The sequence below is a fragment of the Methylotenera sp. N17 genome (assembly GCF_000799155.1).
Taxonomy (GTDB): domain Bacteria; phylum Pseudomonadota; class Gammaproteobacteria; order Burkholderiales; family Methylophilaceae; genus Methylophilus.
Genome location: NZ_JUGE01000001.1, coordinates 2074840 through 2132510 on the forward strand (window position 1 = coordinate 2074840; position 57671 = coordinate 2132510).

Here is a 57671-nt window from a genome sequence, read left to right on the forward strand (position 1 = left end):
TACGCAGATACTGACTTGGCGCAGACTTGCTCGCTTGCAATGCACTCATATGAATCAAGCGCTCAATGCCTAACTCGCCACATACTTGCGCCAGTCTTCTTGGTAATTGATGATGGACTTGCTCAAAACTTGCACGCCCGGATTCATGCAGAATGCCTACCAGATTGATTACTGCATAACTGCCTTCCAGCATGCTTTTCAGTTTTTGCTGCTCAAAGATATCACACTGCACCACCTGTACATTAGGTAGCAATATCAGATGCTTAGCCGATTCTCGACGACGGGAGATGACAGTCACCTGATAGCCTGCCGCGTCTAACTTTGCTACTAGGCTGCTACCCACAAACCCTGATCCGCCTAATACTGTGATTTTTTTCATATGATGACCTACTCGTTCGAATTTAAATTAGAGTCTAGCTCACTGCTGTTCTTTGCAGGAATCACGCCTAAACGTTTTTTCAATGGAATACTGACCAAACCTAAGCGTTGGGTATACATATGCGCATTCGCCATGACTTTTTTAACGTAATTGCGTGTCTCACTAAACGGGATGGTCTCTGCATATATCGCACCCTCAAGCGGAATATTCCCCATCCATTTTTTTGCACGGCTTGGCCCTGCATTATAAGCCACCGTAGCCATCGTTTCTTGGCCATTAAACTGATCTGCGGTATAGCGCATGTAATAGGTACCCAAAGAAATATTAGTATCTAAATCGTGCAGCATGCCGTGATTGTAATCGCTCCAGCCCACTTTATTGGCTACCCATTTGGCAGTAGCCGGCATTATTTGCATTAAGCCAGAGGCACCCACCCCAGATTTTGCATAGTGCATAAAGCGGCTTTCTTGGCGAATGATGCCATAAACCCAGGCCTCATCTACGTTCTGCTCACTGGCAGCATCTTTCATTAAGTCCCGATACGGCGTAGGGTAGCGCAAATTAAAATTATGCACCTCTTTGGTTTGGTCTGCCGTGATCACAGCTAGGTCATACCATTTATTTCTGGCTGCGTACTCAGCAGCCACAATCAACTGTTCGTCACTCAGGTTATCGGTCGCTACAGTCCATTCCAGCTTAGCTTCCCAACGAAATGCCAATCGCTGCAAGGCTTCTGCGCGTAATACCGGCGCTAATTTTGCAAAGGCATTCACCGCAATATCATCCGGCACATACTCTATTGGCTGCGCACGCATACTGGCTTCTAGCTCCTCCTGCGCAAGCCAGCCATAAAAATGACGCTCAGTCGACAACGCGGCAAATAAGCCATTGGCTTCTAGCATCTGATTCTGCACTTTGAGCGCGCGTGCTTTCCAATAGCGCCACGTAGCCTCATCTGACTGCTCGGTTGGCATCATGGCTACCACTTCCAGCAAGCCATCCCAATTGGTTTGGCGCAATGCGGCACGCGCATACCAATCGAGCTGATCTCGCGTGAGCGCAGTATTCTCTGCCAATCTAAACCATTGATACGCCTCTGGTTCATGGCGTTGTGCGGCCAGCAAAGCTAAGCGTCCATAAAAATAGCTTTTTTGCTCTGCATTGAACAAGCCTTCTATCTTTTTGAATGCACTCAATGCCTGCGCAGAGTCTGTACGCGCCAATTGATTAAGTGCGTATAAATAAAGTTCTTTTCCGTACGCAGTTTTTTGATTGGCTGTTTTCTTCGCTATCGTTTTGGATGGGCTGGCATTAACTGCGTCAATCTGTTTTTGCAGCGCGGCATCGCCTGCCGGGCTTCTTTTAGCGATGCCTTTTGCTAATGCCACGCGGTTTTCCGCCAACGCCATGCGAAAGCGCGCCACCAAGTCTTCTTCTGTAATGACATGAGCCGCCTGCATTTTATCAAACAGCACATTACAGTTAGTAGGCTGCTCTTTGGCTTGAAACCATAAGACCTTCGCCGATTCTAGCGTTTTGCCATCATTCACGGCAGCGTTGGCCTCTGCAGCATAACAAGTGATGGCAGGGTCTTGTAACTGGTACTGCGGATAGATGTCTAAAAAAGCCGCCCAATTTTGCTGCTTAGCCAGTTTTTTGAGCCATTCACCCCTAAACCTATCAGCAAACGGGTAGCCATCGTAGCGTGTTAAAAACTCGGAGACATTGGCCTGGCTCACATCATCCAGACTTAATAGCATCAGCCAATACTCAGCATAAGGCGCTAGTACATGCTGCATGTCCTTGAGTCTATTGACGCTATCGGCGAGTGCAAAGCTATTTTTTTTATCGTAAGCAGCGCGTGCCAGCAGCACTTCGTCATCGCCAGTATCGGCGTAGACAGACATCGCATGTGATGCGAACAGCAACGTACAAAGGAGGGAGCAATAAAGAAAGTGGCGGCGTAACATATCAGGGGCATCTCATCTTAAATACGCAACACGCGGCTCACAAAAAACAATAACATCACAAACAATAAGAACCAACCTGCCAATTGTGCAAGCCGTTTGAGTATGTGCAAGTATTTTTTATCTTGGCTATAGACATATAGCCCTAATAAAATAAATGCAGCAATAATCAGTACAATGACCGTTAGTCTAATCACAATCATGTGTACACCTCTTGTGAAATCGACTCAAAACCCATACAAGCGTTACCCGCTAAAATGCGGCATCAGTGCAGGTGTAAAATATTGACGCTGCTCGACAAAGCCAGCAGGCGCATCTTCAAGATGTTCAAACACTGCAAACTCCCACGCATCCGAATCTGCCAGCAAGGCGCGTAATAGCTGATTATTCATGGCGTGGCCTGATTTAAAGGCAGTAAACGCACCTAAAATTGGGTGCCCCAGCATGTACAAATCGCCAATCGCATCTAGCACTTTATGCTTGGCAAATTCGTCCTCATAACGCAATCCGTCGGCGTTCAATACACGATATTCATCCAGCACAATGGCATTATCCAAGCTACCACCACGCGCTAATCCATTGGCCCGCAAGTACTCTACCTCGTGCATAAAGCCAAAAGTACGCGCACGGCTAATTTCTTTGATATAGGAATTATCGGCGAAATCAATGCTGACAGTCTTGCCGGAGTGGTCAAACACAGGGTGTGCAAAATCAATGGTGAATTCCATTTTAAAGCCATGATAAGGCTCAAACTTCACCCATTTATCGGCTTCTTTCACTTCTACCGTTTTTTTAATTCTAATAAACTTCTTCGGCGCATTCTGTTCCACAATCCCGGCGGATTGCAGTAAATAAATGAATGGGCCAGAACTGCCATCCATGATTGGAATTTCTGAGGCTGTTACTTCAATACGAATATTATCTACCCCCAAACCTGCAAGGGCAGACATTAAGTGCTCAACGGTGGCTACACGCGCGTCACCATGCTCTAGGGCAGAGCACAGACGCGTGTCTTTCACTGCGTCAGGGGTTGCTTGAATCTCTGGCGCACCGGGCAAATCGGCGCGACAAAAGACAATCCCCGAGTCAATGGGCGCAGGCTTCAGCGTCATGATGACTTTCTCACCATTATGCAGGCCGACGCCTGTAGCACTCACTGTTTTTTTCAGTGTTCTTTGTTTTAGCACTTAATGTTCCTACAACAATATGTTTTCTATGATGATACCTACTATACACAAGTAGTTTAACACCATCTACATTGCAGTTTCACCCGCTATTGCTACGCAAAAATTGAGCGGATTAATCTGCTTGCTTACGTAAAAATGCTGGGATGTCATATTCTTCCACACCAGACATTTTCATGGCCTCTACTTGTGCACGACGGTTGTTGCTTGTAAATACAGCCGGCGCTTCTTCCTCAGTTTCCATGCCTACATAGATAGGTTGGTTAGTGGTGCCGTCGCGTACGGTGGTCATCACTTTTAACTCAGGTTTTTGCTGACGACGCGCAACCGCACCGTTCAAGCCAGTCGCTACCATGGTCACACGTAATTTGTCGCCCATGTTTTCATCCATCACATTGCCCACAATCACGGTGGCATCTTCTGCGGTGAATGCTTTAATGGTGTTCATGACATCGTAGTACTCTTTCATTTTAAAGTTAGTACTTGCGCTGATGTTCACCAATACGCCGCGTGCATTCGCCAAGTTAACATCTTCCAACAATGGACTTGCCACTGCTTGTTCTGCAGCAATACGCGCACGATCCGGACCACTCGCTTCCGCAGAACCCATCATTGCCATGCCCATTTCAGACATCACGGTACGTACATCGGCAAAGTCGACGTTGACCAAGCCCGGGCAATTAATGATCTCTGCAATACCTGAGACAGCATTATGGAGTACATCGTTCGCAGCACGGAACGCTTCTAAGAACGGTACATCCTCGCCCAATACTTCCATCAATTTCTCGTTTGGAATCACAATCAGTGAATCAACGTGTTGAGAAAGCTCTTCTAAACCGTCTGCCGCTACTTTGGTACGCTTGCCTTCAAACGCAAATGGCTTGGTCACTACAGCTACCGTCAAAATACCCATTTCCTTGGCGACTTCTGCAATAATCGGCGCTGCACCCGTACCCGTACCACCACCCATACCGGCAGTGATAAATAGCATGTCTGCGCCATCGATAATTTCAGCAATACGATCACGGTCTTCTAATGCAGCTTCACGACCGATTTCTGGTTTTGCCCCTGCACCCAAGCCTTTAGTGATGTCTTGACCAATTTGCAATACCGTTTTTGCATGGCTTTTCTTCAAAGCCTGCATATCTGTATTGGCGCAAATAAACTCTACACCACTTACGTTTTTGGTCATCATGTGTTCTACAGCGTTACCACCGCAACCACCCACACCAATCACCTTGATTACCGCTTCCTGTGAATCTCTTTCCATAATTTCAAACATCTTGAACCTCCTTTTGCCTTTTGTTTTTTAGGTCAATTGAATGGATATTCGCTTAACCCAGCCCTAAATCAAACTTCTCACTACCAAACCTACTACTTACTAAAAATTACCCTGAAACCAACTCTTCATTTTTTCAAAAATCCTGCCTATGGAGCTCGATTGCATTTGTCCCATCAATTGACGTTCTAATTGCTGTTTACCCATGAGTACCAAGCCCACGCCGGTGGCGTACCTTGGATTGCTAATCACTTCCGATAAGCCCGCCACATAACGTGGCATGCCTAAACGCACTGGTGTGTGGAAGATTTCTTCGCCTAACTCCATCATGCCTCGCATGGCTGCAGAACCGCCGGTAATGACAATGCCAGAAGCAATCATCTCTTCCATGCCGCTGCGTCTGAGTTCTTGCTGCACAAATTCATACAGTTCCACTACACGTGGCTCAATCACTTCTGCCAACGTTTGAATAGAAAGCTGACGTGGCTCACGCCCATCTACGCCAGGTACTTCTACCACCTCACGTGCATCAGCTAGCTGCCTAAGTGCGCAACCGTATTTCACTTTAATTTCCTCTGCCGATTGCGTAGGGGTACGGAAAGCCACTGCAATATCGTTGGTCATTTGGTCGCCCGCAATTGGGATGACTGCGGTATGGCGAATCGCACCGTTTTTAAACACAGCAATATCCGTAGTACCACCGCCGATATCGACCAAGCACACGCCTAGTTCTTTTTCGTCTTCCGTCAGCACCGCCACGCTAGATGCCAATGGTTGTAGAATCAAATCACTCACCTCTAATCCGCAACGCTTGATGCACTTGACGATATTTTGTGCGGCAGCCACTGCACCGGTCACAATGTGCACTTTCACTTCTAACTTCATGCCGCTCATGCCAAGCGGTTCACGCACATCTTCTTGGCCATCAATAATGAATTCTTGCGTGAGGATATGTAAGATTTGCTGATCCGCCGGCAAAGCAATCGCACGTGCAGTTTCCACCACGCGGTCTACATCCATCTGCGATACTTCTGCATCTTTAATTTTGACCATGCCGTGTGAATTCAAACTTTTGACATGGCTACCTGCAATCCCGGTAAACACCGTGTTAATTTTGCAATCAGCCATCAACTCGGCTTCTTCAATCGCACGTTGTATCGCCTGCATGGTGGAATCGATATTGACCACCACCCCTTTTTTCAAGCCTCTAGAAATATGCTGCCCCAGCCCGATGACTTTCAAGGAGCCTTCCGGCAATAGCTCAGCCACAATCGCGACAATTTTGGATGTCCCAATGTCGAGCCCAACAATTAAATTTTTATCTTCCCGTACTTTACTCATGTGTGTTCCCCGCCTTTATTCTTTCGCCGCTCATGCTGATGGTTTAGGTGCTACCTTTTGCGTCATATGTGCTGGCTTACGTACCGCAAATCCGTTGGGATACCGCAAATCCGCATAAGTCACTTTGACATTGAGCTGACTGAGCGTACTGAGGTACCCTTTGGTAAATTTTTCTAAACGACTCGCCATGTCTACACGCCCAATGGCAATCTGCATTCCATCTTGCGTTTTAATTTCCCAGGCACGCCTTGGTGACAACTTCACCTGCGCAATCGTTAAATTCGCTTTCTGTAAAATGGGGTAATAAGTGGCATAGCCTTTCGTCACCTCCAACACACCATCGCCAGGCCCGTAAAAAATGGGCAGTGTGGCATCAGATGCCGCATGAAAAATCTCCCCATGCGTATTCACCAGCGCCAAGTTACCCCAGCGCGCTAATGCTTGATGCTCTTCTACGCTCACTACAATCTGATCTGGCCAGCGTCTTCTGACACTAACGCTACGCGCCCACGGCAACTTTTCAAACGCATCACGCGTGCGCTCAAGGTTCAATGTAAAAAAGTTACCCTTCAAATGTTTGGCCACAATCAACTTAATCTGCTCTCTGTTCACGTGCGTTAACTTGCCTTCTACGCGCACCTCGCGCAGTGGAAAAATCGGTAGATGCACCACAATAAACAGCAGGCCGTACAACATCATCACGATCGATATCGCGAACAGGAAATTGGCAATCCAATTTAATAGTTGTGGTTTATTCCACACGCGGCGCATCCTTTAATGTCATGGCCAAAATACGTAACACCAATGCCTCAAAACTCAACCCTGCTACCTTTGCCGCCATCGGCACCAAACTATGGTCCGTCATACCCGGGCTGGTATTCACTTCCAAAAAGTAGTGATTGCCTGCCTCATCCATCAAGAAATCCACACGTCCCCAACCACTGCAGCCCAGCACATTAAAAGCTTGTATTGCCTCTTGCTGAATCTGCGCTTCTTTTGCTGCAGCCAAGCCAGATGGGCAGTGATATTCAGTGTCATCACGCAAATACTTGGCTTCGTAATCGTAGTATTCGTTTTTCGGCACAATGCGGATGATGGGCAACGCGACACCTCCTAAGATGCCTACGGTAAACTCGCCACCCCCTACAAACGCTTCTGCAATCACTAGCGGATCAGCTTTGGCAGCCACGGCATACGCCTCTGCCAACTCGCTGGCTTGCTTGACTTTACTGATACCGATGCTGGAACCTTCATTGGCTGGCTTCACAAACAAAGGCAAGCCCAAACGCGCCACTACTTGTGCAAAGTCGGTGTGAGCATCCAACAGTTCAAACGCTGGCGTTACTACACCACTGGCACCCCACAATAACTTGGTGCGCCATTTATCCATGCCCACTGCAGAGGCCATAACACCACTCCCGGTATAGGGAATGCCCATCAACTCCAATGCGCCCTGAATCGTGCCGTCTTCGCCAAATCGTCCGTGCAACGCAATAAAGGCACGGTCGTAATCCGCCAACTCACTTAGGCTGCGCTCAGCCGGGTCAAAGGCATGTGCATCTACACCTTGGCTCACTAATGCCGCCAGCACGGCCTTACCACTCTTCAGTGATACTTCGCGCTCGCCCGATTTGCCGCCCAACAACACTGCGACTTTTCCAAATTGTTTTACATCCACTTGTTTTACCTCTACTGCGCTATGCATACTCACCAATCACTCTCACCTCTTGATGCAACGCTATTCCGCGTTGCGCCAATACGGTTTCTTTTACATGTTTAATCAATAACTCAATATCCAAGGCCGTCGCATTGCCTAAGTTCACAATAAAATTGGCATGCTTTTCAGATACTTGCGCGCCGCCCATCGTGTAGCCTTTTAGCCCACACTCTTCAATCAGCTTAGCGGCGTATGTCCCTTCAGGGTTTCTGAACGTAGAGCCAGCACTGGGCATATTCAGTGGCTGGCTGGCCAAACGGGTCGCCAATAACTGCTTAATCTTTTGTGTCGATTCTTTTGCATCACCTTCTGCCAGCGCAAACCAAGCGCCCAAAAACCACTCGCCATCTGCTGGAAATTGCACGTGACGGTAGGTCGGCACATATTCACTTTTGCTACGAATATGCACATGGCCGCCCATATCAATCGTTTTCACCTGATGCACAATTTCCCAAGTTTCTGTGCCATAACAACCCGCGTTCATCGCCAATGCGCCGCCCACGGTACCGGGGATGCCCGCCATAAACTCAGCCCCTTGCTTGGCTTGGTTCGCGCAAAAACGCGCCAACTTGCCACAAGTGACCCCGGCATCGGCGTATATCCATTCGCCCTCTACAGCTAGCTCGCTCAGGGCTTGATGCATCACAACCACCGTGCCACGCACGCCACCATCACGCACCAGTAAATTACTACCCAAGCCAATAAAATGTACTGGTTCGTTTTTAGGCAAACTGGCCAAAAATACTTGCAGTTCCTCTACACTGTCTGCAATAAACAACTGGTCGGCATTGCCGCCCACGCGCCAACTGGTATAGCGTGCCAAGGGCTCATGCTTAAGCAGTAGCGAACCTGTTTTGGCTTGTGCCATCACTGTGCCAGCTCCTTAGTTTTAGCTGCTACCTGACCTATGCTGCCTGCACCCATCACAATCACCACATCATCGGCTTGGGCAATATTCAAAATCGCTTCTGGCAGCGCATCAGTAGTTTCCACAAATATCGGCTCGTTCTTGCCTATGACACGGATGGCGCGGATCAAACTACGCGTATCCGCGGCCACAATCGGTGCTTCACCGGCTGAGTACACCTCTGTCAGCAACGCCACATCAGTGGTAGATAGCACGCCTACAAAATCCTCAAAGCAATCACGCGTACGCGTGTAACGATGCGGTTGAAACGCCATCACTAAGCGGCGATTGGGGAAGGCACCACGTGCTGCGGCAATCACCGCTTGCATTTCTACTGGGTGGTGACCGTAGTCATCAACCAAGGTAAACGTACCGCCCGTTTTGGCCGCAATTTCGCCATAGCGCTCAAAGCGACGGCCAACGCCTTTGAATTCTTTGAGTGCTTTGATCATGGCTGCATCTGGCACATTCAACTCACTGGCTACGGCGATGGCCGCTAATGCATTCAACACATAGTGATGGCCGGGCAAATTCAATGTCACATCAAAAGTAGTCGTCACACCGTTAATACGCTCTACTGTAAAGTGCATCTTGCCGTTATCTGCAACGATGTTTTTGGCACGGATACGTGCATCATCCGTTGTGCCATAGGTCATCACCGGACGCGTCACGCGGGGCAATATCTCACGGATATTGGCATCATCGGTACAAAGCACCGCCATGCCCCAAAATGGGATCTGTTGCAAGAACTCAACGAATGCACTTTTTAACTTCTCAAAACTGTGTTCATAGGTGCCCATATGGTCGTGATCGATATTGGTCACCACAGCCAGAATTGGACTCAAGTGCAGGAACGACGCATCAGACTCATCCGCTTCCACCACAATATAGTCCCCAGTACCCAAGCGCGCATTGGTGCTGGCTGCTTCTAACTTGCCACCAATCACAAAAGTGGGGTCCATACCCGCCTCAGCCAAAATGCTGGCGATCAAACTAGTGGTCGTTGTTTTGCCATGCGTACCAGCTACTGCAATACCTTGCTTGAAGCGCATCAACTCCGCCAACATTAATGCACGTGGAATCACTGGAATATTTTTCTCGCGCGCAGCAATAATTTCTGGGTTCTGTTCATTCACCGCGCTGGAGACCACCACCACATCCGCATCTTGCAAGTGTTCTTTAGCATGCCCTTGATACACGGTTGCGCCGTATGAAACCAAACGTTTGGTCGTCGCATTGCTGGCCAAGTCAGAACCGCTGACGTTGAAATCCAAGTTAACCAACACCTCGGCAATACCGCTCATGCCGGAGCCACCGATGCCAATAAAATGAATGTTTTTTACTTTATGTTTCATATGTAATTCCTAGTATGTTTAAGCACCGGCGAAGGCGCACTCCATACAAATTTTTGCAACCGTCACGGTCGCATCTGGCTGTGCCAATTGCTTAGCGCGCATGGCCATGTCCAAACATTTTTCACGGGTTAATCCACGTAAAATTTCGGTCGCTTTTGTTACATCAAAGGCTGATTGCTGCACCAAAATGGCCGCGCCATTTTCTGCCAAATACTGCGCATTGGTGGTTTGGTGGTCATCCACTGCAAACGGGAATGGCACCAACACGCTGGCAATTCCCACGCAAGCAATTTCTGCTACGGTAAGTGCACCGGCACGGCAAATTACTAAATCCGCCCATTTGTAAGCAGCCGCCATGTCATGAATAAATGCTTTTGCATCGGCCTTTACACCGGCTTGCTGATAATTGCGCTTCAGCACTTCAATATGTTTTTCACCGGCCTGATGCACGACTTCCGGCCTCACATCCTCTGGAAATGTAGCGAGCGCCTTGGGTAGCACATCGTTCAACGCGGCTGCACCTAAGCTGCCACCCACAACCAATAGCTTTAACTTGCCCTGCTGCATGGCAAACCGTTTTTCAGGCGGTGCTAACTCTGTGAGATCCTGACGCACAGGATTACCCACTAACTGCGCCCGCTCACTCAATACATTGGGGAACGCCACCAACACACGGTTGGCAATTGCACTTAATACTTTATTGGTGAGTCCAGCGATGGAGTTCTGCTCATGTACGATCAACGGCTTACCCATCAGCTTCGCCATCAGTCCACCAGGAAACGCAGCAAAACCACCCATGCCGAGTACCACATTCGGCTGGTGCTGTTGAATTGCTCGCCTTGCCTGCATCAATGCCTTTGTCAATTTCACTGGTAATAACAGCCAGCCTTTTAGGCCTTTTCCGCGTACGCCCTGCATGGTCATCATGGCTTTGGCGTAACCCTTGCTTTCAATCAGGCGGTTTTCCATACCGCCTTCTGTGGCTAGCCACACCACTTGCCAGCCATGCGCTTTCAAATAGTCAGCCACTGCCATAGCCGGATAGACATGACCACCCGTACCACCCGCCATCACGAGAATGGTGTGTTTATCGAAACGGGTCACGGCGTTATCAAGCATCATGCTGGCAACCCCTTCTGTAACCTGCGGTTCTCAAAATCTATACGCAGCAAAATAGCCATGGCAATGCAATTAGCTAAGATGCCGCTGCCACCAAACGAGAGCAACGGAAGCGTCAACCCCTTAGTAGGCAGCACACCCATATTGACGCCAATATTGATAATGCCTTGCACTCCCATCCACACACCGATGCCTTGTGACAACAGCGCAGCAAAGTAACGCTCATTTGCCACGGCTTCTTTACCAATGCCAAAGGCGCGAATCACAATCCACACAAATAGACCCAGCACCGTCACCACACCCACAAATCCGAGTTCTTCTGCAATCACCGCCAATAAAAAGTCTGTATGCGCCTCTGGCAGATACAGTAATTTTTCTACACTTGCGCCCAAGCCCACGCCAAACCATTCGCCACGACCAAACGCAATCAGTGCATGTGACAACTGGTAGCCCTTGCCATACGGGTCAGCCCATGGGTCCATAAAGCCAATCACGCGCTGCATACGGTAAGGCGAGCTTTTAATCAGGACAACAATGGCCACTGGCAGCAGGGCAATCAAGCCTGCGAAGATTTTTCCGTTAATGCCACCCAACCATAAAATGGAGATAGAGATTGCGGCAATCACAGCAAATGCGCCAAAATCAGGCTCACGCAGTAACAGAAACCCTACAATCACCATCACCGCCACCATCGGCAAAAACCCTTTGGTAATGCTATCCATTTGCTCCGCTTTTCTCACGGCATAATCTGCTACATACATGGCGGAAAAGAGCTTCACAAACTCAGAAGGCTGCACATTAATCACAAATAACGGCAACCAACGCTGACTACCGTTCACATTGCGACCAATGCCGGGCACTAGTACCAGCACCAGCAAGCCCAAGCCACCCAAAAATAAATAGGGTGCCATTTTTTGCCAAAGTGCCACAGGCACTTGAAATGCAACAGCACCTGCACACAGGCCAATCAAAATAAACATGGACTGCCGGACCAAGTAGTAAGTGGTTTTATGGCCTGTGTCGATATCCGCCTCAGCAATCGCAATCGAAGCCGAGTACACCATCACCAAGCCTAAGCCCAGCAGAATCAGCGTGACCCATAACAACATTTGGTCGTAGTTAGGTGAGCTCATACGCTCACGTGTCAACATCACGGGCGCTAGCATGTGGCTACCTCTAACGCTTTGACCGCATCAATAAATACCTCAGCACGGTGCACATAATTTCTGAACATATCAAAACTTGCGCAAGCGGGAGACAGCAACACAGCATCGCCCGGTGAGGCTACTTTGTGTGCAATGGCAACGGCTTCTTTTAAATCAATCGCATCGTAAATCGGCAATTCAGAGGCCAGCAATACAGCCTCGATCAACGGCGCATCACGTCCGAACAGCACGATGGCACGCGCATTGGCTTGTACGGCTTCTAATAGTGGTGAGAAATCCTGCCCCTTACCATCGCCACCAGCTAATAACACTACTTTTTGTGGCTTACCGGCTTTCATCATGCCTTTAATCGCAGCACAAGTAGCGCCCACATTGGTGCCTTTGGAGTCATCGTAGAAATCAATCTCGTTGATGGTGGCCACCCATTCCACACGATGTGGCAAGCCTTTAAATTGACGTAGCACTTGCATCATTGCCGCTTTGTCCACACCAATACTGCTGCACAGTGCAATGGCGGCAAGTACATTGGCCACATTATGTTGACCATTGATTTTCAAATCCGCCACTGGCATCCATTTACGCTTGCCACTGGTGAGCCATAAACCATTGGCTTCCATCACGCCAAAATCAGAATAGTTTTGCGCTTCATTTAAACCAAACGATAACGCCTCAGTCGTTGTTAGCCCCAAACTGGCTGGGTCGTCACGATTGACTACAGCCAAAGTAGCATGCTCATAAATACGTGCTTTGGCCGCAGCGTAATCTTGTATGCTGTCGTAGCGGTCCATATGATCTTCAGAAATATTCAACACCGTCGCAACATCCACTTTAAGGCTGTAAGTCGTTTCTAGCTGAAAACTAGAGAGTTCTAATACATATACATCCGGTGCACGCCCACTAAGGGTATCCAACACTGGCAAACCAATATTGCCAGCAACAATGGTATTGAGTCCGGCTTGTTTACAAATCTCGCCCACCAAAGTCGTCACAGTGGTTTTGCCATTCGAGCCAGTAATCGCAATCACTTTTGCACTACTTGGCCGATGCAATGCAAACAACTCAATATCACCTATCACGCGTTTACCTTGTGCAATGGCAGCTTGTACAGCGGGCTCTTGCAATGACACACCCGGGCTAATCACAATAAAATCGCATGCCATCAACACTGCAGCATCAAAGGGCCCCGTGTGCACTTTGACACTTGGGTACGCTTTGATTAGCGCATCTACACCTGGCGGGTTCAGACGCGAGTCAGCCATAGTCACCACAGCGCCTTGCTTCAGCAGCCAGCGCAACGCAGAGAGGCCTGTCTCTCCCAGCCCGAGCACTAATACATGTTGATTTGAATAAAGCATGTTCATCTAAGCTTGTGTCTCTATCTCAATTTCAATGTAGATAAGCCAACCAATACCAGCATCATGGTGATAATCCAAAAGCGCACCACCACTTGCGTTTCTTTCCAACCTTTTTGCTCATAGTGGTGATGCAACGGCGCCATGAGAAAAATGCGCTTACCCGTACCCGTAAGCCGCTTGGTGTATTTAAAATAAAGTACCTGTATCGCGACGGAAAAAGTCTCCATCACAAATACGCCACCCATAATGAACAGCACAATTTCTTGGCGCACAATGACCGCCACCACGCCCAGCGCAGCACCCAGTGCCAGCGCACCTACATCGCCCATAAATACTTCTGCGGGGTATGCGTTAAACCATAGAAAACCCAAACCAGCGCCTGCCATGGCAGCGCAAAACACCATCAGTTCGCCAGCACCTGCCACATACGGAATCCCCAAATATTTGGAGAAATACAAATGGCCTGCCACATAGGCAAATATGGCTAATGCGCTACCCACCATCACGGTGGGCAATATGGCCAAACCATCCAAACCATCAGTTAGATTGACAGCGTTACTGCTGCCAACCACCACTAAATACGTCAGCAACACAAAGCCTATTGCACCTAGCGGCAAGGTCAGTGTTTTAAAGAACGGTACAATCAATGTGGTTTCAACCGGGGTTGCTGCGGTTTGATAAAGAAAAATGGCCACACCCAACCCGATTAAACTTTGCCAAAAATACTTGGCTTTGGCCGATAAGCCTTTAGGGTTTTTGTAAACTACTTTGCGATAGTCATCCACCCAACCAATGGCACCGAAGCCAAGTGTGGTGACCAATACCACCCACACAAAACGGTTATGCAAATCTGCCCATAGCAGTGTGGCAATGGCTATGGCCACCAAAATGAGCGCGCCACCCATGGTTGGCGTACCGGCTTTCACCAAATGCGTTTGCGGGCCATCATCACGTACCGCTTGCCCCACCTTATATTCGGTCAGTTTGCGAATCATGCTCGGCCCGACAATGAATGAGATCGCCAATGCAGTGAGTGTGGCTAATACTGCCCGTAGCGTGATGTATTCAATGACGTGAAATCCGCGAATATCATGTGCTAACCAGCGTGCTAACTCTAACAACATGTTGCTCTCCCCATTGCTTCATTTTTTGTCTGTGGATGCTGCGTATCTGCTTCCAACAATTTCACCACACGCTCCATTTTCATAAATCTAGAGCCTTTGACTAATACGGTTACCCCAGACTTCATGATCGGTTTGACGTGACTCACCAATGCCTCAACATCATCAAAATGTTGCGCTTGCTGACCAAATGCTTTGCTCGCATGCAGGCTGTTATCACCTAATGTATAGAAGTACTTAACCTGATGATCACGCGCATACTCCCCAACTGTGCGATGCATAATGGCCGCATCGGCGCCCAACTCACCCATATCACCCATGACAAACACACGCGTCGTATCTAAACGCGCCAGCACATTGATGGCGGCTTTCATGGAATCAGGGTTGGCATTGTAGGTATCATCAATCAGCACCGCGCCATTGCACCCTTGCTTATATTCCAAACGCCCATGCACCCCAGTAAAGTTTGCAAGCCCTTGTGCAATATGCGCATTGCTAACACCTAGCGCCACTGCAGCAGCACTGGCAGCTAGGGCATTGTAAATATTGTGCACGCCCATAATAGGCAAGCTGAATTCCACCGTGCCACTTGGGGTTGTGAGCCTGATTTGGCTTGCACCAGTCAGCTCGGTATATTGCGCAGTGACATCAGCAGCACTATTCAGCGCAAATGTTACTACCTTGCGTGATGCATTGAGCGAACGCCAATAGTCAGCAAACGCATCATCTGCGTTAATGACGGCAATGCCGTCTGCTGTTAGGCCTTCAAATATCTCACCTTTGGCTTTTGCAATATTTTCGCGGGAGCCTAACTCGCCAATATGGGCAGTGCCTGCATTGTTAATCACAGCGACATTGGGTTGCGCGATATGGGTTAAATAAGCAATTTCACCCAAGTGATTCATGCCCATTTCTAATACGTTGTATTGATGCTGTGCATTCACTTTCAGCAGTGTCAATGGCATGCCAATATCGTTATTTAAATTGCCTTGTGTGGCATGCACAGCAGCGTCACTACCAGTCGCGCTTATCAAAATCGCATTCAGCATTTCTTTGGTGGTGGTTTTACCGTTACTGCCGGTAATGGCCACCACAGGCCCGCTCAACTGTTGACGCCAGAAATGAGCCAGCTTACCCAAGGCCAAACGCGCATCGCTTACTAGTACGGCTGGTTGTACATTGAGTGTTTCATCCGAAATTAACACAGCGGCCGCGCCTTGTTTCAAGGCCTCTTGCGCAAAGGTATTGCCATCAAAACGCTCACCCTTGATTGCCACAAATAGTTGTTTAGCTACGATACGACGGCTATCCGTATCCACACTTTCAACGCGCACATCTGTGCCGATAAGACGGCCACCGACTGCTTTTGCAATGTCTGAGAGCAGCATCATAAGGCGATCTCTTGATACGTTTCTAAAGCAAGCTCTGCTTGCTTTGCATCACTAAAGTAGTGTCTTACGCCAGCAATTTCTTGATAATCCTCATGACCTTTGCCCGCAATCAGTACCACATCACCAATCTTTGCCGACATCACGCCAATTGCAATCGCTTTTGCACGGTCTAACTCCACTACATAATGCCCGTCCATGCCTTCAAGAATATCATTCACGATGGCCTGCGGATTCTCACTGCGTGGATTATCCGTTGTCACCACAATGGCATCCGCATGCTTGCTTACCACTTTACCCATCTTGGCTCGCTTGCCTTGGTCGCGATCACCACCACAACCAAACACGCATACCAATTTCGATTTTGATTGTGCCTTGAGCGTTTTGAGCACTTTATCCAGCGCATCTGGCGTGTGGGCATAATCCACCACTACCATCGGCTTATTACCGCCGCCTAACATTTGCATCCGCCCATTCACAGATTTAAGATGGCTAATGGCATTCACAGCATCTTCAAACGGCACATCTGAAACTAACAATGCCGCCAACACTGCCAAGGTGTTGTACACATTGAATTCGCCAATCAAATTCACCACCACTTCCGCATCTCCGTAAGGGGTGGTCACCAACATTTCAAAAAAGGAGTCATGCAAGATAAGTTCTGTGGCACGCACCTCGCCCGATTCAATGCCATAGGTAATGACATGCTTGTGCTCTGCATTGAGTTTGTCTGCCAACGTTTTGCCAAACGGATCATCATAGTTAATGACGCTGGCTTTTAGGCTTGACCATTCAAACAGTTTTTCTTTGGCGGCTCGGTATGCCTCCATGGTCTTGTGATAATCCAAATGGTCTTGTGTCAGGTTAGTAAACACTGCCACATCAAACTCCACGCCATTGAGGCGTCCTTGATCCAAGCCATGTGAAGAGACCTCCATGGCCACCACATTGGCTTTGGCATTTAAAAATCGTGCCAGTGTTTTCTGTAACTCGATGGGGCCAGGCGTAGTATTCATCGTAGGCTCCAGTGCATCCAAAAAGCCGTTGCCCAATGTGCCCACCACCGCCGCACGGCGCTCAAGAAAATCAAACGCTTGCGCCAGCCAATGACTTACTGAGGTTTTGCCATTGGTACCGGTGACGCCGATGGTCCACAATGCAGCAGAAGGTTTCTTGTAAAACTGGCTGGCAATGTGTCCGGCTTGCAGCTTCAACTGCGGAATTGCAATATTTTTCACATCCCATTCAGGATTCCATGTGAACGCATCTTCATCCCACACTACAGCCACTGCGCCTTTTTTAATCGCATCTGCAATATAGGTACGGCCATCAGAATATTGGCCAGGATACGCCACAAATAAACTGTTCTTCTCTACCAGACGGCTATCCGAGGTTATGCTGGCAATTGGCGCTTTAATCACGTAACGGGTCATACCACTTCCTTCACATCCACCACATCGGCTGGAATCACCACATTGTTATTCGGCGCATCTTGCGGCACCGCGAGCATACGTAAGGCATCTGACATCACCGCACTAAATACAGGCGCAGCCACTGTACCGCCGTAGTAGTCACCTGATGTAGGCTCATCGATCATGACGGCCATGATTAAACGCGGATTAGAAGCAGGCGCCATGCCCACAAACGACCCCACATATTTATCTTTCTCATAGCCCGCAGGCCCTAATTTATGCGCTGTACCCGTTTTGCCGGCCACACGATAACCCGCCACTTGCGCACGTAAGGCAGTTCCGCCGGGCTGCACTACTAGCTCCAACATGGCGCGTATATCATTGGCCACTTTGGCAGAAAACACTTGTTGCCCTACAGGCGCCTCATTCAATTTCAGCAAAGAAACCGGCTTGAGCTCACCCTCATTGGCATACACGGTATAGGCGCGTGCCAGCTGTAATAATGTCAAGCTAATGCCGTGCCCGTATGACATGGTGGCTTGTTCAATAGGGCGCCAAGTTTTGTAGTCTCGTAAGCGGCCGGAAGCCTCACCGGGAAAACCCACATGCGTAGGCGTGCCAAATCCCAACTGATGAAACGTATTCCATAACGCTTCTTTTCTTAGGCTTAATGCCATTTTTGCAGAGCCAACATTCGATGACTTTTGAATGACTTCCGATACTGTGAGCATGCCATGTGGATGCGCATCATGGATCACTGCCGGCCCAATCGCCATATAGCCTGGAGCCGTTTGAATTTTGGTATCTGGTGTGTAATCCCCAAACTCCATTGCCGCCGCCGCCGTCACCGGCTTCAGTGTAGAACCAGGCTCAAAGGTATCGGTAATCACGCGGTTACGTGTTTTCCCTTTAATGTTGATGGGATTATTCGGGTTATAGGTAGGTAAATTCACCATCGCCAATACCTCGCCGGTTTTGGCATCCAACACCACGGCCGCACCTGCTTTTGCCTGATGCAATTCCACGGCTTTCGATAACTCTCTAAATGCCAGATACTGTATTCTGCGATCAATACTCAACACCAAGTCATGACCATCCTGAGGCACTTTGACTGCCTCTAAGTCTTCAACAATATGCCCTCTTCTATCCTTAATCACGCGACGACTACCAGACTTACCGGAAAGATGCGTGTTTTTAGCTAATTCAAACCCCTCTTGGCCATTATCATCAATGCCAGTAAAGCCAACTACATGCGCCGCCACATCACCAGCAGGGTAAAAACGCTTATATTCACGCTGCATAAAAATGCCGGGGATTTCCAAGCTCATGACTTGCGCAGCCAAGTCTGGCGATACCCGACGTTTAATGTAGACAAACTCGCGTTGCGTATTGGCAATTTTTTTATCGAACTCTTTGGCTTTTAGCCCCAACAACTTCACCAATGTTTGCTTTTTCTTGGCGTCAATCTGCACATCTGGCGGACTCGCCCAGATAGACTCGACCGGGCTGCTGATGGCAAGCAACTCACTATTACGATCAACGATTTTTCCGCGATAAGCAGGCAAAATCAAAGTGCGGCTATAGCGTGCATCCCCTTTTTTCTGCAAGAAATCTTTATGCAGACTTTGCAAGTAAACCCCGCGAGCAAACAAGCCAACAAAACCTAGCAACACGCCAATAAGCAACAGCCTGCGTCTCCACGCAGGCAGCTTAACTAAACGATGCTGACTCTGTTTTAATAACATAACAATTACTGCGTACTCTCTAATTGAATCACTTGAATGCGTTTAACATCCGGTACCTGCATGTGCAATTTCTGCTGTGCATATTCTTCTAACCTTGAGTGCATCGCCCAAGTACTTTGCTCCAACTGCAACTGGCCAAGCTCTGTTTGATAATGCGAAGCCAACGCCTCTTGCTGCTCCAACTCAATATAAAGCTTGCGTGCCTTATGCTGCGCAGTAATCACACCCAATGCCACCATGATCAGTAGCGCAAACAGAATCAAATTAATCCGTGTCATCTTTACTGCTCTATTGCCACTGCAGTGCGTTCCGCTACACGCATCACTGCACTTCGTGATCTAGGATTACGCTTCACTTCGGCATCACTGGGCTTGATTGCCCGGCCAATCGCTAGCATTCTTGGCTGCGGCAAATCCTTGGCTTTAATCGGAAAGCGGCTGGGCAAATCATCCCGCAATACTTCGCTCTGAATAAACCGTTTCACCATACGATCTTCCAAAGAATGAAAACTAATCACCACCAATCGACCGCCTGTGCGCAAAGCCGCAAGGCACTTAGGCAAGATTAGCGATAACTCCTCAAGCTCTTGATTGATGAAAATCCGTAAAGCTTGAAAGGTGCGCGTTGCAGGGTTCTGCCCCGGCTCGACCTTGGGGATTGCACTTGCCACGATCTGGGCAAGCTGTCCTGTAGTGGCGATGCCATGCCCGTTTTCGCGCTCTTTAATAATCGCCCTTGCAACCTGCTTAGCAAACCGTTCTTCACCATAATGTTTAATGACCTCTCCCAATTGTTTTTCAGAAACAGTTGTCAACCACTCAGCAACCGTTTTACCTCGCGTTTGGTCCATACGCATATCCAATGGACCATCAAACCTAAAACTAAAACCGCGTTCAGCTTCATCAATTTGCGGTGATGAAATACCCAAGTCCAACAAAATGCCATCCACTTTATCTACACCAAACTGGCCAAGCACTTCTTCAATCTCAGAAAAATGGCGATGCGCAATCTGGAAACGCGGATCGTCAATTGACTGCGCCGACCTATAAGCAGCCATATCGCGATCCATACCGATTAACCGACCCGCCGGACCCAGCTTGGATAAAATTAAACGGCTATGACCGCCACGCCCAAACGTGCCGTCCACATACACTCCATCGGATTTAAGTGCTAACGCATCTACAGCTTCTTGCAATAAGACAGTAATATGCGGCGGAACCTGTTCTGGAAGCGGCGCAGACACTGAGGCTGAGATGGGCGCCGAGTGAGCGCCCTTCATCATAGTGAAAAACCTTCTAATTCTTGAGGGACCACCAGATGTTCGGTGTCCATTAACTTCTCAAGTTGCTGATCCCAAGCGGCCACGTCCCATAACTCAAAGTGACTTCCTTGGCCCACCAACATCACTTCTTTATCTAACTTTGCAAATTTTCTTAACACTGAAGAGACCAGCAAGCGGCCAGCACTATCCAGCGCCAATACATCTGCCTGCCCCACGATCATGCGTTGAATTGCACTGATTTGCGGATTAAAACTAGACAAGCTTGTGAGTTTTGCTTCAATAGGCGTCCAAGCTTCTTTCGGGTATAAAATGAGACAACGATGCGGATGCGCAGTCAACACAACTTCACCAGCACCTCCCGCCGTTAGCGCGTCACGATGCTTGGCCGGCACTGCTAGCCGCCCTTTTGCATCCATACTCAACTCTGTCGCCCCACGGAACATGACTTGTTTTACCTTTAGTGTTTAACGCAACTTGCCGAAAGATTCATGCGCGCATTATTGATGAAAATTCTCCACAATTCAACACAAAAAACCTCTTTTAACCACTATAGTTAAAAAAAAATCGCTTTGCAAGCGATTTTTAAGAATTTTCTTTATAAGACAATGACTTATCTCACTTTTATTTAAAAATGCAATAGCCATTAAAATCAACAAGATAACGATATATATGAATGTGCAGTGTAATGAGTTCGCAGTATGTGATTGAATTGAATAAAAGCAGGGAAATATGTGTAAAAAATCATAAAATTTTATAGGCACATACCTCCCATTTTGGGGATTGTGGAACGAGATGAGATTGGTAGTATCTGGGCGTGAGTTATTTAACGGTATTCATAGCTCATCCCTCCGCCGCACCTCCAAAAGGGGTGCGGATTTTTTTGTGCTCAGGAAAAGTAGCCAATGGGTAAGCAGGCCATACGAAATTTGAAAAAAGCTAGCCGATAAGCCGGGTTCTGTCGCACATTGCTGTGCGTAACAGTCATTCATCTAGGCATACAATTACTTGTACACTCAAGCAACCTACCCGCTGGTAACGCGAGCCACGCCTTATTCACCGAGGTGAATGCACCAGCCTATTTGGTCTTGCTGCAGATGGAGGTTACCGCGTTTCACCATAACTGAATATGCTCGTCTCTGTGGCCCTATTCCTCGCCTCACGGCGTACGGCCGTTAGCCGTCATCTTGCTCTGTGCAGCCCGGACTTTCCTCCCCTCACTTGCGTAAGCGGCGACTGTCTAGCTAGCTTTGTTTGGATTTTAACATGCAAACCGCAGTTATCGTGGCAATAACGCCAAGTAAAAAAATCACAAATAAAGCAAGCCACACACACCCATCTTAAGCCAAAGACTAATTGCGATAGTTTACGGTTTCACCACTAGCGCGTTTTTAACCGCCCTCACGCCGCTGACTTCATAAGCGATCTGTTCTGCGCGCTTTCTTGTGGATTCATTTTCAACAAATCCGCTTAATACCACTACGCCTTCTTTGGTTTCTACACTCACGCGAAAGCTTCTAAAGTTTTTTTCAATCAAGTACTTAGATTTAATTTTGGTTGTAATTGTACTATCACTCGCCGCTTGCTTGGCCTGCTTTTGCTGTACTTTAGACTTATAGGTTGAAAACTCGTCCGCATCTAACGATTGATTGTGATTGGTATCCGCTTTACCAAAACCACCTCCATTAAACAATCCATCTTTACTAATTTCTTTGGCACTTAATTTGCCATTGGCATCAGCATCTAAAAACTTAAATTCTCGTTGATAACCCGTTTGATTGGCTGCATCCGGCGTCATAGCAAATACCGTTGCGTGCATACACATAAGCGCTGTTGTGCAGAGCAGTGCGCGGCACATAGATTGAGATGTCTGACCCATACACACTCCTTTCATCGCGAACAAATCGCTTTATCTGAGTTAAGGATGACTATTGACTGATTACTGTCTGATTAAAAACTTATTTGCATCAGATTGCAACAACACACAGAGCATTTAAGACTTATTTACCTTCCGCCCATTAAACCGTTTTACAATCTACTTTTACACCACGGTTTTTGTATCAATGAATAAGACCATATTGCCAACCACCTTAAGTCAGACTTTTCAACGATTTTTCGATTCAGAGAAATCTGCCGGCATGGTATTGATTGCATGTACGCTACTCTCCATTGCAGCAGCAAACGCATCTTGGGGAGCCAGTTACTTAGCTGTTTGGCAGACACCCATTGCCGGCATGAGCTTGGAGCATTGGATCAATGACGGCCTCATGGCTATTTTCTTTCTGCTAATAGGCTTGGAGCTTGAACGCGAGCTTTACAATGGGGAGTTGTCGAAACTCAGCAATGCACTGCTGCCCATGGTTGCTGCTATCGGCGGCATGCTAGCCCCCGCACTTATTCACTTTTACTTCAATGTGGGCACCGCAAGTCAAGCGGGTATTGGCATCCCCATGGCCACCGATATTGCTTTTGCGCTTGCCATATTGGCGCTACTGGGCAATCGCGTACCTACTTCTCTCAAAGTATTCGTTGTTGCGTTTGCCGTTATCGACGACTTAGGCGCAGCCCTGCTGATTGCTTTGTTTTATACAGCCAACCTTTCCATGCCAGCACTATTAAGCGCAGCGGGTGTCTTGCTTATCCTGGCGATGCTCAATCGCATGCGCGTCATGGCGCTACTGCCTTATCTTATTGGTGGGATAATCATGTGGGCACTGATGTTGAAATCTGGTGTACACGCCACTATTGCTGGCATTGCGCTGGCGTTTGCCATTCCATTTTCGGCCAAGCAAGATGACGCGGTCTCACCTTCCCATCGCCTTGAACACTTACTGCACCGCCCTGTGGCCTTTGTGATTTTGCCGCTGTTTGCATTGGCCAATACTGGGGTGGTAATCCATGCAGGATGGACAGACGCATTATTGCATCACCCCAATAGCATCGGCATCCTACTAGGGCTGCTGTTAGGCAAACCCATCGGCATCACAGCACTATGTCTAGTTGCGGTAGCGTTAAATATATGCAAGCTGCCGGCAGATATTCACTGGCGGCATATTATCGGTGCGGGCATGCTGGGTGGGATTGGTTTTACGATGTCAATATTTATTACCAACTTAGCATTTGTAGGGCAGCTTGATGTGATTAATGCCAGTAAAATGGCTATTTTATTGGCGTCACTGTTTGCAGGATTGCTTGGCTATATCTGGCTATGCTTGATTAAAGCATCAAACAATAACGTCTAGCCATTAATGTATGGAAGCTAAGGCGACACCAATTGCCATTGCACAGATTGGCCAGCGCGCAATGGCACCAACACATCGCCATCGTAAGGCAGGGTTTCCGGCACAACCCATTCTGATTTTTGCAGCACAATGTTGTCGGTATTTCTAGGCAAGCCATAAAAGTCTGCGCCATAGAAACTGGCAAACCCCTCTAGCTTATCCAAGGCATTGGCTGCTTCAAAGGCTTCTGCATACAACTCAATGGCGGCATGCGCCGTATACATACCGGCACAACCACAAGTCGCTTCTTTGGCAGATTTGGCATGTGGCGCACTGTCTGTACCCAAGAAAAATTTAGGACTGCCGGAAATCGCTGCCTTGACCAATGCCAAGCGATGATCTTCACGTTTCAGCACAGGCAAACAATAATGATGTGGGCGAATGCCGCCAGCAAACATGGCATTGCGGTTCATCAACAAATGATGCGCAGTAATGGTAGCGCAGATATGCGCACCTGCTGCACACACAAAATCAGCCGCATCTTTGGTAGTGATATGCTCAAACACCACCTTCAGACCCTGAAATTTTTGCAATAAGGGCTGCATGATCTTATCGATAAATACTTTCTCACGATCAAACACATCCACATGGGCATCAGTCACTTCTGCATGCACCAGCAGGGGCATGCCCACTTTCTCCATCGCTTCCAATGTTTTCACGCAATGCCCCAGATTGCTCACGCCTGAATCGGAGTTGGTCGTGGCACCTGCCGGATACAATTTCACCCCATGTACCAAACCGCTCGCTTTGGCCTTCACAATCTCTTCCGGCGCGGTATTGTCTGTTAGATACAACGTCATCAACGGCTCAAATTGTGCGCCTGCAGGCAACGCTTGCACAATGCGCTCGCGATACGCTAATGCCAGTGCTGTCGTCGTCACTGGCGGACGCAAATTTGGCATCACAATGGCGCGCCCGAAGCGCTTGGCAGTATCTGGCAGCACTGCTTTTAAGGCTGCGCCATCGCGCAAATGTAAGTGCCAATCGTCTGGACGGGCAAGGGTGAGTGTGGTCGTCATATCTTCTAACTCAATCTATGTAGATCAATGTTCAGTTAACTAAAATCTTGCGGCATGCGGCTTAATTGCTAGACATCTTTAATCTTTAACGCTAAATCATATAGAGCGTTCTTTTTCGCTCCGGTAATCTCTGCAGCCAACTTAGCTGCTTGCTTTAGGGGCACTGCATCTAACAACAAGCGCAACACACGCTCAGCAGAAGCATCTACTTCTACAGCCTCTTGTGGCGGCAATGCCTCCACCACAAGCACAAACTCGCCGCGCTGTTGATTGGCATCACCGGTTAACCAAGCATGGGCTTCATGCAAATAACACCGGTGAATGGTCTCAAATGTTTTGGTCAATTCGCGCGCAATGGTCACGCGGCGCTCACCCCCCAACACACCGGCCAAATCATGCATACATTCCACAATACGATGTGGTGCCTCATAAAACACCAAAGTAGTCTCTAGCGACTGCAAACTCTCTAGTTTTTTGCGTCGCTGTGCGCCACTAGCAGGCAAAAATCCGACGAACATAAATCCATTTTCCGCAATGCCAGCAGCAGACAAGGCTGCTACCACCGCACTTGGCCCAGGGATGGGCACCACTTTTACACCGTGCGAAATCAACACATTCACCACCACCGCTCCAGGATCACTAATACCCGGCGTACCCGCATCCGTAATTAGTGCAATCTGCTCGCCTTGCTGAATCCGCTGTAACAACAATTGCGCAGACTGCTGCTCATTATGCTCATGCACCGCGATTAATTTTTTTGAAATCCCAAAGTGAGACAACAAACCAGAGCTATGTCGTGTATCCTCCGCAGCAATGGCATCCACCTGTTTTAACGTCTCTATTGCACGCATGGTAATATCGCCTAAATTACCAATGGGTGTAGCGACTACATATAATATGCCCGGCTGCTTCATCCAAGTATTTTAAGCGAAAGCCCGCCTAAAACCTATGAAAATCATCGTCTATGAAACTAAATGCACATAACCCCGGATTAGCTGCGGAGAAAATTGCTGCAACTTTTTTGACCCAACAGGGACTTAAGTTAGTGACAAGCAATTTTCATTGCCGTTATGGCGAAATTGATTTGATTATGCAAGAGGGCACCACATTGGTATTTGTAGAAGTCCGTTTAAGAACCAACCCAACCTTTGGCAGCGCCGCAGCCAGCATCACCCCGCAAAAACAGCAAAAGCTCATTAACACCGCGCAATTTTACTTGCAGCAACATGCACTTAACTTGCCGTGCCGGTTTGATGCAGTATTGCTCAACAAGGCTGATATGGCTCAGGTTGAATGGGTGCGTAATGCAATCGACACATAAAAAGCGTATCATTTCACCTAAGTGTGAGGGCATATGCGTCGAACAGAATCGCCACCCAATAACAAAACACTAATTTTTTGAGGAGTACACAATGCAATTATTGACCAAACTTATTTTATCTACCGCACTTGCCACCCAGCTCGTTGGATGTTTGCCTGCCGTAGTAGGTGGCGCAGCAGCAGGCGGTGCCATGGCTGCCGATAGAAGAAGTTCTGGTATTTTTGTAGAAGACGAAAATATCGAGCTAAAAGCTGTGAAAAAAATGGAAACCAATCTGGGTGAAAATTCTCACGTCAATGTGACCAGCTACAACCGCAACGTATTGCTGACCGGTGAAGTGCCAGACGATGCCAAAAAAACCTTGGCTGAGAGCCTGCTTAAGGAAATTGCGAACATCCGCCAAGTGACCAACGAAATCACTGTAGGGCCAAAATCCTCACTAGGCTCACGCAGCGGCGATACTTACATTACGTCTAAAGTCAAAACCCAATTCATCACCGAAAATCGCTTCCCAGCCAACTACGTCAAAATTGTGACTGAAAATAGCGTAGTGTACTTACTTGGCATCGTCACCAAAGAAGAAGGTGATGCTGCTGTAGAAATTGCAAGAAATACCGATGGCGTCACCAAGGTCGTCAAAGTATTTGAATACATGAACTAATCACACCTATTTACTGGATACATTATGGCAACACAAGAAATTATTATTCAAGGCCTGACCTTGGCCGGCAAACCGTTCCGCCCAAGTGATTGGGTGGATCGGATGTGCAGCTCTTATGCGAGCTTTGGCGAAGACAAGAAGCTACGTTACTCACCTTACTTAAAACCCAAACTGGTAGATAACGTGCGCTGCTTATCTGTAGACATGAAACTAAAAGATGTGAACCCTGAAGGTTTTGAGCAGTTGATTCAGTTTGCTAACGAAAATCAATTGGGGATATTGAACGAAGCTGGCGAGCAAATCACCATCACCGCGTAATTCATTTTTGTTTCATCAGGCTTTCTAAGTAGTGTTTTGTGACTAGCCCGCGCTTGATTTTCACCAACTCACCGCGCGGGTTATACACATAGGTTGTCGGTAACACATCCGCACTCCCAATCTGCGCTTTGACTTGCTCGTCACCCAACACAATAGGATAAGACATCAACATATCATCTACGTACTCGAACACTTCTTTTTCAGAATCAAAATCAAACGCAACTCCAATCACCACAACGTCTTTGTTTTTTCTTGCATCGTAGAGTGCAACCAAGTCTGGCACTTCTTCCAAACACGGTGGGCACCAAGTTGCCCAGTAATTCACAAACACCCACTTTCCCTTGTATTGCGAAAGCACATGTTGTTTTCCTGCTGTATCTTTAAGCACGAACTCTTTAAACCCATGCGGGAGCTTATCTATCGCCAGTGCCGGCGTATGACTAAACGTCAGCCATGCGGCTAAAAGCACTAATTTTGTTAAATTCAATATAAACCCCAGAAACGTCCACGCATTTAAGTGACAAATTCTATTCTTTTAATTACTATCTTAACAGTCCTCAGGAGCCTAGTATGACGTTAAGCATTAATCTCGCCCCGCTCGATCTAGCATCGGTTGCTACCGCAGAGATACGTCCACCAAAAATCATCGAATTTACCAAAAGCATCAGCCACATGGATACCTTTCATGCCGCTACACGCTTACTGGAAGAACTTAAAACGCTCAATCGTCAAAAAACAGAGGCTAGCCTACGCATTCAGGCACTTGAGTTATATCGTAAAGTGACACACGAACTCACGCATGACTTGGAAGAAGTATATGGCAATACGCCTGTTCCCATGCCACTAGAAGCCAAAAACCATGCTGCACTAGCGGAGGCCATTTGGCTGGAAACCGGTTACGGTTACAAACGTGCGCTGGTAGATCTCAAGCAAAAGCTGATTAATTTTCAAGAAAACAAGCAGCATTCGCTCGTGATGCTGCGCATCATAGAGGCGCTTAAAAACGAAGCTTTGGTGAATTATCTAACATACCAGCTACCGTCGGATTCATTATGGTCTGATTTACATAAAGTATATTTTCACGCCCTACAACTCTCATTAGAAGATGTTGAAGTGCCGGATTATGTAAATAGCCTGCACAGCAAGACGATTAACCAAGTCTATAGCCAAATATTGCTGATGAACTTGGCCAATCCGCAACGGCTCAGCAAAGCCAGCATCAGAAAGATGTCGCACTATGTGGGGAGTCTAGCCAAATTTGCACAATTACACGGCATGGGATTGATTGAAAACCCCATGGGTGTGTTTTTGATTGAACTCGATTCCAAAAAACCGCCTGTGCCCTACTTAAAAAACAGGAATACACCGAATGTAGAAACCGATATCTTATTTGTAACTGTTGAGGTTGCGCGACACATTCACCAACAGCTCAAGTACATACAAGATGCCAAAGCCCAAAGCAATGAGCCACTTCCCACCGCCGCACTCGAAGTCGTGGATGAAGAACTGCTCAAGCACTTGATTAAGTACTTTGGTGTGTCTGCCTCTAGGGCTTTTTCAAGACACGAGAAAAATCAATCCGCAGAGCTCGCTATTGGCTTAGAAGCAGCCTCCATCTTATTCAGGTCCACTAAGCGCGCCAAAGAAGAAACCCGCTCATATTGGGAGATCATGAATATCAGCCCAGATGGCTATGCCATTAAAACCACGGACTTGGACAACCTGAAAATATTGGTGGGTGAGTTGGTGAGCATTAAAGAAAACGAGCACAGCGCTTGGGTCGTCGGCTATATCGTATGGCTAGTGACTAAATCGCAGCAGATTGAGGCAGGGGTTAAATTACTGGCGCCAAACGCTAAATCCGTCACCATCAAACCGGAATCGCAAAATGAAACGTTGAATGCGCTGTTACTGCCGCCGATACCGGCATTACAGCAACCGGTGAGTTTGATCGCCGAATACGGATATATACAAGCACATACAATCGTAGAAATGAAAGAAGCCAACAAAAAATCTAAGCTAAAAATCAATCAGTTAGTAGAACGTACCGCCTGTTTTGATCGATTTGAATACAGCTTGATTCAAGACGATTTATCTTGATATACTACGATTAGTACCCAATATTCATTCCAAACACTTTAATACACTCTATTCTTTAACCTTTTACGGTTTAAATCATTTCTTACGAGGCAACAATGAGCGAACATATTATCCATTTAAGTGATGATGGCTTTGAACAAGAAGTTCTGCAATCACCTATCCCTGTTTTAGTTGACTATTGGGCAGAGTGGTGCGGTCCATGTAAAATGATTGCACCTATTTTAGACGACATCAGCAAAGAGTATGCTGGCCGTTTAAAAATTGCAAAACTCAATATTGATGACAATCAACAAACACCGCCTAAATATGGTATCCGTGGCATTCCTACATTAATGCTATTTAAAAATGGCAATGTAGAAGCTACCAAAGTAGGCGCATTATCCAAATCTCAACTCACAGCATTTATTGACAGCAATATTTAATTAGCACTAATATCACAATCTGGTTTCTTCATCTTAGAAACCAGATTCTTCAAAACCTCAATCATTCTCTTGTAGCACTCTTCTAGCGAGCATCCTCATGCATTTATCCGACTTAAAACATCTACCAGTCACAGAACTTGTTGAAATGGCCATTACCAATGAAATTGAGAATGCCAGTCGAATGCGTAAACAGGATTTGATTTTCGCGATTCTGAAAAACAAGGCCAAAAAAGGTGATAGCATCTTTGGTGATGGCACGCTGGAAGTATTACAAGACGGTTTTGGGTTTTTGCGCTCACCTGATACATCTTATCTTGCAGGTCCTGACGATATTTATGTGTCGCCATCACAAATTCGCCGCTTTAACTTGCACACAGGCGATAGCATTCAGGGTGAGATTCGCACCCCTAAAGACGGCGAACGTTACTTTGCACTTGTCAAAGTAGACATGGTCAATGGCGAAGCACCAGAGAATACCAAACACAAAATCCTGTTTGAGAACTTAACCCCACTATTTCCAACTAGCCCACTCAAGCTAGAGCGCGACATCCGTGGCGAAGAAAATGTCACCAGCCGTGTGATTGATATGATTGCGCCGATTGGCCGTGGTCAACGCGGCCTATTAGTGGCAAGTCCAAAAAGCGGTAAAACGGTCATGATGCAAAATATTGCGCATGCGATCACTGCCAATCATTCTGATGTTATTTTAATCGTCTTGCTGATTGATGAGCGCCCGGAAGAAGTAACCGAAATGACGCGCTCAGTACGCGGCGAGGTAGTGGCTTCTACATTTGATGAGCCAGCCACACGTCACGTACAAGTAGCAGAGATGGTACTGGAAAAAGCAAAACGTTTGGTCGAACACAAAAAAGACGTGGTCATTCTACTCGACTCCATCACCCGTTTAGCGCGTGCCTATAACACCGTGATTCCATCCTCCGGCAAAGTACTAACCGGCGGTGTGGATGCGAATGCGCTACAAAAACCAAAACGCTTTTTTGGTGCAGCCCGTAATGTAGAGGAAGGTGGCTCACTCACGATTATTGCTACAGCTTTGGTGGACACTGGATCGCGTATGGATGACGTGATTTACGAGGAATTTAAAGGTACAGGCAATATGGAAATCCATCTGGATCGCCGCATGGCCGAAAAACGTATTTACCCAGCCATTAACGTCAATAAGTCCGGTACGCGCCGTGAGGAATTACTCATCGAGAAAGATGTACTGCAAAAAATCTGGGTGCTGCGCAAACTGCTCTACCCAATGGACGACTTGGAAGCGATGGAATTCTTGTTGGATAAAATCAAAGCGACGAAAAACAATGCGGATTTCTTCGATAGCATGCGTCGCGGCTAATCAAATCCGCTGAGGGATGGGGTTGTGCTAACGAGCAAAACACATTCTCATTCCAGTTGTTTTACAGCTTAGCGTTTGCAAAAGCAAAAAAAATAATACATAATACGCGGTTTACTGCAACTGCTTAATATAGAGAGAAAAGCATGAAAGCTGAACTTCACCCGAATTACCCAGAAATCAACGTCACTTGTAGCTGCGGCAACAAGTTTAAAACACGCTCTACACATGGCCGTGACATGAACATTGAGGTGTGCTCACAATGCCACCCGTTCTACACTGGCAAACAGAAAATTGTAGACACTGCTGGTCGTGTTGAGAAATTCCGCCAAAAATACGGCATGTAATGCTGATTGTTGGATTAAAAAGGCAGCTTAGCTGCCTTTTTTGTTTTTTTTCTATACTATTTAGCTATTCTGGCATTGCGCCACGTTAAACAAATATCATGCGATTCGACTTAACCTAATGAAATTCGACTTGGATCACGATTGGCAAGGCAATATGGCCACCCCGCGCGCGCGCGTAGGTGAGCGTGCTAAAACACACCTTCTTATTGTGTTGTGTGCAATATGGTTAATCTTTGGCTTGGTTGGACATTCGCCTTGGAAGCCTTTCGAATCGCAATCCATTAGTGCAATTCAACACATTTTGGATGGCGGTAGCTGGCTTGCGCCTATGGCACTGAGCCATACACAGCTAGAATACCCACCGTTATACTACTGGGTTGCAGCTTTATTTTCCTCAACGCTCAGCCCCATCTTGTCTATTCACGATGCAGCCAGGCTGAGCTCAGGTGTGTGGATGCTCATCACCCTGCTGATGGTAGGTATGACAGGCCGAGAGCTTTGGGACAAAGGGATAGGCCGTCAAACCACGTTTGTGTTTATTGGCTGCTTAGGGCTGGTGATCAACGCGCACACGATGATGCCTGCCGTATCCGCCCTGACTGGATTGACCACTGCGTTCTATGCACTGGCACTTGCCAAGCGCAGACCTTATCGCGCAGCGATTTTACTTGGGCTAGGGCTTGGGATCAGCTTTTTGTCTGCCGGCTTGCTACCCACTTTCATTATTCTCAGCACCTGTGTTTTACTCCCCATTTGTTTTAGTCATTGGCGCAGCCGTTTCTTTTGGGTGGTTAGCCTCATTGCATTGCTCGTGGCCAGCCCATTTCTTTTGATATGGCCGCTGTTAAGCTGGATATACGCACCGCAGTTATTGACCGAATGGTGGATATCGAGTCTTGCACAGTTTAATCAAAGCTTACATTTGTACTTTTTAAGAACCTTATTATGGTATGCATGGCCAGCATTACCGTTGGCTTTATGGGGCACTTGGCGTTTTAGGGCGCAATTACTATCTAAGCCACGCTTTCAGCTGATTGTTGCTTTTTTTATTGCCGCATTATTCTGGATTGGTCTGGGTGCTGAGCGTAAAGAAGTATTTGCACTACCGTTGCTGATTCCACTCACCGCCATGGCAGGTGGCAGCATTGAAACGCTAAAACGTGGTGCTGCAGGCGCGTTAAACTGGTTCGGCTTGATTTTATTTGGGCTACTGAGTAGTTTGACATGGCTGGGCTGGATTGCCATGATGACCGGCAATCCAAGCAAAATCAAAGAGCGGTTGATTTACTTATCCGGGCTGACGCAACTCCACTTCAATGTATTCGCATTTACAGTGGCATCAGCAGTGACGCTTATTTGGCTATTGGCCATATTTAGATCACAACACTCCAATCGCTCAGCTGCAACCAACTGGGCCATCGGCATGACTTGTATCTGGACATTATTGATGACGCTTTGGATGCCGATGCTTGAGTCCGCACGTGGCTATCAGGTAGTGTTCACCAGCCTGAAAAAAGCATTGCCTACGCAGTATGCCTGCATGAATAGCAACCAGTTGGGCGATGCACAACGCGATTTACTGGATTATTTTGCCGATGTGAAAACGCACGCACTGGAAAGCGGTCAACCACTAAGCTGTGATTTATATTTGGTGCAAGACAATCGTGGCCGAGAAAAAGTAAATCCTGGTCAGGATTGGACGCTGATTTGGCAAGGACGGCGTATTAGTGAACGTAGAGAGCACTTTAGGCTGTTTCAACGCGTGCAATAATAGCGCTTTGAATTGGCAGCCAAAACATTCATTATGAGATGTGCTGTTGAATTGCCTCAATCACACGCGGATGTAGCCCAACCCCTTGTTGCTGCTTAACGTGCGCAACAATAGAATTAATCATCACCGAATTCCAAAAGCGCTGTAAATGATTGGCTATATCCTTTTTAGCGAGCTCTGTATCTGGATATGCCTCAAAAAAATCACCAATTTGATTGGCCATTTTGATTAACTTTTCTATTTCCATCTTATCTTGTCTGCTTTAATAATTAAGTATTCTCACTAAGATTCCGTTAGTCGATCAGCGTGTGCATAAGCCACTAATTGCTGATCGCGCACAAATCCCAACAAGGTAATTCGATTGGCTTTTGCAATGCGTACTGCCAGTCCGGTAGGGGCGGAAATAGCAGCCAGCATATCAAAACCCGCCATGGCTACTTTTTGCACCATCTCATAGCTTGCGCGGCTGGTTGTCAACACAAACCCACCACGGCGATCTTGACTGGCCAGCGCACCGATTAATTTATCCAGCGCATTATGCCGACCTACATCTTCCCTGACCATTTCAACGGCACCCGTTACATCTGCCCAAGCACATGCATGGGTGGCACCAGTTTGACGTTGCAACTGTTGCAATGCTTGTATCTCTTGATGCGCCCTCAGTACACTTTTTACCGCAATCGGCTGTTGCGCGTGCTGGGTATCAACCTGTTCTGGTAGGCGGAACACCTGACTCAAACTTTCTGCACCGCACAAACCACAACCAGTACGCCCAACCATGCTGCGCCTACGCGCTTTTAAATTCACAAACTGCTCGGTGGCAATTTCAATGTGTAATTCGATGCCGTTTGCGTGCACCTGCATTTCGACACCATACACATCACTTTTTTGCTGCACAATGCCTTCTGTCAGGGAAAACCCCAAGGCAAAATCTTCCAAATCTTGCGGACTTGCCAGCATCACGGCATGCGATACACCGTTATAGACCAATGCAATCGGCACCTCTTCAGCCAGCCGATCATCGACGGTGAGAAACTGGCCGTTCCGCCATTGCCGAACGGCATAGGTCTGCGCACTCAATTGCTGACTCAGCGCATCCTCTGCAAACCAATCAGCCATGATTAGCACGCACTTTCAAAAAATACGTGGTGAATTATTCCACCACCGCCGGCTTGGCAGGCAAAATGCCGGTTAAGTGAATCTGCGATTCACTGAACTCTTGGTACTCTTGCTGCCAGTTAGAAAGTTGGTTGACGCGTGACACTTGTACCGCAGTGACTTTGTACTCGGGGCAATTGGTCGCCCAGTCCGAGTTATCGGTCGTAATCACGTTGGCACCAGACTCGGGGTGATGGAAAGTGGTATATACCACGCCAGGCTGCACGCGCTCAGTAATCGTTGCACGCAATACAGTCTCACCAGCGCGACTGGTAATGCCCACCCAATCACCTTCTTGAATACCACGGTCTTCCGCGTCGTGCGGATGAATCTCAATTAAATCTTCTGGGTGCCACACCACGTTTTGCGTACGGCGTGTTTGCGCACCCACGTTATATTGAGAAAGAATACGCCCTGTGGTCAATATCAGCGGATATTTACCATTCACTTTCTCTTGGGTGGGCACATATTGTGTCACAAAGAATTTACCTTTACCGCGCACAAACTCATCCACATGCATGGTCGGTGTACCTTCTGGCGCTTCATCGTTACATGGCCATTGAATACTGCCTAACTCATCCAGTTTTTTGAAGCTTACGCCTTTGAATGTTGGCGTCAACGCTGCGATTTCATCCATGATCTCACTGGCATGGTTGTACTTCATCTCATAACCTAATGCAGTCGATAATTTGGCTGTAATTTCCCAATCTTCATAGCCGTTTTTAGGCGTCATGACGCGACGTACTGGAGAGATGCGACGCTCAGCATTGGTGAAGGTGCCGTTTTTCTCTAAGAAAGAGGCACCGGGGAAAAACACATGGGCAAACATGGCGGTTTCGTTCAAGAACAAATCTTGTACGATCACGCACTCCATCGATTCCAGCGCATGGGTGACATGCTGTGTATCTGGGTCGGATTGCGCAATGTCTTCGCCTACACAATACAATGCTTTAAAGCTGCCTTCTGTCGCCAAATCTAACATATTAGGAATACGTAAGCCTGGATCAGCACTGAGTGGACGGCCCCAAGCCGCTTCAAACTCAGCACGGGTTTCATCGTCAGATACATGGCGGTAACCTGGGAGCTCATGTGGCATAGAGCCCATATCACACGAGCCTTGCACGTTATTTTGACCACGTAATGGGTTCACGCCTACGCCTTCACGGCCCACATTACCGGTTGCCATCGCTAGGTTAGCAATCCCCATCACAGTGGTAGAGCCTTGACTGTGCTCAGTCACACCCAAACCGTAGTAGATAGCAGCATTACCACCAGTCGCAAACAGTCTTGCTGCTTCACGTACTTTTTGTGGGTCTACGCCCGTATCTTTGGCTAAGCTTTCTGGTGAGTTTTCTGGTTTAGCCACAAAATCACGCCATGCCTCATAGGAATCCCACTCACAACGTTCTCTGACAAAATCTTCTTTGACTAGGCCTTCCGTCACAATCACATGTGCCAGTGCTGAAACCAATGCCACATTGGTGCCTGGGCGTAAATTCAAGTGGTAATCGGCACGTACATGCGGTGAGTTTTCTACCAAATCAATGGCACGTGGGTCTGCAATAATCAGCTTTGCACCCTCACGTAGACGGCGCTTCATAATGGAGGCAAATACTGGGTGACCATCCGTTGGGTTTGCGCCAATAATCAAAATCACATCGGATTTCATCACGGAATCAAAGGTTTGCGTACCAGCAGACTCACCCAAGGTTTGTTTTAAACCATAGCCGGTTGGGCTGTGGCAAACACGCGCGCAAGTATCCACGTTATTGCTACCAAACACTGCACGTACCAATTTTTGTGTGACGTATACTTCTTCATTAGTACAACGTGAAGAGGTAATGCCGCCGACAGAATCCTTGCCATATTTAGCTTGAATACGCGTAATCTCACTAGCTGCATAATTAATAGCTTCGTCCCAACCCACTTTTTGCCAAGGATCATGAATGCTCTTACGGATCATGGGTGTGGTAATGCGGTCTTGGTGCGTAGCGTAGCCCCAAGCAAAACGGCCTTTGACACATGAGTGGCCGTGATTAGCGCCACCGTCTTTATTCGGCGTCATACGGACGACTTCTTCGCCCTTCATTTCCGCATCAAAACTACAACCCACGCCGCAATAAGCACAAGTAGTGGTGACTTTATGTTCTGGTGTACCTGCCTCAATCACGGATTTTTCCATCAAGGTGGCCGTTGGGCAAGCTTGCACACAAGCGCCACAAGAGACACACTCTGACTCTAAAAAGTCTTTATTGCCTGCAGAAACTTTGCTACCAAAGCCGCGACCTTCAATCGTCAACGCAAACGTGCCTTGCGTTTCTTCACAGGCACGCACACAACGACTGCACACGATGCATTTACTTGGATCAAACGTAAAATATGGGTTGGATTCATCTTTGGTAGACCCTAGATGGTTTTCGCCTTCGTAGCCGTAACGCACTTCGCGCAAGCCCACTGCACCGGCCATGTCTTGTAGTTCACAATCACCATTGGCTGCACATGTTAAGCAGTCGAGCGGATGGTCTGAAATATAAAGCTCCATCACACCACGGCGCACATCTGCCAATTTGGATGTTTGTGTTTTGACTTTAATGCCTTCAGCCACAGGTGTTGTGCAGGATGCTGGGTAACCGCGACGGCCTTCAATCTCCACCAAACATAGGCGGCAAGAGCCAAACGGCTCAAGCGAATCTGTTGCACACAGCTTGGGCACAGTCACACCACCCAATTGTGCCGCATGCATAATTGAAGTGCCTTCCGGCACGGTAACTGACGCATCATCAATGGTGAGCGTAACCATTTTCTCGCTCACTATTTTCGGCGTACCATAGTCTTTATTAGGGTCGTATTTAATGTCATCCATGATGTCGTATCCTTTGCCACTTATGGTTAAGCAGCAACTTCCTTCTTATTTAAACCAAAATCTTCAGGGAAATGATTCAACGCGCTCAACACCGGATAAGGTGTCATCCCGCCCAATGCGCAGAGAGAACCATTTAACATAGTATCGGACAAATCTCGCACTAATTGAATGTTTTTTGCATGATCTTTGCCCGAAGTAATTTTATCCATCACTTCTACACCGCGCGTAGAGCCAATACGGCAAGGTGTGCATTTACCACAACTTTCAATGGCGCAGAATTCAAACGCGTAACGGGCCATTTTTGCCATATCCACAGTATCGTCAAACGCCACAATGCCGCCATGGCCTAATACGGCCCAAAGTTTAGAAAACTCTTCGTAATCTAAAGGGGTATCAAATTGGCTTTCTGGCAAGTAAGCGCCTAGCGGCCCACCGACTTGTACGGCACGAATCGGCTTGCCAGAAGCTGAGCCGCCGCCAAAGTCATACAATAGCTCGCGCAACGTTGCACCAAAAGCCAACTCTACTAAACCGCCTTGCTTGAGATTGCCCGCAAGCTGAATCGGTAGCGTGCCGCGTGAACGTCCCATGCCGTAATCGGCATAAAACTGCGCACCTTTATCCAAAATAATCGGTATCGTCGCCAATGAAATGACGTTATTGACTACTGTTGGTTTGCCAAATAACCCTTCAATAGCAGGCAGTGGTGGTTTAAAACGCACCAAGCCACGCTTACCTTCTAGACTTTCTAATAGTGAGGTTTCTTCACCACACACATAGGCACCAGCTGCGCGACGCACTTCTAGATGAAAAGCTTTACCTGAACCACAAATGTTGTCGCCCAAATAGCCAGCCTGATTTGCTTTTTCAATCGCCTCGTTTAAGACTTTGAGCGCGTGTGGATACTCGCTACGCAGGTAGATATAGCCTTGGGTTGCGCCCACAGCCACACCTGCAATCGTCATACCTTCAATCAACACATAAGGATCATCTTCCATCACCATACGGTCTGAGTAGGTACCAGAGTCGCCTTCATCCGCATTACACACAATATACTTCTGATCTGCAGGCGAATTCAATACGGTATTCCACTTAATACCAGTTGGGAAAGCCGCACCGCCACGGCCACGTAGACCAGAATCAGTGACTGTTTTCACAATGTCTGCACCAGACATCTTGAGTGCATTGGCCAGGCCTTTATAACCATCATGTGCGATGTAATCATCTAATGAAACGGGATCGGTAATGCCGATACGCGCAAAGGTCAGGCGTTGTTGTTTTTTAAGCCAGTTTAACGATTCTGTTAAGCCTAAATTGAGGGGGTGGGCACCTGCATGTAGAAAGTCTGCGTCGAACAAGCTGGGGACATCTTTTGGCTGCACCGGCGCATAGGCAACACGGCCTTTGTCTGTTGCCACCTCTACAAATGGCTCTAACCAAAACAAACCGCGCGAACCATTGCGTACCAGTTCAATTTCAATACCACGTTTTTGCGCTTCTGCCGCAATGGCTTTGGCAGTTCGGTCTGCGCCCAAAGACAGCGCAGTAGAATCACGAGGAACAAATACTTTAATCATGATGCGACCCTCGCTTCATGGATAATCTCTACTATTTTTTGACTATCAACACGGCCATACAGTTCCTCATCCATCAGCACGGCAGGCGAGCAAGCACAGTTGCCTAAGCAGTACACCGGCTCTAATGTAATCGCACCATCCGCAGTGGTTTGGTGGTAATCAATGCCTAGTGTAGATTTGATGTGGGCTTCCAGCTTTTCTGCACCCATCGCTTGGCAAGACTCTGCTCGGCATACTTGTAGTACATGCTTGCCTACAGGATGCGTTCTGAAATGATGATAGAACGTCACCACGCCATGCACCTCTGCAACAGACAAAGCTAACGCATGTGCGATTTGCGGATACGCCGCTTCAGGCACATAACCGAGTGTATCTTGTATAGCATGCAACACTGGAAGTAAGGCACCAGGTTTATCGCGATGCACTTGAATTTGCGCATCGATCTGAGCCGACTCGTGCGAAGAAAGTACTGTCGTCAAAACATTCCCCAAGCTTAACTTAAGCTAAAAATAACCACATCATCATATACCTAATCTAAGGCTTGTTAAAGCCAAAAAAGGGCATAGAATATAGGCTTATTCAGTTTAATGTATCATTTTCATTAAAACCATTAGTCAGATGCCGAACGCTCATACCACATCCCCCAAATTGATCGACCAGTTTGGGCGTCAAGTAGACTACATTCGGTTATCCATCACGGACCGATGTGATTTTCGTTGTGTCTATTGCATGAGCGAGGACATGACGTTTTTATCCCGTGACGAAGTCCTCAGTTTAGAAGAGTGCGCGCGCTTGGTGCGCATATTTGTACAACTGGGTGTGTCCAAGGTACGCATTACCGGTGGCGAGCCTTTGGTGCGTAAAAACGCACTATGGCTATTCAATGAAATAGGGCAACTCAAAGGCTTACATGAGTTGGTGCTCACTACCAATGGAAGCCAGTTAGCAAAACAAGCTGCCGCGCTCAAGCAGGCAGGTGTAAAGCGTATCAATATTTCTGTAGATAGCCTGCAACCAGAACGATTTAATCGCATCACCCGCACTGGACATCTAGCGCAAGTGCTGGATGGGTTACGTGCCGCGATTGCCGCTGGATTTGAAGGCATTAAGCTCAATACGGTCTTGATGCGCGACACCAACGACGACGAAGCAGAAGATTTGGTGGCCTTTGCAATCCAACACCAAATCGACATTAGCTTTATTGAGGAAATGCCTTTGGGCGAGGTGAACCATACCCGTGACAGTACCTTTGTCAGCAATTTGGACACACTCAAGCGACTTCAAAGTAAATACTCACTCATCCCAAGCACACACAGCTCTGGCGGGCCAGCGCGTTATTGGCAGGTGGCCAATGCAAACACTAAGATTGGGTTTATCTCTCCTCACAGCCATAACTTTTGCGAAAGCTGTAATCGTGTGCGCATCAGTTGTAAAGGTGAGTTGTTCCTATGTTTAGGGCAAGAAGATAAAGTCGAGCTGATGCCGCTATTACGCGCTCACCCAACGAACGATGCACCCGTGATTGAAGCCATATTAAATAGCATGTCCATTAAACCTAAAGGGCACGACTTTGACCTTAAGCGTGCTGCACCCGCAGTGGTGAGGTTTATGTCACATACAGGTGGGTAATGTCTGTTTCCGCCATTATTTTATCGGGCGGCCGCGCCACGCGTATGGGCGGCATAGACAAAGGGTTAGTGCCACTCCACAACAAGCCGCTGATTGCGCATGTCATTGACCGTATCCAACCACAAGTAGACGAAGTGTTCATTAATGCAAACCGTGAGCTTGCGCTTTATCAGGCGTTTGGCTTATCGGTCCTGACAGATGAGCATCAAGATTTTATCGGCCCTTTGGCAGGCTTTTATATTGGCCTCAAGCATTCAAAGCACGCATATTTACTCACCGTACCGTGCGATTCTCCAAACCTTCCGCAGCACTTGGTGACTAAATTATTAGACGCACTGGCTGCGCAACATGCTGATATAGCGGTCGCCACCAGTGATGGTCACGCTCACCCGGTAGTGAGTTTATGTAAAACGACGGTTCTTCCTTCGCTCGCTACCTTTATTGCCAAAGGTGAGCGCAAGGTGAGCTTGTGGCAGAAACAACAGGCATATGTCGAGGTGGATTTCAGCAACCAGCCCGATGCATTTATCAACTTGAATACCCACCGTGATGTGCAATGGTTGGAGCAACACCATGTCGCTTAACATGCCGGCACTCAATATCCCTGTGCTAGGCATTTGTGCCGCCCAAAGTAATGCGGGTAAAACAACACTGATTGCGCAATTGATTCCTGTGCTCATGCAGCGTGGCGTCCGTGTTTCAGTGATTAAACATGCGCATCACCAATTTGATATTGACCATCCTGGGAAGGATAGTTACAACATCCGGGAGGCGGGTGCGGTGCAAACCTTGATTGCCTCTGGTAAACGCTGGGCACTGATGACAGAGATGCAGCGTACGCCTCAATACAGTGACGAAGCCGATTTAACTAGCTTGCTAACGCAACTCAATACCGAATACGCTGACCTTATTTTGGTAGAAGGCTTTAAATATGCAAAGATTCCCAAAATAGAAGTCTATCGCCCTAGCCTGCAGTTACCGTTACTTGCCACCAAAGATGCCAGCATTATTGCGGTGGCTAGCGATGCACCCTTGACACTCTCGATACCGGTATTGCCATTGAATGTAATCGACAACATCGCTGAATTTATTATTCAACAATTTTTACCTCAGCAACTCATATCATCATGACCACACCCAGCCTCACTCAGTTAGCCACCGATCCAAGCTGTATGGAAGACTATGACCCAAATGCCATGTCTGTATCACAAGCAAAGAACTACATTAAACAGTACCTTAAACCGGTGTCTGAGAAAGAAGCACTGCCTATTCACGAAAGCTTAGGGCGCGTCTTGGCTGACACCATTGTGTCACCTTGCAATGTGCCTAATCACGACAATTCAGCCATGGATGGCTTTGCTTTTCGTCATCAAGATGGTGCGCTACCCCTCAACATTATCGGCACCGCATTGGCCGGCCAGCCATTTCAGGGGGCGCTGAACCAAGGAGAATGCATCAAAATCATGACGGGCGGCGTCGTGCCATCCAGCGCAGATTGTGTAGTGATGCAAGAGCGGACATCGGTTCAACAAAATTTACTGACCATCACGGAGCTGCCCAAACTCGGTGCAAATATTCGCAAAGCTGGTGAAGACCTGATGGTGGGCCAAACCGTATTGCCACAAGGGCACCGCATGACGCCTGCAGACTTAGGGCTAGTTGCCTCATTAGGCATCCCAACAGTGACGGTGTATCGCCGACTAAAAGTAGCTTTTTTTAGCACTGGGGATGAGTTAGTCGGTGTGGGTAAGCTATTGGCAGAAGGACAAATTTACGACAGCAACCGTTATACCTTATTTGGCATGCTAACTCGACTAGGTGTGGAAGTGAGTGATTTAGGCGCAATACCAGATAACCCGACCCTGCTGGAGCAGACACTGCTTAAAGCAGCAGCGACACATGATGCCGTGATTACTAGCGGCGGCGTGTCCGTTGGCGAGGCTGACCACATGAAAGCGCTGCTCGCTCAGCATGGCGAGGTTTTATTTTGGAAAATGAACATGAAGCCCGGACGCCCGCTGGCTTACGGCAAAGTGCACACCATAAGCAATTGTGCGCATTACTTTGGCCTACCTGGCAACCCAGTGGCCACCATGGTCACTTTTTATCAATTTGTCCGTGATGCCCTGATCCTCATGATGGGCGCATCGCCCAAACCATACCCTACGCTCAAGGTTGAGTGTACAGAATCCATCAAAAAAGCCGCGGGTCGTACTGAGTTTCAACGTGGTGTCATGTACGAGGTTGATGGAAACTGGAAAGTCAAACCACTACCCAATCAAAGTTCAGGCGTATTAAGCAGTATGAGTTATGCCAATTGCTTTATTGTACTAGGTGAAACCGTAGCCAATTTGAATGCTGGCGAGACCGTTGAAGTGCAATTATTTGAAGGAATTATTTAACATAATATAGGGTGATTGGCTGCTATTAACCAACATCTTTCACAAGGTTCGCTTAAATCTTACCTATAGTATAGAGTGATGAAAATTTAATTCCCCTAGCAAATTTTGAACGCCTTGATTTCACATTCAAAAAGCAATGAACACCTGCTGATATGGACACTTGTCTGCTCCATGTTGCTGCACGCATTGCTTGCACTGATCGTGCCTAATTTTGATTTTTCTACCAAACAACCGCCAAAGCAAGAGTTGACGGTTGAGTTAGTCCAGCCCAAAGCGCCAGAACCGCTGCAGGAAGCGCCACCCGCACCGCCTACCCCGGTTGAGCCAGAGCCAATCACGGAACCTATTAAAGAGATTCCAAAACCTATTAAAAAATTAGAAACTCCGGTGGAGCGCAAGCCAACCACGCAACCCGTCACAGAGGCACCATCACAGCAAGAGGCAGCACCTCCACCAGAGGTGATAGCAGCAGCGCCTAAAGCAGAGTCCAAGCCTGCTTTTGTGGCACCGCCCCCACCGGCAGAGCCGCCAAAGCGCTCAGGACCATCAGAGAGCGATATTCAAGCGGCCAGAGATGCTTACCGCAATCAAGTGCAACAAGAACTCAAACGCAACCAACGTTATCCCCGAATTGCCGAATCACGCGGGATCGAAGGGGACGTGGTGCTGGAAATCAGTATAGATCATGATGGCAACGTGACCCATGTAGCCGTCACGGGCTCCAGTGGCAACAATGCGCTGGACGAAGCGGCAATGGCCGCCGTTAAACGCTCAAACCTCAAGCAATATATGCAAGAAGTTTTACGCGGTCATATTGATAAAATCACCGTTACCGTAGGCTTTAAGCTAGAAAACTAAAACCGCATGCAAAAAACGCAGAATTCTAAATCGCTACGTGATCTGCTGTTAATGCATGAGCTTATTTTTATCGCCCTGATTTTGCTTGCTGTCATCAGCGGCGGCTATGGCATACATATCTGGGATAAAACTTCTAAAGAGTCACAGCGTATTAACTTATTGGTACAAGAAATTTACCAAGTGCGCGGCGATTTATACCGCCAAATGAAAGAATTGTTTGATGCCTTCTTTTTACAAGATGGTGAAGCGCTCGCTGAATATAACGCTTACACACAATCCATACTGACCCACTTTAATGGGCTCAAAGGAATAGCGCGCGGTGACGAAGAGAAACAGGCAATTGCCGAGATTGAGCAGAATTACCGCATCTTTGTGAATGAGGCACCGTCGCTGTTTTATCGCTATCAAGCACGTCCGGATCGAGATTCTCAGAAATCGCTCTATAAGGACATTGAAACAGGCATTTTTTCTCGCTACGAGGATGTCTCCAAGCGTGCAGAAATGCTACTTAGCTTAAAACAAGTAGAGCTCAAAACAAGGCTTGCCGATGCCAAATCCAGCTCGATTGCCATCTTGAGCATTCCAGTCTTACTTGCGGGGATTTTGCTGTTTTTTTCTAGGCTCTTTCTCAAAAAATCCATCGTCAACCCGATCAATGCCATGATGCACGCAACACAAGAAATCAGCGCGGGCAACTTAAGCCATAAAGTACCGGAAACCGGCGCTAAAGAGCTAGCTACCCTCTCGCAAGAAATCAACAAAATGGCTGAGGACTTATCACTGAGCCGTGATGCACTGGTACGCACCGAAAAGCAAGCTGCGCTTGGGTTACTGGTTCCCATGCTGGCACACAATATTCGCAATCCGCTCGCCAGCATTCGCGCGACTGCGCAAATTATAGATAGCCCCGAGCACGACAAAGATACACGAGAATCACTTCAAGGCATCATGAACACCGTAGACAGGCTAGAACGTTGGACAGGGGCGCTGCTAGCGTATCTCAACCCCATCAAACCACAGCTCAGTCCGGCCAAATTAAGCAATATCATCCAAGGCGCAACTGGACCACTGGTCCAGAAATTAGCGGAAAAAAACATTCAGATCGTGACCGATATCAGTGATGTAAAGAGCGCCATTCTTACCGATGAGCACTTACTGGAACAAGTGCTTTACAACCTGATTCTGAACGCCATTGAAGCCTCACCAAAACAATCCTCTATTTACCTCAATGCAAGCTTGTTCAACCATGTACTCGAAATGACTATCCGCGACGAAGGATCCGGTATGCCATTTGTACCTGACCCGCATGCCTTAAGCCCAGGCCCTACCACGAAGCGTTTTGGTACTGGCTTAGGCATTCCATTTGCCTTCAAAGTGTGCGAAGTCCTCAATGGCCAAGTAGAATTTATGACAGCACAGCCTGTCGGTACCATCATCAAAATCAACCTGCCCCAATAGCACTCACCACAGGCAATTGCATTATGGTCAACAGTCATAAATTTATTTACGATTAAACTTGCCTTATTTGCGTTTTTTTAGAACAATGGTCATATCAAGATATGACAAACACTATGCTAAACCAACCCGTTCCAGACTTTGCACTTCCTGCGACTTCAGACAAAACCATCCAGCTTTCTGACTTTTTAGGTAAATATGTAGTCGTATATTTTTACCCCAAAGACTCCACGCCCGGCTGTACCACGCAAGGCATGCAATTCAGAGATGCGTATGCCGATTTCCAACAGGCCAATACCGACATTGTAGGTATCTCGCGTGACTCCGTGAAATCGCATGAAAACTTCAAAGCAAAATTCAGCTTCCCGTTTGAGCTATTGGCGGACACCGAAGAAATCGCCTGTGGCATTTTTGGGGTGATGAAAATGAAGAACATGTATGGCAAGCAGGTACGTGGGATTGAGCGCAGCACATTTGTCATCAATCCGCAGGGCGAGCTTATTCGCGAATGGCGTGGCGTTAAAGTTGACGGCCACGCGCAGGAAGTACTCACTTTTATTCAATCTTTATCACGATAAATCGATTATGGTCAAAAAATCAGCAGCTACAACCAAACTCTTTGTATTAGACACCAATGTATTAATGCACGACCCTTCGTCGCTGTTCCGATTCGAAGAACACGATATTTACCTGCCCATGGTAACGTTAGAAGAGCTGGATAATAATAAAAAGGGGCTGACAGAAGTTGCACGTAATGCACGCCAAGCCAGTCGTTACTTAGAAGAAATTGTTGGCACAGATCTGACCAACCTAGAGCTAGGCTGTCCACTCGCCATCAATAATAACCGCCACTTAACCGGACGTTTGTTTTTACAAACCCAGCAAGTTATTAAAGAGCTGCCTGGCCTAGCCGGTAGCAAAGCCGATAACCAAATTATCGGCGTTGTGCTTGATCTGCAGCAGCGCCACCCCAATCGTCAGGTGATATTGGTCAGTAAAGATATCAATATCCGCATTAAGGCGCGCGCCATGGGCGTGCCGGCTGAAGATTACTTTAACGATAAAGTACTGGAAGACAGCGATTTACTCTACACAGGGATTCGTGAACTGCCACAAGACTTTTGGGAAAAACACAGCAAGGCTATGGAATCCTGGCAAGAAGCAGGCCGCTTGTTTTATCGCATCTCTGGCCCACTTGTAAAATCGTTCCTGATCAATGAGTTTATCTATTATGAGTTTGATAAACCGTTTAACGCGATTGTCCGTAAGATAGAGGACAACACCGCCGTACTCGAAGTGGTGCAAGACCATACCAATCCTAAACATAGCGTATGGGGTATTGTGGCAAGAAACCGCGAGCAGAACTACGCGCTTAACTTACTGATGGATCCGGAAATTGATTTTGTCACCTTGCTTGGACAAGCTGGGACAGGCAAAACGCTGCTCACGCTCGCTGCTGCCTTGACACAGACACTGGATAAAAAAATCTACTCTGAAATCATCATGACGCGCGTGACCGTGCCAGTGGGTGAAGACATAGGTTTCTTACCCGGCACCGAAGAAGAGAAAATGGCGCCATGGATGGGCGCGCTGGAAGATAATCTAGACGTCTTGAATAAGACTGATGAAGATGCAGGAGAGTGGGGACGTGCTGCAACGCAAGACCTGATTCGCACGCGGATTAAAGTCAAATCACTCAACTTTATGCGGGGCCGCACCTTTTTACATAAATTCCTAATCATTGATGAGGCTCAAAACCTGACGCCAAAACAAATGAAAACACTGATTACGCGTGCCGGCCCGGGCACCAAAGTCGTTTGTTTAGGCAACATTGCACAGATTGACACGCCCTATCTGACAGAAGGTAGCTCTGGGTTAACTTACGTGGTGGATCGCTTTAAGGGATGGGAACACAATGGGCATGTCACCTTGGTACGTGGCGAACGTTCAAGGCTTGCAGACTTTGCTGCAGAGTCATTATAAGCCTTGCCAACACTGAACTATGCTATGCTCTGAAAGCACGAGTATTAAAGGATTAACCCTGAAGTAGCACCCAAAGCTATTTCATAAAAATAATGCAATCTGGTTTTTATATTATATTAATTGCGCAGTTTTTGTCTGCACTTGCCGACAATGCGCTGTTGTTTGCTGCGATTGCACTACTGGCAGAAATGCATGCACCCAATTGGCATACACCGCTGTTGCAACAGTTTTTTGTGATTTCTTACATTGTACTAGCACCATTTGTAGGCTCAATTGCCGATGCATTTCCCAAAGGCAGCGTCATGTTTGCCTCCAACTCCATTAAAGTAGTGGGCTGTATTTCCATGATTTTTGGGCTACCGCCACTCTATGCCTATGGCATTGTAGGCATAGGTGCGGCAACCTATTCACCTGCAAAATATGGCATTTTGACAGAGTTATTACCTAGCCATTTATTGGTGAAAGCCAATGGCTGGATGGAGGGCTCTACTGTCACAGCGATTATTGCAGGCGCCATTATTGGCGGCAAGTTAGCCAGCACTAACCCGCATTTTGCCTTGTATGTGATTACTGTCTTATATATAGGGGCCGCCATCTTTAACTATTTTATTCCCAAGATGCCCATTGAGCTTAAATTAGAAAGCAAGAGCGCTTTTTATATGGTGAAAGATTTTTGGCACGCTTTTGTCTCGCTTTGGAAAGATCCATTAGGTCAAGTGTCGCTTGCGGTGACCACTTTATTTTGGGGTGCTGGTGCCACATTAAGGTTGGTAGTATTGGCATGGGCGGCGCTCGCACTCAACTTCGATATCGAGGCGTCCACGCAGCTAGTCGCCACGGTAGCAGTGGGGATTGCAGTAGGCTCAGTGATTGCATCCAAATACATTAAGCTGGAAGAATCTACCAAAGTATTGCCAGCTGGCATACTCATGGGTGTATTGGTCATTGCGATGGTATTTGTTACTCATTGGGCAGTCGCAGCAGTTTTGCTGTTCTTCATCGGCGTATTAAGCGGCTATTTTGTGGTGCCGCTTAATGCCTTACTACAACACCAAGGTCACCATTTGATAGGCGCAGGCCATTCCATTGCCGTGCAAAACTTTAATGAGCACATAGGCATCCTAGTGATGCTAGGCTGTTATTTGCTCATGGATAAAGCCAATATGCCGATGAACTACATCATCATTGCATTCGGCACGTTCATTATTTTGAGCATGGGCCTCATCAATAAGGTGTACCACAAAAAAATTTACGCGCCCAAATGAGCGCGTAAGTCTATTCAACAACCTAATTTGAATTGCAACTAATGCAATTTCACATGCGGCTCGGTTCTGCGGGAAATCAAACGCCCAATGGTGTGGATAATCACTGACAACACACCATGCAATGCCATCAAATGCATTTTGTATAGCGATCTGTACATTAGGCGTGCAAACAGGCCTTGAATATACATACTGCCGCCTGACACTGCACCCATCAAGCTACCTACCGTAGAGTATCTACCTAGATTCACTAACGAGCCATAGTCGGTGTAATGGTATTCAGGCATTTCCGTTTTGTTAGCAACACGCGCCTTCACAGATTTCACCAACAAAGAGGCTTGCTGATGCGCCGCCTGCGCACGTGGCGGTACATTGCCATCATGTCCAAGCCATGGGCATGCTGCGCAATCACCTAATGCAAAAATATTGTCATCTAAGGTAGTTTGCAGTGTTTGTTTGACTACTAATTGGTTAATGCGGTTAGTCTCTAAGCCATCAATATCTTTTAAGAAATCTGGTGCTTTAATACCAGCGGCCCACACCACTAGCTCTGCTGGAATTACACGTCCGCTATGAGTTGTCACGCCTTTGTCCGATACCTCCGTCACACGCTCACCCGTAAATACATTCACACGCAACTTGCGTAATTCTACGTCTACCGCCAATGACATCTTGACTGGTAAGGCCGGCAAAATTCTATCGCCAGCTTCAATCAATGAAATTTTCACATCACGGTCTGCGTCAATTTTATCCAGACCATAGGCTGCTAACTCACGTGTCGTATTATGCAATTCAGCAGCCAACTCTACGCCTGTTGCACCCGCCCCAACAATCGCCACTTCCAGCTGGCCTGGTTTTAATGGCGTGGTTTGGGTTTGTGCACGCAACAACGCATTGTGCAAGTAGCGGTGAAATTTTTGTGCTTGTGCTTGCGTATCTAATGCCATGGAATGTTCACGCGCACCTTTGATACCAAAATCATTGGTAGTACTGCCTACCGCCATAATCAGCGTGTCATACTTGAATGTGCGTCGTGGAATCACCTCATTACCATCTTCGTCAATATAAGGCGTAATGGTAATCTCACGTGCGCTACGATTTAAGCCATCCATACGACCGAAGCGGAAATTAAAGTGGTGCCAATGGGCTTGTGCCAAGTATTCCAGCTCATGTCGGTCTGGATCCATACTGCCTGCAGCAATTTCATGCAACAAAGGTTTCCACACATGCGTACGTGTGCAGTCGATTAAAGTGATCAGTGCTTTTTTCTTTTTGCCTAGACTGTTGCCTAAGCTCGTGGCTAACTCTAAACCACCAGCGCCGCCGCCAACGATAATCACATGATGTAAATCGGTCTCTGAACTCAAAATATAACCTCTTGATATAAACAAAAACGCGCCTGCCATATACATGCAAGCGCGTTATATACGGAATACGCGGTTAGCTTGCTGCCGGAGCAGGTGCGCCCATACTGCGAATCCATGCAATAATTTTTAACAATTCGTCTGGTGTAATCCCATTTTTAGGATCTGTCGGGTCCATCAAGCCAACACCTTTTGCACCCATACCACCATTTGTACCATGCCAAACTGTCTCAAACATACCTTTATCTGTAGAGTCTTTAGGATAACGATAGGTTGGGCCGGTTAAACCAGGACCTACTTGACCTTTTGCTTCCGGGCCATGGCATTGCGTACAAGAGTACAACTGGAATACTTTTTTACCCTTAGCAATCGCTTCTTCGTTACCAATATATGGGTTATTACCTGTGGCCAAAAATTCTTTAGCTGCAGGCGTATCGAACAAAGCCGCATCGATCACCAATGGCTTGCTTTCTTGTGTGTCTACAAACTCAATTGCCTTACCTGATGGAGCAGCTGCAGCGGCTTTGTCACCACCGGCACTGCTTGCGCTGTTGTCAGCGTTACACCCTGTTAAACCTGCCACTAGCATCATCGTCAACATGCCAAGCTTGTAACTTTTCATCTTCTGCCCCTATGCAAAATATAATTATACTGATCAAGAAAAAAGGTTGCTGTAATTATACAGCAACCTTTTGATTTTGTTACCTCACTGTAACTTGACCGTTACAAATGTGTGATTTATTTTTTAGGTGTTTCGTTTAACCAAGGAGTGTCGCCACCACCTTTGTATTGTGTACGCAACCATGCTTCAATTTTTAAAATATCATCAGTCGCTAAGTTTTCTGGGTTACCTAATTGGTTATGCCATGCAAACATACCGCCGTTACTACCACCTGCAATCGTTTCAAACATGCCTTTATCAGTAATATGTTTTGCATATTGCCATGTGCTGTCAGTAATGTTTGGGCCCACTTGACCGCCACCATTTGGACCATGACATTGTGTGCATGAGTAAAAACCAAATTTTTTCTTACCGGCTTTAGCTGCTTCTGGATCTTTTGCAAACGCTTTTGTATAAGGGTTTACGCAAGTTGCCAAAAATTCTTTAGCTTGTGGTGTGTCAGTATCCACAACTTTAACGCCTAATGGACTGCCATCTTTTGTAGAAACTAAATCACACGCTGCACTTGCTTGAAATGAAAGCGTAAGACCCGCTAATGTCAACATACCAACAAATAAAGTTGACTTTAATGCTTTATTGCCTAACATGTTTTCTCCTAATCTATATAACAATAATGAGCTACGTTTTGTTCATGCTAAGCGCACTGCCCAACGTATGATCATTTAACGAACTATTACTTGTTTGGTTGACACAATTTATTCACAAGATTCTGTTAGCAAACAATCGCGAGATTCTACTTGTTTTTTAAAACTGTGTCACTCATAAATGATTAGTTTAATTACCTTTTTTGAACACATTATCACCTTCAACCACTGGCACTGTTGGGATGCCGTAATCCGCTAGGATTTTTGCGATTTTATCTTTGTTGCGCTCTAAAGCTGCATCAATGTCTGCCATGCGTGCTTTATCTTTTTTACGCACGCCAACAGAGATATTCCAGTATTCCTTGCCTTTCAAATCTACGTTGTTGTATTCCGGAATAAACACCACGTCCATAGGCACAGGAGATTTCTTGGCATAATAGCCAGCAATCGGCCCCCACATGATTGCAACATCAATTTCCTTCTTAGCTAAATCGTCAATCATAAAGCTAGTAGGCAAATTCAAATCGCGCTGCATACGATAAGGTTTTGAGTATGCAATTAAGTCATGATCTCTTAATGGAATAGTGGCCGGACTTTGACCAATCACGCCAATCACGCCTTTTTTCAAATCGGGCGAATCCCAATTGGTAATATTAAAACCGCTCTCCTTGCGCCACACAAACACATGGCCAGAGCGATAATATGGTTTAGATGTTCGTAAGGCATCGTAATCTGAAGTAGTACCGATTACTACATCACAGCGGCCAGCATTAATGGTATTTCTGAGAAAGCCTTGACGATTGTAGGCATATGCAAATGTAAGTTTTTTACCTAAGTCCTTTGCCAACACTTCAGCAATCTTGTCTTCAAAACCTTCTTGTTTCAAATTTGAATACGGCATGTTGTCTGGGTCTGCACAAACCTTGAACTCAGTACCATCATCTACACGACGCACCTCACCAACGCGACCTTCATCTGCATTTAAAGATGGCAGCTCTTTATCGTCCAGCACTTTCTCAATGGTCTCTTCAGCCAACACATGATTGCTTACCAACACCAAGCTCACCAATACTACTTTTAATTGTTTTAACATCATCTCAACCCTCATATTATTAAGTGACATACATCTACCACACTGTCTTCTGAGTACCACTAGGTTCAAAAGTTCTTTCTCATAGCAAATCAGAAAGAAGCATTGTAACCAAATGCTTCGCTTTAGCATACCAATCTGTATACATCTAAGTTTTATTCTCTACATATAAAAAAACACCCCACCGAAGTGGGGTGTTTAGTTTAGCTAATGAAAGCTGAGTTAACGTATTAACGTTATAACTTAAGCAAGCCTAAATTATAGTGAGAACACTGTTAATGCACCGCCGCCAGGAGCAGCGTTGTATTTTGTCAACTCTTTGTAACCACCAGCAGCACCAAGTGCGTCTGTGTCGTTAGTCATACCAAGGTTCATCGCTACACCAGCCCAGCCACCGATACCTGATAGCACGCCAACGTGTTGTTTACCTTTTAAGCCGTATGTGAATGCATTACCAATCACGCCAGAACCTACTTGGAATTTCCAAAGTTCTTTACCTGATTGTGCATCAACAGCTTTGAACCAACGATCTAAAGTACCGTAGAACACCAAGTTTGAAGCAGTAGTTAAAGCACCACCCCAAGCAGAGAATTTCTCTTTGTTGTACCAAACTTTTTTGTTGGTCATTGGATCATAAGCGCCGAAGCCACCCATTACGCCGTCAGGACCAGCAAACATCGTTAAAGTAGCACCAACCCATGGTTGACCAGCAACGTATTTAGACTCAACTGGCTCGTATGTCATACACACGTGGTTCAATGGAGTGTAAATCAAACCAGTTTTTGGTGAGTATGCAGCTGGTTGTTGATCTTTAGTACCCAATGCAGCTGGGCAAACGCCTTTAGCATTGTAGTCTTGGTGTGTTGAAGCTTTAGCGTCTTTATGTGGCACGCCTGTTTTCATGTCAACGTGTGTTGCCCAGTTTACGAATGGGTGTACTTTCTCAGCAGCAACTAAAGTACCGTTACCAGCTTGGAATGTGTACGCAAAACCGTTACGGTCATGGTGCCATGCGTATGTTTTGCCACCTTTGTCGAACAAGATTACTTCGTTGATACCATCATAATCCCACTCATCGTGTGGAGTCATTTGGTAGCCCCATTTTGCAACACCAGTGTCTAAGTCACGTGCGAAAATAGTCATAGACCATTTGTTGTCGCCTGGACGTACATCTGGGTTCCATACAGATGGGTTACCTGTACCGTAGTACACTAAGTTTGTACGTGCATCATACGGCCACCAGCCCCATACAGAGCCACCACCATGTTGCCAACCATCTTTAACTGCTTGTGGTTTCAACCATGTACGTGTACCTAATTCTTTTTCGCCAGTTTTGATTTGGCTAGCATCTAGTGCTTTGAAAGAACCGCCTTGTTTGTTACCACCGTTAACGTCAGCATATACTGATAATGCGCTGTATTGTGGGTTAGCTGAGTTGAAATCAGCACCGATCAACACTTCAGCATCAGGACCTGTTGAGTAAGCTTTCCATGCTAAAGAACCATCTTTGATGTTGTATGCTGCGATAAAGCAACGTACGCCGAACTCAGCACCTGAACAACCTGTCAATACTTTGTCTTTGATTACGTGTGGAGCGTTAGTGTTTGTAGCACCAACTTTTGGATCTGTGTTTTTAACTTCCCAAGCTTTAGCACCTGTTTTAGCATCTAAAGCAACCAACATACCGTCATTTTGTTGAAGGTAGATTTTACCGTCGCCGAAGCCTAAGCCACGTGAAACGTTATCGCAGCACAAAACAGCTTGTACTGATGGGTCTTGTTTAGGGAAATATGACCATACGATTTTTTGATTGTCGTTTAAGTCAAGTGCGTATACGTTGTTTGGGAATGCTGTATGTACATACATCATGTTACCAACAACCACTGGAGAACCTTCGTGACCACGGTTTACACCAGTAGCGAATGTCCAAGCAGCTTTCAGGTTTTTAACGTTACCTTTGTTGATTTGCGCTAATGAGCTGTAAGCTTGGTTAGTATGGTTACCACGTGGGTGAGCCCAGTTGTTTGCGTTTGCAATTGCCGCGTCTTGGTCTGCAGCTGCAGAAGCAATCATTGGCAATGCCATTGATGCTGCAACTAAACCTAGAGCTAATTTGATTTTATTAACTTGCATGTTGATCTCCAAAGTTATATTACTAAGGGTTAATTGAAAGCAAACTCGAATATTAAGGCACTAACTAGGTCTAGCGATTACCTCAATCTTAGAGCATACTTTTCATCACATTTGCATGTGAGGAATGCAATATAAAACAACTTGTTTCTAATTGCAACAGTTTAGTTACAATTTATTAACAAATATTCGAATATTTTTTACAGCTATTTTTATCCAAAAATTAATACGGCAATTTATTCAATAAAATCAAAGAGAAAGAATTTTTAATGTCTGCAAAAATCCAATCTGACTTGTATCCAGAAATTCAACCTTTTCATAGCGATTGGTTACAAGTGGATCCTATCCACCGGGTTTATTTTGAACAATGCGGCAACCCAGATGGTCCAGCCGTTATTTTTCTGCACGGCGGCCCTGGTAGCGGATGCAATCCGACACAGCGTCGTTTTTTTGACCCCAAGCATTATCATGTGATTTTGTTCGATCAGCGCGGTTGCGGGCGCAGCACACCGGAAGGTGAAGTCATCAATAACACCACTGATGACCTTGTTGCAGATATAGAGCAAATTAGAAAGCATTTGAATATTAAACGCTGGCATGTGTTTGGTGGCTCATGGGGCAGCACGCTAGCACTAAGTTATGCGTGCACACATCCCAGCGCTGTCATCAGCCTAGTACTGCGCGGCATTTTCTTGAGCCGCCCATTTGAGCTCAATTGGTTCTTAGGTCAAATCAATCTGTTTTTCCCAGACCAATGGCAAGCTTTGTGTCACTACCTACCAGAGGCAGAGCGTGAATCGCCACTACATGCGTTTGAACGCTTGGTGTTTTCCGAAGACCCGAATATCAATATCCCTGCTGCGATTCATTGGAATGCTTACGAAAGCAGCATCATGAGTTTGGTTAATAATCCAAGCAGCAATCCTGTCAATGGCAAAGTGGAGCTGGCGCGTGCACGCGTTCAAATCCACTATATATTGCATCAATGTTTTGTCGGGCAACGTGATTTACTTCAAGAGGCGTCAGAAAAGCTTGCGAATACCCCTGCGACGATTGTGCAAGGCCGCTATGATATGGTGTGTCCACCACAAACAGCATGGGAGTTGCATCAAGCAATGCCGCATGCGCAGTTTGTGATGGTGCCTGATGCAGGGCACTCCGCCATGGAAACTGGCACCTGCAACGCATTAGTGGCTGCAACAAACTGCTACAAACACTTAGAATAGCTAGCACGCATTTTTATCGGCCGCTTTATCAAACTATATGCAGATTAAAAAGTTACCTGACTTTAAAAAACTCGCGGATCACCCGGTGGTGACCACGCCGCTGAACTCTTACGCCAAGCAAGAATATGCGACACCGTTATTTGTGCTGCGCGAGACACTGGCAGGGTTTGGCCGCCACAACATCATGAGCTTGTCGGCTTCGCTTTCGTTTTATGCATTGTTTGCATTAATTCCCCTGGTACTGCTGATTTTCTTTTTACTAAGCCATCTGGTGTACTCATCCGATTATGCCATTGTTAAACTTGCGATCCTTACTGGCAATCTGGTCCCTGATTTAAGTAGCAAGATTATGGTGGAAGTCTATAACGCCACCCAAACCAAAGCCGCTTGGGGTGCATTGGGGCTGATTGTGTTACTTTGGAGTGTCACACCACTGGCCAGCGCTATGCGTGCCTCCTTTTACACCATTGCCGCAAAAGTAGAAATGCCATCCTTTGTGATGCGACAAGTAAAAGACATCCTTTCCGTATTGGGCATACTGTTACTTTTTTTCTTATTTACCTCTGCAGGCTTTTTACTTGAACGTGTAGTAAGGTTTTTAGCCAATCACTTCTCCACCTTTCAGCTCAATGTATTAGGCTCTATATTTACCTTATTACTCACCACATTACTAATCACTGGGTTCTATCGTGTGTTTTTCCCCATGCGGGTAGCCTTTACACACTTGTTCATTGGTGCGTCGGTCACCGCACTACTGTGGCTAGCCATGCGGCCTGCCTTTGGCTTGTTTTTATCCATTAACGAAAACTACGGTGCGATTTTTGGCAGCATGAAAGCATTGTTTGTCTCCATCACCTGGCTGTATTTAAATTTTGCCGTATTTTTATTAGGGACAGAGCTAATTGCCACGCTCAGAAAAAAAGATGTACTGCTGCTCAAAGGCTTGTTCGACAACATCCCCAACAAGGCCAACTACATTGACGCACTAATGCAGCGCTATGGCAAAAGCTATAGTCAACATGACACAGTCATCGAGCAAGGCAATATTGAACGCAATCTATATTTCATTGTGGATGGCACTGTCCACATCACGCAACATGGCATCGTTAAGCATGTTTTAAAATCCGGCGATTATTTTGGCGAGATTGCCATGCTGGCCGATCTGCCCGCCAATGCCGATGCGATTGTCGCATCGGAACAGGCGCAGATTATCGTGATTTACGCAGAGAATATTGATACCATGCTGGCAGAAGACCCCAAGGTGGCCATGCAACTATTAAGGCATTTGGCCAACCGGCTACAAAACAATTAACCCAGATAACTACACACATATTTTTACCGACTCATCATGGCTAAATCTTTTTCCAGCAGCCCACAGCCAAGCGTCATTCAGCAATTGATTCAACTGTTGAATCAAGGTCATCTAGCAATGGCCGAGCAAAAGGCAGTAGCACTGATTGCGCAACATCCACGCGAGTTTATTTTGCATCACGTATTAAGCCTAGCGCTGGACCAGCAACAAAAATATGCTGAGGCGGCGACGAGCTATCAGACGGCGATTCAGCTTCAACCCAATATGCCAGATTTACATTTTAATTTGGCGATTGTGCACACCCAACTCAATCAGTTACAAGAAGCCGAGCACGCCTATCGCAAAGCAATTCAACTGCAGCCTGGCTTTTTTGAGGCGCATGGCAATTTGGGTACTATTCTGCAACGACAAGGCAATCTAGATGGCGCCATTCAGTGCTATCAAACCGGGTTACGCATTAATCCACAAGATGCGCGTGGCCACTTTAACTTAGGCACCGTATTACGTGACAAAGGCTTACTACATGAAGCGGTGAAGCATTATCAACAAGCTATCCAACTGTTTCCAAACTATACCGATGCCTACAATAATTTAGGCGAAACATACCGCGATTTGGGCAATATGTCAGAGGCGATTCAGCAATATCAGCGCGCGCTATCACTCAACGCGCAACACGCCAGCGCCAACTACAACATGGCAGAATTTTTGTATCTGGCCAAACGATTTACAGAAGCCATCCCCTATTTTGAGCAATCACAACTGGATGATTGGCAAGAGCGCATTCTCTA

55 protein-coding genes and 1 other RNA gene (2 of these 56 only partly in view) are annotated in these 57671 nt (G+C 46.9%); 21 read left to right on the top strand and 35 right to left on the bottom strand.

Features of this window, described 5'->3' with window-relative positions; genetic code table 11:
- From FG11_RS09835 to FG11_RS09935, 22 genes are all read right to left on the bottom strand, one after another.
- Positions 1–379, bottom strand: partial view of a complex I NDUFA9 subunit family protein gene (locus tag FG11_RS09835; protein WP_020182916.1) — the 5' end (the start) only. 581 nt of this gene lie to the left of the window's left edge; the window shows 379 of its 960 coding nt (coding positions 1–379); the start codon lies at positions 377–379; the stop codon falls past the left edge of the window.
- Between the two features lie 8 nt (positions 380–387).
- On the bottom strand, positions 388–2286 hold the full coding sequence (locus FG11_RS09840; RefSeq protein ID WP_047534745.1) for a lytic transglycosylase domain-containing protein: 1899 nt from the start codon (positions 2284–2286) through the stop codon (positions 388–390).
- A gap of 80 nt (positions 2287–2366) precedes the next feature.
- The gene (locus FG11_RS09845) at positions 2367–2549 is read right to left on the bottom strand and encodes a hypothetical protein (protein ID WP_020182918.1); all 183 of its coding nucleotides are present in this window, start codon (positions 2547–2549) and stop codon (positions 2367–2369) included.
- Between the two features lie 42 nt (positions 2550–2591).
- Positions 2592–3533, bottom strand: coding sequence for a UDP-3-O-acyl-N-acetylglucosamine deacetylase (gene lpxC / locus FG11_RS09850; RefSeq protein WP_047534747.1), 942 nt, complete (start codon positions 3531–3533; stop codon positions 2592–2594).
- Positions 3534–3645: 112 nt separating this feature from the next.
- Complete coding sequence (gene ftsZ, locus FG11_RS09855; RefSeq protein ID WP_020182920.1) at positions 3646–4812, bottom strand: cell division protein FtsZ; 1167 nt, start codon at positions 4810–4812, stop codon at positions 3646–3648.
- Between the two features lie 99 nt (positions 4813–4911).
- A complete protein-coding gene (gene ftsA / locus FG11_RS09860; RefSeq protein WP_020182921.1) occupies positions 4912–6150 on the bottom strand; it encodes a cell division protein FtsA in 1239 nt (412 codons plus the stop codon).
- Between the two features lie 30 nt (positions 6151–6180).
- Entirely contained in the window at positions 6181–6912 is a 732-nt protein-coding gene (locus tag FG11_RS09865; RefSeq protein WP_020182922.1) for a cell division protein FtsQ/DivIB, read from the bottom strand.
- Positions 6902–7855, bottom strand: coding sequence for a D-alanine--D-alanine ligase (locus tag FG11_RS09870; RefSeq protein WP_029647703.1), 954 nt, complete (start codon positions 7853–7855; stop codon positions 6902–6904). The genes FG11_RS09865 and FG11_RS09870 overlap by 11 nt, the downstream gene beginning before the upstream one ends.
- On the bottom strand, positions 7848–8735 hold the full coding sequence (gene murB, locus FG11_RS09875; RefSeq protein WP_047534751.1) for a UDP-N-acetylmuramate dehydrogenase: 888 nt from the start codon (positions 8733–8735) through the stop codon (positions 7848–7850). Before murB ends, FG11_RS09870 begins: the two co-directional genes overlap by 8 nt.
- The gene (murC, locus tag FG11_RS09880; RefSeq protein ID WP_025224952.1) at positions 8735–10129 is read right to left on the bottom strand and encodes a UDP-N-acetylmuramate--L-alanine ligase; all 1395 of its coding nucleotides are present in this window, start codon (positions 10127–10129) and stop codon (positions 8735–8737) included. Before murC ends, murB begins: the two co-directional genes overlap by 1 nt.
- Before the next feature lie 18 nt (positions 10130–10147).
- A complete protein-coding gene (gene murG / locus FG11_RS09885) occupies positions 10148–11251 on the bottom strand; it encodes an undecaprenyldiphospho-muramoylpentapeptide beta-N-acetylglucosaminyltransferase (protein WP_047534754.1) in 1104 nt (367 codons plus the stop codon).
- Complete coding sequence (gene ftsW / locus FG11_RS09890; protein WP_020182927.1) at positions 11248–12414, bottom strand: putative lipid II flippase FtsW; 1167 nt, start codon at positions 12412–12414, stop codon at positions 11248–11250. Before ftsW ends, murG begins: the two co-directional genes overlap by 4 nt.
- Positions 12408–13775, bottom strand: a complete 1368-nt coding sequence (gene murD, locus FG11_RS09895; RefSeq protein ID WP_025224954.1) for a UDP-N-acetylmuramoyl-L-alanine--D-glutamate ligase — start codon at positions 13773–13775, stop codon at positions 12408–12410. The genes ftsW and murD overlap by 7 nt, the downstream gene beginning before the upstream one ends.
- A 14-nt stretch (positions 13776–13789) precedes the next feature.
- Entirely contained in the window at positions 13790–14893 is a 1104-nt protein-coding gene (mraY, locus tag FG11_RS09900) for a phospho-N-acetylmuramoyl-pentapeptide-transferase (RefSeq protein ID WP_025224955.1), read from the bottom strand.
- On the bottom strand, positions 14884–16281 hold the full coding sequence (locus tag FG11_RS09905) for a UDP-N-acetylmuramoyl-tripeptide--D-alanyl-D-alanine ligase (RefSeq protein WP_047534757.1): 1398 nt from the start codon (positions 16279–16281) through the stop codon (positions 14884–14886). The genes mraY and FG11_RS09905 overlap by 10 nt, the downstream gene beginning before the upstream one ends.
- Positions 16278–17711, bottom strand: a complete 1434-nt coding sequence (locus FG11_RS09910; protein WP_047534760.1) for a UDP-N-acetylmuramoyl-L-alanyl-D-glutamate--2,6-diaminopimelate ligase — start codon at positions 17709–17711, stop codon at positions 16278–16280. The genes FG11_RS09905 and FG11_RS09910 overlap by 4 nt, the downstream gene beginning before the upstream one ends.
- On the bottom strand, positions 17708–19435 hold the full coding sequence (locus FG11_RS09915; RefSeq protein WP_020182932.1) for a peptidoglycan D,D-transpeptidase FtsI family protein: 1728 nt from the start codon (positions 19433–19435) through the stop codon (positions 17708–17710). Before FG11_RS09915 ends, FG11_RS09910 begins: the two co-directional genes overlap by 4 nt.
- Positions 19436–19440: 5 nt before the next feature.
- Positions 19441–19713 (bottom strand): cell division protein FtsL, encoded by a 273-nt coding sequence (ftsL, locus tag FG11_RS09920; protein WP_020182933.1) that lies wholly within the window; start codon positions 19711–19713, stop codon positions 19441–19443.
- A 2-nt stretch (positions 19714–19715) separates the two neighbouring features.
- Complete coding sequence (rsmH, locus tag FG11_RS09925; RefSeq protein ID WP_047534763.1) at positions 19716–20717, bottom strand: 16S rRNA (cytosine(1402)-N(4))-methyltransferase RsmH; 1002 nt, start codon at positions 20715–20717, stop codon at positions 19716–19718.
- Positions 20714–21160, bottom strand: coding sequence for a division/cell wall cluster transcriptional repressor MraZ (gene mraZ, locus FG11_RS09930; RefSeq protein ID WP_047534766.1), 447 nt, complete (start codon positions 21158–21160; stop codon positions 20714–20716). Before mraZ ends, rsmH begins: the two co-directional genes overlap by 4 nt.
- A gap of 485 nt (positions 21161–21645) precedes the next feature.
- Positions 21646–21966: RNase P RNA component class A (gene rnpB / locus FG11_RS13360), an RNA gene on the bottom strand.
- A 114-nt stretch (positions 21967–22080) separates the two neighbouring features.
- Positions 22081–22593, bottom strand: coding sequence for a BON domain-containing protein (locus tag FG11_RS09935; protein WP_047534769.1), 513 nt, complete (start codon positions 22591–22593; stop codon positions 22081–22083).
- Positions 22594–22777: 184 nt separating this feature from the next.
- Here FG11_RS09935 and nhaA point away from each other — a divergent pair, with 184 nt between their 5' ends.
- Entirely contained in the window at positions 22778–23956 is a 1179-nt protein-coding gene (gene nhaA / locus FG11_RS09940) for a Na+/H+ antiporter NhaA (RefSeq protein WP_047534772.1), read from the top strand.
- A gap of 17 nt (positions 23957–23973) precedes the next feature.
- Here nhaA and pyrC read toward each other — a convergent pair whose 3' ends face one another.
- Together pyrC and rsmI are read right to left on the bottom strand one after the other, a co-directional pair.
- Positions 23974–25014, bottom strand: a complete 1041-nt coding sequence (gene pyrC / locus FG11_RS09945) for a dihydroorotase (RefSeq protein WP_047534799.1) — start codon at positions 25012–25014, stop codon at positions 23974–23976.
- Between the two features lie 68 nt (positions 25015–25082).
- Complete coding sequence (gene rsmI / locus FG11_RS09950; protein ID WP_047534805.1) at positions 25083–25928, bottom strand: 16S rRNA (cytidine(1402)-2'-O)-methyltransferase; 846 nt, start codon at positions 25926–25928, stop codon at positions 25083–25085.
- 50 nt (positions 25929–25978) lie between these two features.
- Between rsmI and FG11_RS09955 the strand changes: the two genes are divergently transcribed.
- The 3 genes from FG11_RS09955 to FG11_RS09965 all read left to right on the top strand — a co-directional run bounded on the left by FG11_RS09955 (position 25979) and on the right by FG11_RS09965 (position 27314).
- Positions 25979–26335, top strand: a complete 357-nt coding sequence (locus FG11_RS09955; protein ID WP_020182940.1) for a YraN family protein — start codon at positions 25979–25981, stop codon at positions 26333–26335.
- 91 nt (positions 26336–26426) lie between these two features.
- Positions 26427–26996: a BON domain-containing protein gene (locus tag FG11_RS09960; RefSeq protein ID WP_020182941.1), complete on the top strand. Its 570-nt coding sequence runs from the start codon at positions 26427–26429 to the stop codon at positions 26994–26996.
- A 24-nt stretch (positions 26997–27020) separates the two neighbouring features.
- A complete protein-coding gene (locus FG11_RS09965) occupies positions 27021–27314 on the top strand; it encodes a DUF3579 domain-containing protein (protein ID WP_020182942.1) in 294 nt (97 codons plus the stop codon).
- Between the two features lies 1 nt (position 27315).
- Here the strand turns inward: FG11_RS09965 and FG11_RS09970 are convergent, their stop codons facing one another.
- Positions 27316–27765 (bottom strand): TlpA disulfide reductase family protein, encoded by a 450-nt coding sequence (locus tag FG11_RS09970; RefSeq protein ID WP_442922051.1) that lies wholly within the window; start codon positions 27763–27765, stop codon positions 27316–27318.
- A gap of 119 nt (positions 27766–27884) precedes the next feature.
- On the opposite strand from FG11_RS09970, the gene FG11_RS09975 reads away from it, so the two are divergent.
- The 5 genes from FG11_RS09975 to FG11_RS09995 all read left to right on the top strand — a co-directional run bounded on the left by FG11_RS09975 (position 27885) and on the right by FG11_RS09995 (position 33308).
- On the top strand, positions 27885–29414 hold the full coding sequence (locus FG11_RS09975) for a hypothetical protein (RefSeq protein WP_047534807.1): 1530 nt from the start codon (positions 27885–27887) through the stop codon (positions 29412–29414).
- A gap of 95 nt (positions 29415–29509) precedes the next feature.
- Entirely contained in the window at positions 29510–29836 is a 327-nt protein-coding gene (gene trxA, locus FG11_RS09980) for a thioredoxin TrxA (RefSeq protein ID WP_020182945.1), read from the top strand.
- A gap of 97 nt (positions 29837–29933) precedes the next feature.
- On the top strand, positions 29934–31193 hold the full coding sequence (rho, locus tag FG11_RS09985; protein ID WP_020182946.1) for a transcription termination factor Rho: 1260 nt from the start codon (positions 29934–29936) through the stop codon (positions 31191–31193).
- 143 nt (positions 31194–31336) lie between these two features.
- The gene (gene rpmE, locus FG11_RS09990; RefSeq protein WP_020182947.1) at positions 31337–31537 is read left to right on the top strand and encodes a 50S ribosomal protein L31; all 201 of its coding nucleotides are present in this window, start codon (positions 31337–31339) and stop codon (positions 31535–31537) included.
- Between the two features lie 118 nt (positions 31538–31655).
- The gene (locus tag FG11_RS09995) at positions 31656–33308 is read left to right on the top strand and encodes an ArnT family glycosyltransferase (protein WP_047534810.1); all 1653 of its coding nucleotides are present in this window, start codon (positions 31656–31658) and stop codon (positions 33306–33308) included.
- Positions 33309–33339: 31 nt separating this feature from the next.
- Here FG11_RS09995 and FG11_RS10000 read toward each other — a convergent pair whose 3' ends face one another.
- From FG11_RS10000 to FG11_RS10020, 5 genes are read right to left on the bottom strand one after another with little or no spacing between them, the layout of a single operon-like run.
- Positions 33340–33555, bottom strand: a complete 216-nt coding sequence (locus FG11_RS10000) for a formate dehydrogenase subunit delta (protein WP_047534813.1) — start codon at positions 33553–33555, stop codon at positions 33340–33342.
- 35 nt (positions 33556–33590) lie between these two features.
- Positions 33591–34427, bottom strand: coding sequence for a formate dehydrogenase accessory sulfurtransferase FdhD (fdhD, locus tag FG11_RS10005; protein ID WP_029647710.1), 837 nt, complete (start codon positions 34425–34427; stop codon positions 33591–33593).
- Between the two features lie 34 nt (positions 34428–34461).
- Entirely contained in the window at positions 34462–37329 is a 2868-nt protein-coding gene (gene fdhF / locus FG11_RS10010) for a formate dehydrogenase subunit alpha (RefSeq protein WP_047534816.1), read from the bottom strand.
- Between the two features lie 26 nt (positions 37330–37355).
- The gene (locus FG11_RS10015) at positions 37356–38906 is read right to left on the bottom strand and encodes a formate dehydrogenase beta subunit (RefSeq protein WP_025224966.1); all 1551 of its coding nucleotides are present in this window, start codon (positions 38904–38906) and stop codon (positions 37356–37358) included.
- A complete protein-coding gene (locus FG11_RS10020) occupies positions 38903–39385 on the bottom strand; it encodes a formate dehydrogenase subunit gamma (protein WP_025224967.1) in 483 nt (160 codons plus the stop codon). The genes FG11_RS10015 and FG11_RS10020 overlap by 4 nt, the downstream gene beginning before the upstream one ends.
- Before the next feature lie 139 nt (positions 39386–39524).
- On the opposite strand from FG11_RS10020, the gene moaA reads away from it, so the two are divergent.
- The 9 genes from moaA to lplT all read left to right on the top strand — a co-directional run bounded on the left by moaA (position 39525) and on the right by lplT (position 48498).
- Complete coding sequence (gene moaA / locus FG11_RS10025) at positions 39525–40535, top strand: GTP 3',8-cyclase MoaA (protein ID WP_047534819.1); 1011 nt, start codon at positions 39525–39527, stop codon at positions 40533–40535.
- Positions 40535–41119: a molybdenum cofactor guanylyltransferase MobA gene (mobA, locus tag FG11_RS10030; RefSeq protein ID WP_020182955.1), complete on the top strand. Its 585-nt coding sequence runs from the start codon at positions 40535–40537 to the stop codon at positions 41117–41119. The genes moaA and mobA overlap by 1 nt, the downstream gene beginning before the upstream one ends.
- The gene (gene mobB, locus FG11_RS10035; RefSeq protein WP_025224969.1) at positions 41109–41666 is read left to right on the top strand and encodes a molybdopterin-guanine dinucleotide biosynthesis protein B; all 558 of its coding nucleotides are present in this window, start codon (positions 41109–41111) and stop codon (positions 41664–41666) included. The genes mobA and mobB overlap by 11 nt, the downstream gene beginning before the upstream one ends.
- Positions 41663–42937 (top strand): molybdopterin molybdotransferase MoeA, encoded by a 1275-nt coding sequence (gene moeA / locus FG11_RS10040; protein WP_047534822.1) that lies wholly within the window; start codon positions 41663–41665, stop codon positions 42935–42937. The genes mobB and moeA overlap by 4 nt, the downstream gene beginning before the upstream one ends.
- Positions 42938–43108: 171 nt before the next feature.
- Positions 43109–43795, top strand: coding sequence for an energy transducer TonB (locus FG11_RS10045; RefSeq protein ID WP_052185019.1), 687 nt, complete (start codon positions 43109–43111; stop codon positions 43793–43795).
- A gap of 6 nt (positions 43796–43801) precedes the next feature.
- Positions 43802–45253, top strand: coding sequence for a sensor histidine kinase (locus FG11_RS10050; protein ID WP_047534828.1), 1452 nt, complete (start codon positions 43802–43804; stop codon positions 45251–45253).
- A gap of 113 nt (positions 45254–45366) precedes the next feature.
- A complete protein-coding gene (locus tag FG11_RS10055) occupies positions 45367–45828 on the top strand; it encodes a peroxiredoxin (RefSeq protein ID WP_047536090.1) in 462 nt (153 codons plus the stop codon).
- 7 nt (positions 45829–45835) lie between these two features.
- Positions 45836–47233 (top strand): PhoH family protein, encoded by a 1398-nt coding sequence (locus FG11_RS10060; RefSeq protein WP_020182961.1) that lies wholly within the window; start codon positions 45836–45838, stop codon positions 47231–47233.
- 92 nt (positions 47234–47325) lie between these two features.
- On the top strand, positions 47326–48498 hold the full coding sequence (lplT, locus tag FG11_RS10065; RefSeq protein WP_020182962.1) for a lysophospholipid transporter LplT: 1173 nt from the start codon (positions 47326–47328) through the stop codon (positions 48496–48498).
- 38 nt (positions 48499–48536) lie between these two features.
- Here the strand turns inward: lplT and FG11_RS10070 are convergent, their stop codons facing one another.
- The 5 genes from FG11_RS10070 to FG11_RS10090 form a co-directional block, all read right to left on the bottom strand.
- Positions 48537–49907, bottom strand: coding sequence for an NAD(P)/FAD-dependent oxidoreductase (locus FG11_RS10070; RefSeq protein ID WP_020182963.1), 1371 nt, complete (start codon positions 49905–49907; stop codon positions 48537–48539).
- A 28-nt stretch (positions 49908–49935) separates the two neighbouring features.
- Positions 49936–50481 carry a c-type cytochrome gene (locus tag FG11_RS10075; RefSeq protein ID WP_020182964.1) on the bottom strand — a complete coding sequence of 182 codons (546 nt, stop codon included), beginning with the start codon at positions 50479–50481 and terminating at the stop codon, positions 49936–49938.
- Positions 50482–50597: 116 nt separating this feature from the next.
- Complete coding sequence (locus FG11_RS10080) at positions 50598–51128, bottom strand: c-type cytochrome (RefSeq protein ID WP_020182965.1); 531 nt, start codon at positions 51126–51128, stop codon at positions 50598–50600.
- A gap of 187 nt (positions 51129–51315) precedes the next feature.
- On the bottom strand, positions 51316–52218 hold the full coding sequence (locus FG11_RS10085) for a quinoprotein dehydrogenase-associated putative ABC transporter substrate-binding protein (RefSeq protein WP_025224976.1): 903 nt from the start codon (positions 52216–52218) through the stop codon (positions 51316–51318).
- A 255-nt stretch (positions 52219–52473) separates the two neighbouring features.
- Positions 52474–54348 carry a PQQ-dependent dehydrogenase, methanol/ethanol family gene (locus tag FG11_RS10090; protein ID WP_020182967.1) on the bottom strand — a complete coding sequence of 625 codons (1875 nt, stop codon included), beginning with the start codon at positions 54346–54348 and terminating at the stop codon, positions 52474–52476.
- A gap of 266 nt (positions 54349–54614) precedes the next feature.
- Between FG11_RS10090 and pip the strand changes: the two genes are divergently transcribed.
- The 3 genes in view from pip to FG11_RS10105 are tightly spaced (at most 37 nt apart) and all read left to right on the top strand, a layout consistent with a single transcriptional unit that may run on beyond the window.
- A complete protein-coding gene (gene pip / locus FG11_RS10095) occupies positions 54615–55571 on the top strand; it encodes a prolyl aminopeptidase (protein ID WP_047534830.1) in 957 nt (318 codons plus the stop codon).
- Between the two features lie 37 nt (positions 55572–55608).
- The gene (locus FG11_RS10100; RefSeq protein WP_047534832.1) at positions 55609–56883 is read left to right on the top strand and encodes a YhjD/YihY/BrkB family envelope integrity protein; all 1275 of its coding nucleotides are present in this window, start codon (positions 55609–55611) and stop codon (positions 56881–56883) included.
- A gap of 36 nt (positions 56884–56919) precedes the next feature.
- On the top strand, positions 56920–57671 hold the 5' portion of the coding sequence (locus tag FG11_RS10105) for a tetratricopeptide repeat protein (protein ID WP_047534834.1). Its footprint extends 769 nt past the window's final position; the window shows 752 of its 1521 coding nt (coding positions 1–752); its start codon is at positions 56920–56922; its stop codon lies beyond the right edge, outside the window.

Bases quoted from the DNA above. Each gene is read 5' to 3' on its own strand.
- moaA (WP_047534819.1), top strand. From the start codon at position 39,525: ATGCCGAACGCTCATACCACATCCCCCAAATTGATCGACCAGTTTGGG.
- FG11_RS09845 (WP_020182918.1), bottom strand. From the start codon at position 2,549: ATGATTGTGATTAGACTAACGGTCATTGTACTGATTATTGCTGCATTT.
- FG11_RS10075 (WP_020182964.1), bottom strand. From the start codon at position 50,481: ATGAAAAGTTACAAGCTTGGCATGTTGACGATGATGCTAGTGGCAGGT.
- FG11_RS10100 (WP_047534832.1), top strand. From the start codon at position 55,609: ATGCAGATTAAAAAGTTACCTGACTTTAAAAAACTCGCGGATCACCCG.
- murC (WP_025224952.1), bottom strand. From the start codon at position 10,129: ATGAAACATAAAGTAAAAAACATTCATTTTATTGGCATCGGTGGCTCC.
- mobB (WP_025224969.1), top strand. From the start codon at position 41,109: ATGTCGCTTAACATGCCGGCACTCAATATCCCTGTGCTAGGCATTTGT.
- murD (WP_025224954.1), bottom strand. From the start codon at position 13,775: ATGAACATGCTTTATTCAAATCAACATGTATTAGTGCTCGGGCTGGGA.
- FG11_RS10080 (WP_020182965.1), bottom strand. From the start codon at position 51,128: ATGTTAGGCAATAAAGCATTAAAGTCAACTTTATTTGTTGGTATGTTG.
- FG11_RS09995 (WP_047534810.1), top strand. From the start codon at position 31,656: ATGAAATTCGACTTGGATCACGATTGGCAAGGCAATATGGCCACCCCG.
- trxA (WP_020182945.1), top strand. From the start codon at position 29,510: ATGAGCGAACATATTATCCATTTAAGTGATGATGGCTTTGAACAAGAA.
- FG11_RS09905 (WP_047534757.1), bottom strand. From the start codon at position 16,281: ATGATGCTGCTCTCAGACATTGCAAAAGCAGTCGGTGGCCGTCTTATC.
- FG11_RS09955 (WP_020182940.1), top strand. From the start codon at position 25,979: ATGAAACTAAATGCACATAACCCCGGATTAGCTGCGGAGAAAATTGCT.
- FG11_RS09915 (WP_020182932.1), bottom strand. From the start codon at position 19,435: ATGTTATTAAAACAGAGTCAGCATCGTTTAGTTAAGCTGCCTGCGTGG.
- rho (WP_020182946.1), top strand. From the start codon at position 29,934: ATGCATTTATCCGACTTAAAACATCTACCAGTCACAGAACTTGTTGAA.
- pip (WP_047534830.1), top strand. From the start codon at position 54,615: ATGTCTGCAAAAATCCAATCTGACTTGTATCCAGAAATTCAACCTTTT.
- lplT (WP_020182962.1), top strand. From the start codon at position 47,326: ATGCAATCTGGTTTTTATATTATATTAATTGCGCAGTTTTTGTCTGCA.
- murG (WP_047534754.1), bottom strand. From the start codon at position 11,251: ATGATGCTTGATAACGCCGTGACCCGTTTCGATAAACACACCATTCTC.
- mraY (WP_025224955.1), bottom strand. From the start codon at position 14,893: ATGTTGTTAGAGTTAGCACGCTGGTTAGCACATGATATTCGCGGATTT.
- fdhF (WP_047534816.1), bottom strand. From the start codon at position 37,329: ATGGATGACATTAAATACGACCCTAATAAAGACTATGGTACGCCGAAA.
- FG11_RS09840 (WP_047534745.1), bottom strand. From the start codon at position 2,286: ATGTCTGTCTACGCCGATACTGGCGATGACGAAGTGCTGCTGGCACGC.
- ftsL (WP_020182933.1), bottom strand. From the start codon at position 19,713: ATGACACGGATTAATTTGATTCTGTTTGCGCTACTGATCATGGTGGCA.
- nhaA (WP_047534772.1), top strand. From the start codon at position 22,778: ATGAATAAGACCATATTGCCAACCACCTTAAGTCAGACTTTTCAACGA.
- moeA (WP_047534822.1), top strand. From the start codon at position 41,663: ATGACCACACCCAGCCTCACTCAGTTAGCCACCGATCCAAGCTGTATG.
- FG11_RS10045 (WP_052185019.1), top strand. From the start codon at position 43,109: ATGTTGCTGCACGCATTGCTTGCACTGATCGTGCCTAATTTTGATTTT.
- murB (WP_047534751.1), bottom strand. From the start codon at position 8,735: ATGGCACAAGCCAAAACAGGTTCGCTACTGCTTAAGCATGAGCCCTTG.
- FG11_RS10060 (WP_020182961.1), top strand. From the start codon at position 45,836: ATGGTCAAAAAATCAGCAGCTACAACCAAACTCTTTGTATTAGACACC.
- FG11_RS10090 (WP_020182967.1), bottom strand. From the start codon at position 54,348: ATGCAAGTTAATAAAATCAAATTAGCTCTAGGTTTAGTTGCAGCATCA.
- FG11_RS10000 (WP_047534813.1), bottom strand. From the start codon at position 33,555: ATGGAAATAGAAAAGTTAATCAAAATGGCCAATCAAATTGGTGATTTT.
- FG11_RS09935 (WP_047534769.1), bottom strand. From the start codon at position 22,593: ATGGGTCAGACATCTCAATCTATGTGCCGCGCACTGCTCTGCACAACA.
- FG11_RS09965 (WP_020182942.1), top strand. From the start codon at position 27,021: ATGGCAACACAAGAAATTATTATTCAAGGCCTGACCTTGGCCGGCAAA.
- FG11_RS09975 (WP_047534807.1), top strand. From the start codon at position 27,885: ATGACGTTAAGCATTAATCTCGCCCCGCTCGATCTAGCATCGGTTGCT.
- FG11_RS09910 (WP_047534760.1), bottom strand. From the start codon at position 17,711: ATGACCCGTTACGTGATTAAAGCGCCAATTGCCAGCATAACCTCGGAT.
- rpmE (WP_020182947.1), top strand. From the start codon at position 31,337: ATGAAAGCTGAACTTCACCCGAATTACCCAGAAATCAACGTCACTTGT.
- FG11_RS10055 (WP_047536090.1), top strand. From the start codon at position 45,367: ATGCTAAACCAACCCGTTCCAGACTTTGCACTTCCTGCGACTTCAGAC.
- fdhD (WP_029647710.1), bottom strand. From the start codon at position 34,427: ATGGCTGATTGGTTTGCAGAGGATGCGCTGAGTCAGCAATTGAGTGCG.
- ftsA (WP_020182921.1), bottom strand. From the start codon at position 6,150: ATGAGTAAAGTACGGGAAGATAAAAATTTAATTGTTGGGCTCGACATT.
- ftsW (WP_020182927.1), bottom strand. From the start codon at position 12,414: ATGCTAGCGCCCGTGATGTTGACACGTGAGCGTATGAGCTCACCTAAC.
- FG11_RS10070 (WP_020182963.1), bottom strand. From the start codon at position 49,907: ATGTATATGGCAGGCGCGTTTTTGTTTATATCAAGAGGTTATATTTTG.
- mraZ (WP_047534766.1), bottom strand. From the start codon at position 21,160: ATGTTCCGTGGGGCGACAGAGTTGAGTATGGATGCAAAAGGGCGGCTA.
- FG11_RS09870 (WP_029647703.1), bottom strand. From the start codon at position 7,855: ATGCATAGCGCAGTAGAGGTAAAACAAGTGGATGTAAAACAATTTGGA.
- FG11_RS10085 (WP_025224976.1), bottom strand. From the start codon at position 52,218: ATGTTAAAACAATTAAAAGTAGTATTGGTGAGCTTGGTGTTGGTAAGC.
- rsmH (WP_047534763.1), bottom strand. From the start codon at position 20,717: ATGATGAAGGGCGCTCACTCGGCGCCCATCTCAGCCTCAGTGTCTGCG.
- FG11_RS09960 (WP_020182941.1), top strand. From the start codon at position 26,427: ATGCAATTATTGACCAAACTTATTTTATCTACCGCACTTGCCACCCAG.
- pyrC (WP_047534799.1), bottom strand. From the start codon at position 25,014: ATGACGACCACACTCACCCTTGCCCGTCCAGACGATTGGCACTTACAT.
- rsmI (WP_047534805.1), bottom strand. From the start codon at position 25,928: ATGAAGCAGCCGGGCATATTATATGTAGTCGCTACACCCATTGGTAAT.
- FG11_RS10015 (WP_025224966.1), bottom strand. From the start codon at position 38,906: ATGATTAAAGTATTTGTTCCTCGTGATTCTACTGCGCTGTCTTTGGGC.
- FG11_RS10050 (WP_047534828.1), top strand. From the start codon at position 43,802: ATGCAAAAAACGCAGAATTCTAAATCGCTACGTGATCTGCTGTTAATG.
- mobA (WP_020182955.1), top strand. From the start codon at position 40,535: ATGTCTGTTTCCGCCATTATTTTATCGGGCGGCCGCGCCACGCGTATG.
- ftsZ (WP_020182920.1), bottom strand. From the start codon at position 4,812: ATGTTTGAAATTATGGAAAGAGATTCACAGGAAGCGGTAATCAAGGTG.